Origin of the sequence: Acinetobacter sp. IK23 (genome assembly GCF_035615275.1) — a bacterium.
GTDB lineage: Bacteria > Pseudomonadota > Gammaproteobacteria > Pseudomonadales > Moraxellaceae > Acinetobacter > Acinetobacter seifertii.
In genome coordinates, this window is the sequence record NZ_JANBNX010000027.1 from 1 (window position 1) to 53892 (window position 53892).

The following is a 53892-nucleotide window of genomic DNA, read 5'->3' on the forward strand; positions in this document are numbered from 1 at the left end:
CACGATTAATGAGAGCTCGGTTATATGAAGACCAATTGGTTGTGCGATAAATTTTTGGTGTCGACTTATTCATTTGAAAATTATATTGTGGAATAAGCCTTTAGAGATAGGTTTGTGCAACAAAGCCCTATTAAATTAATCTTCTTAATTTAATCAAATGCTCCAAATAAAATTTGAAATAGATCTAAATTATTTATTCGAAAAGTTTTTAATTTTTATTCCAATCATAATTCCTATAAAGAAAGATATATAAAAATAATTCCATGAACTATCAGAAACAATTGGTGAAAAGATCAACCCTATTAGAAAAAATAAAAAAGTAAAAACACATGCAAAAAGCAATGAAATCAATTTAAAAAAATTATGAACAAAAAATATTTTATAAAATATTTCACTTATTTTATCTAAAGTTAGGACAAATACCTTTTTGTAGTAAAAACCAACTCCTATTCCGACTGCTCCCCCTAGAACACTTACTAAAATTAAATTATCCAACATAATCATTAACTCTACATGTTCAATAAATGAATTTGATTAGAATTTTAGTTCCCAGAACTCTAGTTATTTTATTTAATTACTACTCAAAATCAGGATATACAAAATCGTATTTTCCTGTTTTTATACGCTCAACAATATCGTAAGGATTCACAACTACACCAATTTCTGCCTTACGATTTTCTCCCTCTAACCTCCCTACACGAGTAAAATCTTCATCATTTATATGCCATACATACCAATTTTTAGATACTTTAATCTTCTCTGCCCCTACTTTTGCTCCATAGTCATTCGTACACCGAAAAAGAATATTAGAAATATCACCAAGCTCACTAATATTTCCAACTTTTTCCCATAAATTCATTTTCAATCCAAACTTAGTCACACAGTGAGCATAAAACTCTACTTCACCGCTTACGATTTCCAATAAATCTATATCAGCTTCCAATGGATATACTTTTTTAAAGCTTCTGATCACATCACTATTGAGTTGGGTTAAATCAAAAGCGATTAATTGAAAATATTTTTTCTTATCATTGTCTAATTCAACAGCAAAGACATCACCGATCTTAGTGTTTTTCCTTATCATTTTTCGATTCCAAACTTTTCCCAATATTTCGGGCTAATTAATTTTCTCTTTCAATAGCATACTGCTATTTTACCCAAGACTAAACTGATTAATTAAACTTCACATCCTCTACTTTAGCTAATCAGACACCCCCATCATAAAAATTTAACTTCAAACTTTTCGCCTCAGTTCCCCCTTCCCAAAAACCACTCCAACACCGCATCCCGTTCATCCAAACTATTAGAGCTTAAAACCTGTAGTAGCAAACCATCGATCAGGTTGACCACCATATCGGCATCGAACTTTGGCTCACGAGTTTCCCCGCTAAAAATCAGGTCAAAAATTTCATGGCGCAACCACTTTCGGTACTCAACTGCCATACGGTAAGCCTTTGGGTAAAGCAGTTTTATTTCAAAAATAGCTTTAAGTAAAAGGTTGTACAGACTATTTAAATTGGCATGTAACACAATAATTGCTTTAAGTTTATCTTTTGAAGTGCAATAGCGACTTGAGTAAATAATGGAGAGCACTGCTTCTTTCAGCAGACTTTTTTGAAAGGCGATGCACATTTCAATTAAGCCTTCTTTCGAGTGGAAATAGTTGTAAAGCGTACCTTTGGCGATTTTGGTTTCTTTAGCAATCAGGTCGATGCCTGCATTGTGGAACCCATGCGTTGTAATGAGTTGTATGGTGGTTTGAACAGCCAGTAATTTTTTGGAAGAAGTTTCTAAATTTCGCATAGTTTTACCGTTTTAAATTCTTGTTGTTTCTGCATGAGATAAAAAGCCTGTGCCCTTTTTGGGAGAAAAAAAGGCACAGCAAAGCCGCAAGACGGTGCTTGGCACATCTCAAGTTTTGTTGTTGCTAAGTTTTAAGTAAAAATGACTTAAAGCCTGAAAACCTTATGGCGTTCAAGCTGCTGTAATTTTTTAAGCTGTGTTGTTATAGCTTTTGGCGCGGGGTGCCAAAAAATAATGGATGTGCATAGCCAACTCCTAATTATTGGAGTTCTGCCAGAGCATTTATTTGGACTTATGGTGGCAGAACGAAAGAGGGTTGACAGACTGGCTTCGAGAACCCAGCACACCCGAAGGTGTCCCCCTTCCGTCCTACCGCTACAAAAAGGGAGACGAGTGGGTCTACATCAAAAAAACGTGTTTTTTCAATGTTCTCAAAGATCAGCCTGTCAAAGCCGGCTGGCAATGTGGCCAGCACGCAAAGCATAATCTGAGAGTTTAGATGTGTCAATGTCGCTTTTATGACAAGTGTTTAAATTTCTTATTGTTTTTCATTAGATCAACTTAATTATTATTTTAGATATTATATTTAATTGTATTTATACATTAAGTGAAGCGATCCGTGCTTCTTCATTTCAATCTTCTAACTTTTTAATGTGAAAGTACACAGCGGAAAGGCTGTTTAGACAATCTCAGTCTGCCCCACTTGGTGATAAGCGCGGTTAAAGTAAACCAAACTTTGGTCATGCTGGCTTTGTTTAATCGCCACAATCGGACATATAAAAATCGTATGTGTACCGACTTGTTGAATTTGCTCAATCTCACAGTCGAAACTGACCAAAGCATCGTCTAACACAGGTGAACCCGTTTCTAACTCAATCCATGCGCCATGTTTAAAGCGTTCTTCTGGTGTGAGTTTAGATGAAAATGCTTTTGAAATATGTTCGTGATGCGCGCCTAAAACATTCACAGTTAAGATTTTGTTATCTAGGAAATGTGCATGTGAGCTCGCAGATTGGTTCATACACACCAATAATGTCGGCGGTGTGTCAGTCACACTACAAACAGCAGAGGCAGTAAATCCAAAACGGCCAGACATGCCTGCCGTGGTCACAACGCTAACCGCACTTGTGAGTAAAGACATTGCATTTCTAAAGTCTGTTGCTTGAACCATGACATTATTCCTAAATTGAACCGTACCTTGTCCTGTGTGTTTGCTATACCGCCCAACTCCATCAGGAAGGTACTATCGACATGCGTTCTGATTAGAGCGACATGTAGTAAGTAAAATGAGGGTTACTTGTTTGATTATCAACTACCATCAAAAAAGTAACCCTTTATACCACTTATTGGTAAATATTAAGCAGTAAGATCAAAACCAGTAAGTTCTCTGCGAACGATTTCTGCACCTGCCGTTAACGCATTTAACTTGCCACGAGCCACTTCACGTGAAAGAGGCGCCATACCGCAGTTTGTGCAAGGGTAAAGCTTGTCCGCATCTACAAACTGAAGCGCTTTACGAAGTGTATTCGCCACTTCTTCTGGTGTTTCAATTTGGTTAGATGCAACATCAATCGCGCCGACCATCACTTTTTTACCGCGAATGAGTTCGAGTAAATCGATAGGCACATGTGAGTTGTGACATTCTAACGAAATGATATCGATGTTAGATTTTTGCAGTTTCGGGAAAGCTTCTTCGTACTGACGCCATTCCGAACCGAGTGTCTTTTTCCAGTCAGTGTTGGCTTTAATGCCGTAACCATAGCAAATGTGCACCGCAGTTTCACATTTTAGACCTTCAATTGCACGCTCTAAAGTCGCAACGCCCCAGTCATTTACTTCGTCAAAGAATACGTTAAATGCAGGTTCGTCAAACTGAATAATGTCTACACCAGCAGCTTCTAACTCACGCGCTTCTTGGTTCAAGATTTTAGCAAATTCCCAAGCCAGTTTTTCACGGCTCTTGTAGTGACCATCGTAAAGCGTATCAATCATAGTCATTGGGCCAGGTAATGCCCACTTAATTGGTTGATCAGTTTGCTGACGTAGGAACTTCGCATCTTCAACAAACACTGGCTTTTGACGAGACACCGCACCTACTACAGACGGTACGCTTGCATCGTAACGGTCACGAATACGAACAGTTTCGCGCTTCTCAAAATCTACGCCATTTAAATGTTCAATAAACGTAGTCACAAAGTGTTGGCGGGTTTGTTCACCATCGCTCACAATGTCGATGCCAGCAAGGCGCTGTTCGTGCAACGCTAAACGTAACGCGTCTTTTTTACCTTCAAGCAGACCTTCATTTTCTAGTTTCCACGGCGACCAAAGCTTTTCAGGTTCTGCAAGCCAAGACGGTTTAGGTAAGCTGCCAGCAGTTGAAGTTGGTAATAATTTTTTCATGTTAAATGACCCGTATGTTGATTAATTAGGAGCGTAATTAGCAGACCACTGCTCAAGAATCGCTTGGTATGGTTTGATAAATTGCTCTTCAACAAACTTCCCCTGCTCTATAGCCAAACGGCTACGTTCTTCACGGTCATACACAATTCGAGTAAGTGAATAATCTTCGTGTTTCAAGCTTGGTTGATAAGACTTTCCAGCCACTGAATTTGCGTTGTAAATTTCAGGACGGTAAATCTTTTGGAAGGTTTCCATCGTACTAATGGTACTAATCAACTCAAGGTTGGTGTAATCACTCAACAAATCGCCTGTAAAATAGAACGCTAACGGCGCAACGCTATTTGGCGGCATGAAGTAGCGAACTTTTAAGCCCATTTTTTGGAAATATTCATCGGTTAATGAATAGTCTTCTTGCTTGTATTCAACACCCAAAACAGGATGTTCGTTTTCAGTACGGTGGTACTCTTTAGTCGTCGAAACGCTTAAGCAAATCACAGGCGCCTTTTTAAAGTTGGCTTTATAAGTTTCAGAGTTAATAAAGCTCTTAAACAAGTTACCGTGCAATTCACCAAACTTTTCTGGCGTGCTAAACGTAGACTTATTTTTGTTGTGATCTAACAACAGCACACTAAAGTCATAGTCACGTACATAAGACGAGAAGTTGTTACCTACAATACCTTCGATGCGTTCATTGGTTTTCTTATCAACGATATTGGTTTTCAATATTTCGATGAGAGGAAGCCCGCTAGTACGGTTTTCGGCATCAATATTCATTTCAACTGAAATGATTTCAAGTTCAACGCCATAGCGGTCGCCTTTAGGGTTGTCCCAATGAGCTAAGGCATTGAAACGATTGTCGATCATCTGCAATGTATTGCGCAAATTCTCTTCGCGGCTCATCCCTCTTGCCAAGTTAGCAAAGTTGGTTGTAATACGTGTATTGTCTGCTGGACGATAGTTCTCATCGAAACAAATACTCTTAATCGTAAATGTAAATTCTTTACTCATTGTGATCAGTACCCTAATTTCTGAGATAAAACCTAAATAAAAACTTTTTGCTCTTTTTAAACTTTCCAGACTTGTCAGATTTGTGCCTTATGGTCTTATCAAAAGTGAATCACTGGAGCGCTTCAGAGCATGGATAGATTTATACCGCAATCACAACATGAATAAAAATGATTTAGTCTCATTCAAAACTGAGTGAAATTCATGTTTAGGGTTTAATAAATAAGTATGAAGTTAAATATTTTTCATCTTAGGGGTTTTTAGACAGCACAAACGAAACATACGGCTCTCTATTTTTAATGCCTATAATTTTATAATTTATTATTATCTTCAATCACTTAAATCACTTAAATCACTTATTTTAAAATAAAACTGCTCAACCTAAAGCAATTTATGTTGAATCTCGCTCATCTCTGCTTTTAGCCATTCTAAAAATATGGTTTTGCGTGGATCTTCTTCAAAAGCACTATGAGAAAGTAAAAAATAGGCTGAATTATCTTGCACAACAGGTGAAATTTTTTGCAGTAAATTCCACTCAAGCTCTTTTTCAATCATATAAATTGAGATAACCGTTGCCCCAAGTCCAGCCAAACAGCCTTCTAAACATAGATAAAAATGTTCAAGCTCAACTTTGGCATAGCCTTTTAAACTCTGCTTTAGCTCAGCAATACGACTCATGCTTTTGAAAAAATTTGGTCTAGAGGTCGAAATGAGTACGTCGTTTGTGTCGGGTGGCTTGGTTGCTTGAACTAGAGCGATATATTCATCGGCAATCTTTTCGCTATAAATATGCTCTCCCCAATCAAAGTCATTTCTGCGAATCGCGATATCAATATTATCTTTTTCAAAATCGACCACTCCGCCTGCTGTGAGTAGTACAACCTCAAAATCATGACCGAGCTTTTTAAATTTTGAGAGCCGTGGAATGAGCCATTTCATGGAAAGAGTCGGTTCACACGACAAGACCAGTTGCTTGTTGTGAGTTTTAGGCTGGCTGAGTTGTATTAAACATTCATCAAGTTGACCAAACACTTGATGGCAACAGCTCAGTAAAATTTCACCCTGTTCGGTCATCACAAGTGTTTTATTTTTTCGCTCGAACAAACTGGTATTTAAAGCTTCTTCCAAATTATAAATCTGTTTACTGACCGCACTTTGCGTCACAAATAATTTCTTTGCAGCTAAAGTCACGCTGCCATACTTCGCCACAAAGTAGAAAAATTTTAGTGAATTCAGCGAGATTCTTTCAATCATTCCAAAAACTCATAGATATGTAGTCGTTTTTATCGATTTTTATTTCTAGGTTTCTGTTCAAAATAAAAATCATCTTGATTAAATACCATTTTAGATGATGAAAAACATATTGAATATCGATATCTATCTTCGAAAACCTGAAGCCCCAGCATCTCTTACAAAAAGAATAGCAATTTTAAGTAGTGTTTTCGCTCTCTTACATACATTCCAAAAAGTACAGATGAACTCCCTCGTTTTCTGTGAGGATATAAGATAATGGCAGAGTTTATTGCAGTTATTCTCATTACAATTTTAGCGGTGGTAAGCCCCGGCGCTGACTTCGCGATTGTGACCAAAAATAGTTATCTTTACGGCAGAAAAATAGGTGTGTTCACTTCACTCGGCATATCGCTTGGCGTGTTGGTACATGTGACCTATACACTTGTAGCCGTTGCCTTTGTGATGACTTATACGCCGCAAATTTTGAATATTGTGAAGTACATTGGCGCGCTTTACCTGATCTATATTGGCTATAAAACTTTTACTCAAAAACCTGTTTTAGACGCTGTTGCTTTAAACGCTATAGGTACTTTGCAAGCCATAAAATACGGCTTTTTTACCAATGCTCTTAACCCTAAAACCACGCTATTTGTAATTAGCACCTATACGCAAATTGTGAGTTTAACCACACCTGAAAGCATTCTTATAGCTTATGGCTTTTTTATGTCATTTGCCCATTTTGTATGGTTTTCACTGGTGGCGGTGCTGTTCTCATCCATGCTACTGAGACAGAAAATGTTAGCCAAGCAAGTACAGATTAATAAGGTGATTGGCTCAATTTTATGTGTGTTAGGTGTGATTTTGCTTTTTACTAAGTTTCAGTAGAGCCGCTTAATTTTTCAGAAACTTTTTTATGCTTTGCTGTTAATATAAAAATACATGATAGATTTTCCAATCCTTCATATCTCTATAAATCAAGGATGATAAGCGAATACATTTATTATGGAAATCAAGCAAATAAAGTATTTTTTAACAGTCGTTGAATCGGGCAGTATTGGTAAAGCTGCCCAAAAACTCGATGTCGGTGCTTCGGCGATTAGTCAGCAAATTAGTAAGCTCGAACAAGAGCTAAGCATTCGCTTATTACAGCGTAATGCTTTTGGCGTGACACCAACCCCAGCAGGTCTTGCCTTTTTAAAGCACTCGCAACTTATTTTGCGTCAAGTGAACTTTGCCATAGACGCTGCCCATTCAGCACGGCTATCAGGACATGTGAGCCTTGGTTTTCCACCGACCATTACAGCTTTGATTGGCATCCCTTTAATGAAACTAATGTCTGAACGCTATCCAGACATTCGCTTAGAGATTGTGGAAACCCTGTCAGGTAATCTCATTCAGTACATTAACTCGCGTCAGCTTGATATTGCCATTATTTTTACTAATGAGATTGATAAGCAATGGTCGATACAGCCCTTGGTACGCGAGCAAATGTATTTAATGGCGCGCAAAGAAGTGCTCGAAAAATACGGTCTAGCAGATTGCATTAAAAGCGGCATTATTCAGTCTCAGCAAATTGGCGATATTCCGTTAGTGTTGCCACGTCAGCGTCATAGCTTACGAAAACTGCTTGAACACAAGATTGGACAGCTTAATGTTGTCTATGAAATTGATGGCTTACACTTACTTATGGACAGTCTGATTCACCTTGACCTTGCCAGTGTTCGTCCCGGAAGTGCTTGCTTGCAAGAGTACAAACATAAGCTGCAATTGCTTAAGGTGATTGACCCAGAAGTGGAAAGAATTAACTACTTAGTGAGCCTTGCCGAAGAGGAATTATCACCCGCTGCACTGGCTGCCAAGTCAGCCATTAAGGCATGTGTGAAAGAGTTGATTCAAAACCAAATTTGGCCATGTTCTGAAATTATTGTTTAAAGGGTCATTAATTTTTCTAAATACCTAATTAATTTTCGCCTCTCACTCCTCCCTGCTTTTTAAGATTACATTTTTATACGAATGATAAGTGGTTTTCTGTTTATCGAAATATAGATGTGTAGTTTTAACTGGAAACAAGGCATCACATTTTCTACCAAGGACACCTTTAAATCTCATCTCTAACCCATTTCCTATTTAGGTTTATTGATTGAATCAATTTACGTCCAAACTTTGAAGATCGTGAATGTTTCCATTTTGTCAGGCCAAGGAGGTCTCCAATGGATGTCGTTAATAACCGTAGGGCTACTTTTAAAAAAATATTAAATGTAACAAGTGGCAACTTTTTAGAACAGTACGATTTTTTTCTTTTTGGTTTCTATGCCACTTATATCGCAGCAAAATTTTTCCACTCTGAAAATGAATATGTCTCTTTAATGATGACATTTACCGTGTTTGCTGCGGGCTTTCTTATGCGTCCTCTCGGCGCTATTTTCTTGGGTGCTTATGTCGACAGAATCGGTCGCCGTAAGGGTTTGATTGTGACTTTAAGCCTCATGGCTATTGGTACGATCTTAATTACCTTTGTACCGGGTTATGACACTATCGGTATTATGGCCCCTATTTTGGTGGTCATTGGCCGTCTGTTACAGGGCTTCTCGGCAGGTGTTGAATCTGGCGGTGTGTCGATTTACCTTGCAGAAATTGCAACCGATAAAAACCGTGGTTTTATCACAAGCTGGCAGTCTGGTAGTCAACAAATTGCGGTGGTGTTTGCTGCGTTATTTGGTTATTGGCTCAACACCGTTTTAACTCATGCACAAGTGAGCGAATGGGGCTGGCGTATTCCTTTCTTAATTGGTTGTTTGATCATTCCTTTAATCTTCTTATTCCGTCGTACTTTAGAGGAAACTGAAGCATTTAAAGCGCAAAAAACTCATCCTTCAACCAAAGAAATTTTCAGCACACTGGCGAGCAACTGGCGCATCGTACTTGCAGGTATGATGATGAGTGCCATGACCACAACCACGTTCTACTTTATTACGGTTTACACCACAGTATATGCAAAACGTACTTTAGAAATGTCGGTCACAGACAGCCTGTTAGCAACCGTGTTTGTGGGTTTATCGAATTTCTTCTGGTTACCAATGGGTGGCTTACTTTCAGACAAAATTGGTCGTCGTCCAGTGTTAGTCGGTATTACCACACTTGCGATTTTTACCAGTTATCCAGTTTTAGGGGTGGCAAACCAGCCATCGAATAGACCGCCAGTTGGTGTGTGATACGTTTAACTATGCAATGGCTCGTCAGGGTTATCCAACTGGTGTTATGGTTCATTCGGACCAAGGTTCACAGTACTGTAGTCGTGATTTTAGAGCGCTGTTACTGACAAATGATTGTACTCAGAGTATGTCTAGACGTGGAAACTGTTGGGATAATGCAGTGACTGAAAGCTTCTTTCATACATTGAAAGGTCATGTGGTCCATGGCAGTGTGTTTGCCACTCGAAAAGAAGCGAATGCTGTCTTGTTTGACTATATTGAGATTTATTACAATCGGGTCAGAAGACATTCTGCAAATGGCTGGTTAAGCCCTGAAGCCTTTGAGAAGAAATATTTTAAGAATTTAGAGGGATTTGTTGTCCACGATACTGTCTAGGATCACTCTTATGGCATTTCGCAATACACCTTACATGGCACTTTTACTGATTTTCCATTTAGCTACGGTCATGACGTTTTTTATTACCATGCCATTTGGTAAGTTCGCACACGGTTTTTACCGCAGCGCTTCTTTACTTAAATTTGCCATCGAAGAACGTATTTCCAAGAAATCATAATTTCATTCAAAAGTATTCACTATCTTGGCATAGTGAATACTTTCATTATTTTAAGCTCAAAATACTTCATACCTTGCCTACTTTTTACTATTTAAAATTCCCAAGCCATACATCGGCCACTTGGTACTCGCTTTAATATTATTAATCAGCATCGCCACCAAAACTAAAGACACTGCACCGACCAAAACAGGGAAAATTAAGAAACTCCACTGGTAATGTATGCTGCTTGCGGTGAGTAAAATAACCAAAGGATTGGCCCCAGCAGGTGGATGAACACATTTAAAAACTTGCATGAGAGCAATGGCACAACCCACTGATAAAGCAATTGTAAAAATAGAAACACCGACAAATTTTAGAAAAAACAAACCCACGAAAGCCGAAATAAGATGCCCAAATATAATATTTCTGGGTTGGGCCAAAGGTGACTGCGACACGGTATAGAGCAATACACAGGTCGCACCAAATGGCGCCATGATAAAGATATTGTGTGTGAGCTTACTCAACCACAGAAGTATAAAAATACTGAGCGTCCCTCCAATAAGGCTTCTTAAAACATCAACTTTACTGGGCGATGGAGCCAGTTTTTCTTTGCCATAAAAGATCGAGAACATGATTTTTTTCCTCAAACAAAAATTTGCTTTTTAAAAAGCATATAGATAAAATTCCAAATAGTACAGATCTGTACTATTTTATTTTTTGGAAAAGACACATGTCAAAATCTGCCTTAAAAATATTAGATACAGCCGAGAAATTATTTAATGAAAATAGTTTTGTCGGGGTGGGTGTCGACCTGATTCGCGATGAATCTGGCTGCTCTAAAACCACCATGTACACGTACTATAAAAATAAAAATCAACTGGTTAAGTCTGTACTCGTTGCACGTGATGAAAGGTTTAAGCAAAGCCTTTTGGGTTATGTTGGAGATGCAACAGGGTTAGAGGCCATCAATAAGATTCTGGATTGGCACACCAATTGGTTTAGACAAGATTTTTTTAAAGGCTGTTTATTTGTAAGAGCAGTCGCTGAATCTAACCAAGATGATCAAGACATTATTTCTATTTCTAAAGCCCATAAACAATGGATTAAAGTGTTGATTGCGGAAAACTGCAATATACCCAATGGTGAAGCTTTATCTGAGCTGATCTATACGGTGATTGAAGGCTTAATTAGCCGCTTTTTAGTCGATGGTTTCGATGAAACACTTGCGATAAACATGAAAAATTCTATTAATCAATTATTTAATATTCACCAACATTAGCATGAGAACTTAAAATGGAAGTGGATCATATTTTTATTTGTGTACAATCAGGCGCTCCCGAAGCTGAAACTTTAAAAAAATTCGGTCTAACAGAAGGTTCATCCAACAAGCACCCAGGTCAAGGTACCCAAAACAGACGCTTTTTCTTTAAAAATAGCTTTATCGAATTAATCTTTTTAAATAATCCAGAAGAAGCTTCAAGTGATCTCACAAAACCTACTCTGCTTTTTGAACGACTCAGTGCTCAAAATAATATCGCGTCCCCTTTTGGTATTTGTTTTCGCCCTAAAAATAAAGATGATAACGGCGCAAAATTTCCTAATTGGGTTTACAAGCCAAGCTATTTACCAGCCAGCTTAGAAGTAAATATTGCCAAAGATTCTGTGGTAACTGAACCGATGTGGTTCTTCCTTTCATTTGCTTCACGACCAGACCTTGCTGCAAAAGAAAAACAACAACCACTTGTTCATAGCAAAGATTTATCAGAAATCACTTCAATTAAGGTTTCTATTCCAAACCTGAAGCAGCACCCTACTTCATTACAATTCAATACAGTTGATAATTTTGAAGTGACTGATGGAACGGAGCATTTAATGGAAATCAGTTTTGATCATGAACCTCAAGGAATGATTCATGATTTCAGACCAGAGCTGCCGCTTATTTTTAAATATTAAAGCGCTTACTTTTTTTGATAAAAAAACTGTGATTTATGGCAAATCACAGTTTTATTTAAATTGAATCACATTAAAAACGACAATAGCTTAAGCAATTTTTCCATCAATAATGCCTTTCTCTTTTAATGCAGCTAGCTCTTCTGCTGTTTTAAATCTTGATAAGATTTGAGCGGTATGTTCACCTAGCTCTGGCGGTGCATGATGATATTCAACTGGAGTATCAGACAACTTGATGGGTGAACCAATCGTTTGAAAGTTTTCATTCAAACGATGAGGAATATTCACCACCAAATTACGATGTACGATTTGTGGTTCAGCCAAAGCATCTTCAATAGAGTTGATAACACCTACGGGTACTTTAAGCGCATGAATCATCTCAACCCACTCTTTAGCAGTTTTATGCAAAAAGTGCTCCGACAATAAAGGAATCAGTTCATTTCGATATTTGACGCGGTCTTGGTTGCGCACAAATTTTTCATTTTCGAGTAACTCTGGATAACCAATCGCAACACACAAATCTTTAAACTGTTTATCGTTACCGCAAGCAATAATAAATTCTTTATCTTTAGCCTTAAAAGTTTGATACGGCACAATACTCGGGTGTTGATTACCCATGCGCTGCGGGGCTTTACCTGAAGCTAAATAGTTCATTCCCTGATTTGCCAGTGCCGCGACCTGCACATCAAGCAAGGACATATCAATATACTGACCGCGTCCCGTGTGTGAGCGTGCAATCAAGGCCGCTTGAATGGCAATGGTTGAATACAACCCAGTTTGAATATCTACAACAGCCACGCCAACCTTTTGTGCACCACCACCTGCCAGATCATCAGGCTCGCCAGTAATGCTCATTAAGCCAGACATACCCTGAATAATAAAATCATAACCGGGTTCTTCTGCACGTGGGCCATCTTGCCCAAACCCGGTAATCGAGCAATACACAATATTTGGGTTCAGCCCACTTAAGGAAGCATAGTCTAAACCATATTTAGCCAAAGACCCTGTCTTATAATTTTCAATGACCACGTCGGCAGTCTTAGCAATTTCATAAATTAAAACCTGACCTTCGGGTGTGGTAATGTCCACTGCAACTGAATATTTATTACGATTGGTACACTGAAAATAGCCAGATTCACGGGTCATTTTTCCGTCTTCATCGGGCATCCATGGTGGCCCCCACATGCGGGTGTCATCACCGACTCGAGGACGTTCAATTTTAATCACTTCCGCGCCAAGGTCTGCCAAGATTTGTCCGCACCACGGCCCTGCAAGTACACGACTTAAATCTAAAACTCGAATTCCTTGTAATGCACCCATAACGATACCCTTATCTTTTTAGAAGGTACTCAACACACCTTCTTGTCATTGTTTATGATTGTTTTTGCGGATCGTACTGACGATCTTTAATAAATAAGCCCGGCAATACACCCGCAACAAAATATGCAGCACCCATCACAATAAAGGCCATGGTAAACGTCCCGCCCGATGCCAAGAAACCAATGGTGGCTGGTGCAATCGCAGCCCCAACACGACCAATGTTATAAGCACCGCCAATGGCTGTTCCGCGTACATCGGTTGAAAAACTTTCAGCCATATAAGTTGCGTTCACACCGTATGGAATGCCATATAAGAAGCCAAAGGTAATTAATAAATACAAAATATTGTCAGGGGTATTGAAGAAAATAATGATTGGCAAGAACACGGCGCTGGCTATTGTTCCAAACACAAAAACGGCACGGCGGTTAAATTTATCTGCAAGATAGCCCGCTAAAATTTTGCCTAGAATCATTGCTGTATATGAACCCACCATATAACTGGTTAAGTTTTTAAAGTTCATATGCACTTCTGTTTCTAAATAACTTGGCATCCAGTTGTTAATGCCGTAATAACCAAACTGTAAGAAGAATGCTGTGGTCATCCACAACAAAAACATTTTACGGTGCTTAAAGTTATTAAAAATTTGCTTATAAATGCTGCTACTTTTTGGCTTTTCAGCCACCACTCTTTCTTTAGGTTGTCCGTTGCCTTGCAAGCTTTCAATTTTGGTAAGCTGCCAAGATTTTGGCTCTGGTACAAATCGTTGCAGGAAAATATTAACGAAAGCAGGTACTACGGTCAGGAAGAACAAAACACGCCAGCCATGATCTGGAATAATCGCGCCAGCTAAGAGTGTCGCTGCAATATAACCCACCGTTTGCCCCGTTTGTAATGTGCCCAATACCGTTGTACGGTAAGTGGTTGGCACATATTCAGCCATTAAGGTATTACATGCCATATAAAGCGCTCCAATTCCTAAAGCACCTATAAAACGTAAAGCCATAAATTGCTCGAAGCTTTGCGTAAAACCCAATAAGCAAGTCGCCACCGAAAAGAAAGTTACCGAGTTAGCAATGGTTCTTACACGGCCAAACTTGTCACATGCCCAGCCACCCAAAATACCGCCAATACCCATACCCGCCAAAGAAGCACTACCTAAGGCACCCGCTTGAAAGGTACTTAACCCAAACTCTGCTTTTAAACTGGTCAAGCTATAAGACAGCAGCATAATATCTATGCCATCGACCACCATCGCAAAATAGGCAAATAACAACGCCCATTTCCATGTATTTGGTCCAATCTTTTCGTATGTCCCAAGGTTACTTGGAAATGTATTTCTTAATTCTTTCGATATTACTTGAACGTCATTGTTCATCTTTAGTTCCTCATTTTCCCAAATGAGTCATCGATAGCTTACTTATGTTTTCTGTATGACTTAATCTTCTATACTTTTCATCAACTTACTTTCAAATTTAAGTACACAGAGGTACATCTTCACATGAGTATCCTTACGATGAATCTTGTCATTATCCATAAATTTTTGCGTAAAAATCCCTAAAGGTGCTCTCGAAAGAACACCTCTATCTTTTAAAAATTAATGAGTTAGTTACTAAATGCGGCAATGCCTGTTTGGGCACGACCTAAAATCAAGGCATGAACGTCATGTGTACCCTCGTAGGTATTTACGACTTCAAGATTAACCAAATGACGTGCCACACCAAACTCGTCACTAATGCCATTTCCACCCATCATGTCACGTGCCATGCGAGCAATATCAAGCGCCTTTCCACAGTTGTTACGCTTAATTAAAGATGTGCCTTCAACCGACGCAATGCCTTCATCTTTCATACGACCAAAACGTAAAGCTACTTGCAAACCTAATGCAATTTCAGTTTGCATATCTGCCAGTTTCTTTTGAATCAATTGATTTGCAGCTAACGGACGACCAAATTGTTTGCGGTCCATGGTGTATTGATGTGCAGTATGCCAGCAGAACTCGGCAGCCCCCATTGCGCCCCATGCAATGCCATAACGAGCACTGTTTAGACAGGTAAATGGGCCTTTTAAACCTCGAATTTCAGGGAATGCATTTTCTTCAGGTACAAAAACGTTATCCATTACAATTTCACCCGTAATGGATGCACGTAAACCGACCTTGCCATGAATGGCAGGTGCAGATAGACCTTCCCAGCCCTTTTCTAAAATAAAGCCGCGAATATCACCGACATTGCCTTCAGCAGAAACTTCTTTTGCCCAGACTACAAATACATCGGCAATTGGACTATTGGTAATCCACATTTTTGCGCCAGTCAAACGGTAACCACCATCAACTTTTTTAGCACGGGTAATCATACTGCCTGGGTCTGAGCCATGATCAGGTTCTGTCAAACCAAAACAACCAATATATTCACCCGTAGCTAGTTTAGGTAAATACTTTTGCTTTTGCTCTTCGGTACCAAATTCATGAATCGGAACCATGACCAATGAGCTTTGCACACTCGCCATAGAACGGTAACCTGAATCCACATATTCAATTTCACGCGCAACCAAGCCATAACTCACATAGTTCAAACCCGCACCGCCATATTGCTCAGGGATGGTTGGACCCAATAAGCCAAGCTCTCCCATTTCACGAAAAATAGATGGGTCTGTTTTTTCATGACGGAATTGTTCAAGTACACGGGGTTGCAAACGTTCTTGGCAATAGGCATGAGCTGCATCACGAATCATGCGCTCATCTTCGGTAAGCTGTTGTTCAATTAAAAATGGGTCTTGCCAGTTAAATTGAACTTTTGCTTTTTTTGTTGTCACCATGTGATTCATCGCATCCTCTGCTTGATTTGATCTTCTTTATTTAACTCGATGTTATGCGTGAAAAATGCAGTAATCAAACGATAAATGTTCATGCAGATATGCGACTTACGCATATTTAAAACAAGACGTATTAAATTTAGATATTTAATTGGTTGTATTTCATTAAAAATGGCTTATTTTTATACTAAACTCGGATATCTGCATTTAGGTCATATGCCATTTTGAAATATGACGACAAATAAAAGGATTTATTTATGCGACGAAGTATCCCGTCCATTCAGGGCCTGATTTGCTTTGAAAGTGCAGCAAAACATCTAAGTTATACCTATGCTGCACAGGAGTTATGTATTACCCAAAGTGCAGTCTCTCGCCAAATTCAGCAGTTAGAAGATTTCTTGGGTGTGGAACTCTTTATACGTACTCGGCATGGGGTTGAACTCACCATTGCTGGTCAGCAATATTTTAAAAGCATTAAACCCTACTTGTTAGGGCTAGAGAAATGTACGGCCGATGTGATTTCTCATAAAGGTTTAGGCGGAACATTAAAGTTAGGCGTGGTGCCTACCTTTGCAACCCGTTGGCTGTTACCCAAACTTCATCTTTTAAATCAAAAACACCCTGAAATTACGGTTCACTTAGAAACCAGTACCAAGCCTTTTTTATTTAATGACAATATTTTTGACGCTGCGATTTTTGCAGGTACGCAGCAGCAAATTGACCACTGGCCCGGCATACAAGCGCATTATTTAATGGATGAAGAAATTGTACCCGTGTGCTCACCCAGACTCATCGAGAAGTATTTTCCAGATGCTGTGATGATTAATGAAAATACCTATGATTTAAGCCCTGAAGATTTGCTAAAAATTCCCCTACTACAACAAACCACTCGGCCTAGCATTTGGCAAGAATGGTTTCTAACTCATCAGATGCAGCACCCTAAACCTTTTGATGGACAACGTCATGAATTATTTTCAATGCTTGCGGTTGCTGCGAGTCATGACATGGGAATGGCTCTAATTCCGCAAATGTTGATTGAGTCTGAACTACAAAAAAAAGAACTGGTGATTGTTTCCAATAAAAAACTAAAAGGCAGCCGAAAGTACTATCTCATTCACTCAAGCCAAGATGTATCACCGACCATTCAGAAATTTGTTGAGTGGATTTACCAAGAACTAGAACAACTAAAGAGCAATACAAATTAGCTCAATAGCCTTTATTTATAACCAATATCGCGAACTATACTCATAAAAAAAAGATTGTGATTGATAAGATCACAACCTTTTTAGTTAAGCGTAAATGACTTTGAAATTAATGACTCATTAATTGAATATCTGAACCGCTACGTTTAGGGTCAATCAAGATTTTGGCATGCTGTTCAGGATCACGTAACGCTTCAAATGCATTAGTTACACCTTCTAGGCCAACAACACCCGTAATCAGTGGTGAACAGTTCACTTTCCCTTCTGCAATCATGTGTAGCGCATCTCTAAACTCAAGCGGTGTATAGCCCAACACAAACTGAATTTCTAACTCTTTATTAATCGCAAGTGCTGGTTCGATTTTGTCACTTTGCATGCAGACACCCACCCCAACAATTCGGGAAAACAAAGGTGCACCTTCAATAATTTGCTGCAAAACACCCGGTACGCCCACACACTCAAAAATAACAGGACGTTTTGGCAGAGCACCTAATTTATCAATCATGCGCCATCCATGCCACCACGGTAAGCGAGTTGCTTGTAACTTATCAAACAGTCCCATGCCCATGTTAATTGCATCAGAAACATTGCCAAGCAAACCAAACTCTTTCCAGTTGGCAAATGGCGATATCTCTTTAGGGTCTACCACAATATCCGCACCACATTGCTCGGCAAGCTTACGGCGGTTTGGTGAAAAGTCGCTGGCAACTACAGTTTTAACCCCAGCTGCTTTAAGCATTAATATGACACCTAGCCCGACAGGACCACAGCCAATCACAATCGCAGGTTCACCAGTTTTCACACGGCTACGGCGAACAGCATGCAATGCAACCGCCATAGGTTCAGTCATTGCAGCACTATCCGCATCTAGACCATTCGGTACTTCAAACATCAAGCTTGATTGGGCCAATACTTGCTCCGCATAACCACCCGAAGCATTTGGGGAAAGGCCTGTAGATAAATAACCATGCTGATCTACGTTTAAAAGCGGCATTGCACAAACGAGTGTATCCGCTTTAAATTTATGGCGTGTTTTTGGGCCGTAGTCTAAAACCTTGCCGCAAAACTCATGTCCTAGTACAAATGGGTCTGTAGATTTGGCTAAACCATTAAACCCGACACGTGCAGCCAGATCATGCATGTGGTCGCAGTGGTGCTGCATATGTAAATCTGAACCACAGATCCCACATCGCACCACTTCTAATAACACCTGTCCTTTTACAGGCGTTAAGTTCGGTTGGTCCACCACTTGTAATTTTGCTTGATGACAAAGTACCGACTTCATTTGAGCGCTTCCTATTTCTTCTTTTTCATTTACTTGCCAGAAATAGATTTCTACAGATAAATTAATCGCTTTATCAGTTTGGTCTTTAGCAAGCCTTTATTCATCTTTACAACTAAAAGCCAAAATACCAATGACCATTCTTCAGCCAATCTACTCTTGAAGAGTCAACAAAAAACAGGCTCAGCGAAATTAAAAACAATAAAAATCTTGGTGCTTGTATCTTACACAGACTACGTTGCCTTCTTAGGCCAGAACAATGTCATCAAAATTAAAACTTATACAAATATAGTAAGTTCAAAAAACTCAACTCAACGCTTTTCACAAAAACATAGCAAAACCAAACTTTTATCAGTGGCTCTAAACAGGCATGATGAACTGATACAAACAGATAAGAAGAAGTCTATGATTACAAAAACGCTCCCGCTTACAGATATACACCGACATCTTGATGGCAACATCCGCATTCAAACCATTTTAGAATTAGGCCAACAATACAATTTAGATTTGCCTGCTTACGACATTGAATCTTTACGACCACACGTACAAGTGATCGATAACCAACCAGACTTATTAAGTTTTTTATCTAAGCTCGATTGGGGTGTAAAAGTATTAGCGAGCCTAGATGCCTGCAAACGTATTGCTTTTGAAAACATGCAAGATGCAGCACAACAAGGCCTAGACTATGTAGAGTTACGTTTTTCACCGGGTTATATGGGAATGACACATCAACTTCCACTTGAAGGCGTTGTTGAAGCAGTTATTGCTGGCGTAAAAGAAGGTAGTCAGACGTACGGCGTAAAAGCGAATTTAATTGGCATTATGAGCCGTACTTTTGGCCAAGAAGCCTGTGAAAAAGAATTAAATGCCCTGCTTGCCCATAAAAATGATATTAAAGCGTTGGATCTTGCTGGAGATGAGCTTGGTTTTCCGGGTAATTTATTTATTGAACACTTTAAAAAAGCACGTGATGCAGGTTGGCACATTACGGTACATGCAGGTGAAGCTGCCGGCCCAGAAAGTATTTGGCAAGCTATTGAAGAATTAGGGGCCGAACGAATTGGACATGGCGTTAAAGCAGTTCAAGATTTAAAACTTTTAGATTATTTAGCGAAACATAAGATTGGTATTGAGTCTTGTCTCACCTCAAACATTCAAACCAATACAGTGCCGTCTTTAGCAGAACATCCATTAAAGACATTTTTAGAACATGGTGTGCTTGCCACCATTAATACAGATGACCCAGCGGTAGAAGGTATTGAGATACAACATGAATATTTAACTGCTGCCCCATTAGCAGGTTTAAGCCCTGAGCAAATTTATACAGCTCAAGAAAATGGACTTAAAATCGCATTTTTATCAGATCAAGAAAAAAATGAGTTAAGACAGAAATATCAATAACAGAGAACAGAGAACAGAGAACAGAGAACAGAGAACAGAGAACAGAGAACAGAGAACAGAGAACAGAGAACAGAGAACAGAGAACAGAGAACAGAGAACAGAGCTTATATAAATAAGTTCAAATATTGGAGTGTGTATAAATTAAAATTTAAATATATAAAAACAAAAAATTCCTTCTATTTGTAAAACTAGAAGAAATTCTTTTCAATATTTGGGATATTTTTAAAGCTTGAACGCTTTTTAAATATGGTCGGAGCAGTAGGATTCGAACCTACGACCCCCTGGTCCCAAACCAGGTGCACTACCAGGCTGTGCTATGCTCCGAAATTGGGGTGAATGACGGGATTCGAACCCGCGACAACTGGAATCACAATCCAGGGCTCTACCAACTGAGCTACATCCACCATCAAATAAGTTCTATGTACCAAGCTACCAAATGGCGCGCCTGACAGGATTCGAACCTGTGACCATCCGCTTAGAAGGCGGATGCTCTATCCAACTGAGCTACAGGCGCTTAACCGATGATGCTTATCATGCGATACTTCGCCGATCTTAAAATATTATTTTAAGTGGTCGGAGCAGTAGGATTCGAACCTACGACCCCCTGGTCCCAAACCAGGTGCACTACCAGGCTGTGCTATGCTCCGATCTATCTCAGCTTTTGCTGTATCGCACATCGTGCGGTACGGTGTGCATTCTAGGCGCGACGCCCTCAGACGTCAACACCTATTCTAAAAAAAAGTTAAAAATCCTTATCAAATGTATATTTAACAAGCATTTTGAGGTTTTTTAACGTTTTAACGATGCACTAAAGGCTAACATTCGATCTAAAGGCATTTTGGCACGTTCAGCTAGCGCTGGATCGACGTGTATTTCCTGATCACCTTTTTGTAAAACTTCTAAAATTCCGTCAAGTTCATTCATTGCCATCCACGGACAGTGAGCACATGAACGACAAGTTGCCCCCTCACCCGCTGTTGGCGCCTCAACTAAAATCTTATTGGGTACTGCTTGCTGCATTTTGTAGAAAATACCGCGGTCTGTTGCCACAATGAGTCTTTCGTTTGGCAAAGTCTGTGCAGCTTTAATGAGTTGAGACGTACTACCTACCGCATCGGCAATTTCTACAACCGATTCTGGCGACTCTGGATGTACCAATACAGCAGCGTCTGGATACAGTGCTTTCATGCTGGCAATACCACGTGCACGGAATTCTTCATGCACAATACATGCACCATCCCAAAGCAACATATCAGCACCGGTTTTCTTTTGAATATAGCGACCTAAATGCTGATCTGGTGCCCAAATAATTTTTTCACCTAGGCTGTCTAGATGCTCAACAATTTCGACAGCACAGCTTGAAGTTACGACCCAATCTGCACGTGCTTTAACAGCAGCAGATGTGTTTGCATAAACAACTACAGTATGGTCAGGGTGTTGATCACAAAATGCTGTGAACTCATCAACTGGACAGCCCAAGTCGAGTGAACAAGTTGCTTCAAGTGTCGGCATTAAAATTGTTTTTTCAGGAGACAGAATTTTAGCTGTCTCCCCCATAAATTTAACACCAGCAACGACTAATGTTGAGGCAGCATGATCGCGTCCAAAACGGGCCATTTCTAAAGAATCAGAAACACATCCACCTGTTTTTTCAGCAAGCTCTTGTACTTCAGGGTCGCAATAGTAATGAGCAACAAGGACAGCATCACGTTTTTTGAGCTCTGCTTCGATCTGTGCAAACTTTTGTTGTTTTGCTTCTTCACTTAAGCGATTGTCTTTTGGCTCACCTAAACGGTCTAAATGCGCTTGTACAATGTTTTTTGCATCGTTGGCAATTAAAGTCGCATCACTCATAAAACGTCTTCTCTATCCTTTATGCTGGCATACCTGCTCGCATATAACGTTACTGCTTAAATGATTTAATAGATTGAATCATTTAATATCAAAAGTTGGGGCTAATAAAAAAGCCTCTTTGTCGAGGCTTGATTATAACTGAATATTTACGAACGGTAATCTGCATTAATCTTGACATAGTCGTAAGATAAATCGCATGTGTAGACTGTATCTTTGGCTTGTCCGCGACCTAAGTCAACACGAATGGTAATTTCGGTTTGTGCCATAACACGTGCGCCCGCTTCTTCAGTATAGTCCTCGGCTGCACCACCATCTTTACAGATTTGTACGTCGTCTAGCCATACCTGAATTTTAGACACGTCTAAGTCTTTCACTCCAGCATAGCCAATTGCCGCTAAAATACGCCCCCAGTTCGGGTCAGATGCGAAAAGTGCGGTTTTAACAAGTGGAGAATGCGCAATGCTGTACGCAATGTCACAACATTCCTGAATGTTACCGCCGCCCTCTACCGCAACAGTAATAAACTTCGTCGCACCTTCGCCATCACGAATAATTAACTGCGCTAAACGGTTCATGACACGAGCAAGCACTTCTAATACTTTTGCGTAGCGTGGATCACTGTCTGATGTAATTTCAGCACCACCTGCCTGACCAGTCGCTACAAAAATGCAAGAGTCATTTGTTGAAGTATCGCCATCAATGGTAATACGGTTAAATGAATGCTCAACTGTGGTCTTTAAAAGCTTTTGGACTAAATCACGGCTAATAGGCGCATCTGTAGCAACAAAGCTCAGCATGGTTGCCATGTTTGGACGGATCATGCCTGCGCCTTTACTAATACCTGTCATGGTATAAGTAATGCCATCAAGTTCAAATTTTTCAGATGCACCTTTAGGGACTGTATCTGTCGTCATAATACCAGTTGCAGCATCATTCCAAGCAGCATCTTGTACGCTATTTAATGCAGGCTGAAGACCAGCAAGTAAGCGCTCCATTGGAAGCTGTTCACCAATCACACCCGTAGAAAACGGAAGTACTTCAAAACTTTTCACACCAGCAAGCTCAGCTAACTTCGCGCAAGTGTCTTGGGCATTTTTTAAGCCTGTAGGTCCAGTACCCGCATTGGCATTACCTGTGTTAATCACTAAATAACGAGGGTTGCCTTGTGCAAGATGAGCTTTCGATACATGAACAGGTGCTGCACAGAATGCATTTTGGGTAAATACCCCAGCAACGTTTGAACCTTCTGCAAACTCAAAAATGACTAAATCTCGTCGGTTCTGGTAACGTACATATGCTTCAGTTGAGCCAATTTTTACACCTTTTACCACATGCATTTGTGGCATTGTTACGTCGCCGACAGCCATTTTTAGAACATCCAGAGTTTGTTATGAAAAGATTAATATTTCAGAAAATAGCGATGTAACAAAACATGCTTTACATGAAATATCAGTGTTGACAGCTTATTAGAAAAGCCTGAAAAAATCGAGCGCTAAAAATAGCTTATTGTTGCTCTAATTTTAATAAAATATCTTTCTTATCAAGACCACCAGCAAAACCGACCAAGGCACCGCCTGCCCCAATGACTCGGTGACAAGGTGCAATAATCGAAATTGGGTTTTTACCATTAGCAGCCCCTACTGCTCGTACTGCTTTTTCATTGCCAATTTGAACAGCGACTTCTTTATAACTTCTTGTTTCACCATAGGGAATGCTGAGTAATGCCGCCCATACCTGTTTTTGAAATGGTGTACCTTCAAAATCTAATGGCAATGTAAACTCACGGCGCTTGCCTTCAAAGTATTCTTTTAACTGTTGCTCAGTTTTTAATAAAACCGGATGCTCAGTTTGTTCGACCAGCTCAGCCAGTCGAACACGTTTTGGATTTTCATTGTCCCAAAGTACTGCCACCAAAGCATTTTCATTCGCAACTAGCTTTAATTGCCCAACAGGCGAATTGATATACTTATAAGACAGCAACATACTTTATCCTTTTAAGATGGAGACGAAATTTTCATTAGAACCAGTCCCGATACAATCAGTACAGCGGCAATCATTCTCATCGCACCAATAGGTTCATGAAGAAAAAATATACCCACTAAAAATGATCCAATTGCACCTATGCCTGTCCAAACCGTATAAGCAGTACCAAGGGGTAGAGTTTTCATTGATATTGAAAGCAGAACTACACTCAAAATCATAAAAACTACGGTAATAACACTAGGGGTTAAACGTGTAAAACCTTCAGACATTTTCATAGAATATGCCCAAATGATTTCAAATACACCTGCTAAAATTAAAATAGCCCAAGCCATAACATTCACTAATTTTTATAGTGTCAGGTCGTCCTGACATGATTACCCATTATGGGGGAGGTCGTTCCTCCTTATGTGAAGACTCAGTTTACTTTAAAATAAAAAATGTAGGCAAACCCGAACTCAAGTTCACCTTTAATCTATAAATCTTATTCATTTTTGAGTTGTAAGATTTTCCGTGCACCATTTAAAACAAACAAAACAATAATTAGCCCAATTATGAGATCAGGATAACGAGAGCCTGTGATTGCAACTAATACTCCCGCAATTATGACACCCAAGTTTACGATGACATCATTTGCAGAGAATATATAACTCGCCTTCATGTGTGCCCCACTCTCCTTATGATCTCTCATTAAATAAAGACAACTAACATTGGCTGCAAGCGCTAAACCACCAATTAAAATCATGAGAATTGAAACAGGTTCACTGCCGTATATAAAACGACGTAGTACATCAACTAACACAATCATGGCTAAGCCAAACTGAAACCATCCGGAAATATGTGCAGCCTTTAATTGAGCATTGAGGTTTTTACCTACCACAAATAAAGCAATGCCATAAATTGCCGCATCTGCAAACATATCGAGTGAGTCAGCAATTAACCCTGTTGATGACGCAATGATGCCCGCCATAAATTCGATGAAAAACATCACAGCATTAATGAGTAACAACCATTGTAAAACCTGTTTTTGTGCTGCATGGTTTGAAGAGCTAGCACGTACCTTTTTAGGTTTTTCAACAGGTTCATAGTGTGGCTGGGTTTGCTGTAACTCAGCCCCTAAACCTAAGCGTTGCAGGCTTTGGGTAATTTTTTCAGCTTCTGTACTATGATATACCGCTAAATGACGAGTAGGTAAATCAAATTCAAGTTCCTGAATATGTTCAGCATAAGGCGCTAAAGCCATTCGCACCATTTGCTCTTCTGCTGCACAATCCATGTGAGGAATATGATAATAACTCACCCATTGGATTTTATTCACCATAGGTTTACTCAGCATAGAATAGTCCTGAGTTGCTACGCTTGAGCACCCACAGTTTGAACAGCTTTTATTTACATTTATTTGATTCTCTTGTTTTTCTAAAGCCATCTTTGCACCATAACTGACACAAAAAACAATGCCATCAGTATAAACCAATGGCATATCATTAAGCTTACTTTTTGTTCGGCAATTAAAACTTAAGTGTTAACCCAGCTCCATAATACCAACCATGCTCAGAGTCAGTTCCAGTTTGCCAAGCAGTTTGTTTTAAGCCTTTTTCATAGCCGTAACCAACATCAACAAATGGCATGACCTTTTTATTGATTTCATAACGGGTTTGAAAACCTGCATGCAAACTCGATAGCCCCGTTTTACTGGCATAGCGAGATTCATCTTGCAAAACAACATCTGCTTTTAAATAGGGCTTACCAATCAACTTTTGGGTAAAGAGTAAGTCCCTTTCCGTTTCTAAACTTAACTTCCATAACTGATCTTCACCTGCGTAAAGATAAGCATCGGTTTCAAAAAAGTAAGGCGCCATGCCGTGTAAGCCCACTACACCAGCCCAGCGATCTTGCTTTTCATCTTCCTGCTGTAAGCGTTCGTAGTTTACCCCAGCCTGCACGTCCCAATAGTCGGCAACATTACGGCTATAAAGTACTGAACCACCATAATTGGCATCTTCTGACTCGGCTTTTTCAACATGGGCTTTGATGAATAATTTGTTTTCATCAGTTCCCACCCAGCTTTCCAATTCAGAAGAAAAACGTCCTTCTCCTTCTTCATTTTGAGTCCAGCCCGTATCAATTTTTGTTGCTTGATAGATCTGTCCACCATGTTCACGTAAATGATCATGCGTTAAGGGTTCTTGTGCCAAAGCAAGAACCGATACACCAGAGAAAACACCGCAACATATCATTTGAGAAAATAACTTAGTGATGCGCATGACTAGCTCCTTTTTCATTTTCAGATTGAACAGGTGCTTGAGATGCATCTACTGCTCCATCATTCACTTGAGCCACAATCAACTTATTCATCATTCCAGCACTCATGTGATAAAGCAGATGGCAATGAATCGCCCACTCTCCTAAGGCATCGGCTGTCAGTAACGCAGTAACTGTCTTTCCAGGTGGAACAATAACGGTATGTTTATTTGGTAAGTTTTCAGCTTGTTGACCATTTTCTAATTGCATAAACATGCCATGTAAATGCATTGGATGGGCCATCATGCTTTCATTCACGAACTTCAAGCGAATACGCTCGCCATATTTAACTTGTAACGGCTCAGCTTCGTTAAATTTCTTGCCATTAATGGTCCAGATATAACGCTCCATGTTACCGCCTAAACGAATAACAAGCTCTCGTTCTGGCGCACGTGTGTCTGGCTGAGGTGTTAAAGATTGCAAATCACTATATTGCAGCGCTTTCATACCTGCTGGTGTTGAAGCATTTGCCCAGCCATAAACAGGCTCATCTTTTTTAGTTTTATTCTCAGATTGCTCATGCATCTCATGCTTCATATTCATCATGGCGTGATCATGTTCGCTAGACGACATTGCCTGCATATCATGTTTCATTTCAGACATGGCCGACATATCGTGCTTCATGTGCATCATAGAGTGATCATGTTCGTCAGATGACATCTTTTTCATGTCATCATCCATCTTCATCACCGTATGATCATGATTAGCCTGGCTTGTCTCTTTTTTCATTTCAGACATGTCATGTTGCATATTCATTTGATGGCCAGCATGTTCATCACTTCCACTACCATGATTCATGCCCATGTCGTCCATGGTTAACAAAGCACGCGGACGCGGCTGTGGTATTTGAATTGGTCCTACAGCTTGTGTATTTTCATTATGCAAAGTGCCGATGGCAAAACCGCTACGATCAATAGACTCTGCTTCAATCTGATAATTTGACTGTTTAGGTTCCACAATGACATCGTAGGTTTCGGCTGTGCCAATACGAAACTCGTCAATTGCAACAGGTTTAACTGGCTGTCCGTCTGCACTCACGACAGTCATTTTTAAATTTGGAATTCTGACATCAAAAAAAGACATTGCTGAAGCATTAATAAATCGTAATCGAACCTTATCGCCAGCTTTAAAATTAGCTGTCCAGTTTTGCTCTGGTGTCTTACCGTTAACTAAGAAAGTATAACCTGTCACATCAGACATATCGGTTTTTAACATCCGCATCTGATTCCACATCGAACGATCTTGCCAAGTCGCTTTTAAGCCCTGTGCTTTAACTTGCTTCCAAACATCAGATACGGTTTCACGGCGGTTTTGATAATACTCAGCAGATTTCTTTAAATTCTTTAAAATACTATCGCTAGAAGAGTTATGAAAATCTGAAAGCATCACCACATAATCACGGTCAGTTTTTTCATGCGCCGCTACGGGTATTTTGCCTTTTGGATAAATCACGAGCGGGCCATATAAACCATCTTGCTCTTGGCCTTTACTATGGGCGTGATACCAATATGTGCCATTTTGTTTCACCTTAAAACGGTAAACAAAATCTCCGTTTGGCGCGATTCCTTTAAAACCATTGAAACCGGGCACACCATCCATTAACCCAGGTAGTAATAAGCCATGCCAGTGTAAAGAGGTATCTTGATTCTTTAATTGGTTATGAACATGAATAACAGCCTCATCTCCTTCCTCAAACTCAAGGAGTGGTGCTGTAAACTTGCCATTTACGGTAATTCGCTTGAGCGGCTGACCAGTAACATTGACCTGTTGTTCATTAATATTAAGGTGATATTCCTTAATTGCCGCGAGGGTCCATGGTGAAAACAATAGACCAAATACAGCGACGAGGCTGCTAATTGTTTTATGAGACATTGCTGTAATCCTTTGAACTAAAAAATAAGTAAGAAAGGATTAAGCTTTTGGAGGGCGTAAGATTTCTTGCCAGTATCCGGCTAAATGCTGAGCCTGATAAATACTACTAAATTGAGATGGAATAGGAATAAATGATGACTCAATATCTGGTACAGCTTGTTGTAAAGCCAGATTCACCATCTGACAATGCACTGGGTTACAGTCTTGGCAATGCTCACCATGTTGAGAAACTTTAACCATAAATTGATGACACATTGCCTGATCATTAGCTTGACTATGCATAGTGTGATGTGTCATTTGTTGACTATGGCATGGCATTGTATGAAGATCATGCTGCGGCATCTGAGCAACAGACACGCCACTCCACCCAACAACTAAAGTCATTAGGAACACAAACCAAGCATACTTGCGTAAGTGTTGCAGCGTCATCATTTATTGCCTTGAGCAATCCATTTATCTATGGGATATAAGCATAACCAAGTTTTAAAACAGATACAATTTTACATCATAATTGATTGTTTTTATGGTCATTAAGCAAACGGAGCTTGATGCTGAAGAACTAAATCAATCACTTCTAATACACCTTCTCGTTCATTACTTACCGTTGTATAAGGTGCTACTGCTTTTAAAGCTTCAATAGCATTTTCAACCGCAAACCCATAACCTGCTGCTTTGATCATCTGGATATCATTATTGTTATCGCCAATCGCGACCACCTGATGAGGCTCAATCTGCCATTTTTGCAATAATAGCTTCAAACCATGTGCTTTATGTTGGTCTGGAAGGATCAAATCAATAAAACCAAAACCACTTGAAACAGGTACTAAGACTTTATCTGCAACAAAACTTTGTTTCTGAAAATGTTCAAAAATGGCAAAACTTTCGTTTTCCTGAGCAGTAAAAGTAATTTTACACACCAAATCATCTAACGCATAAAAGTCATCGATAATGGTCAGCTTCTCAAAATATCGAGCGACTTTAGCGTAGTCCTCTGCATTCATACTTCTATGTACATAAGCGCTCTGTTTTCCACAGATCACCATAGTCGAGGTATACACAGAGTCAATCGCTTTTAGAATCTTACCAAACTGTTCTTTGCTTAAATGGGCAAAAGCAATTTCTTGCCCTGCATCGACAACATGTGCCCCATTTTCTGCAATGAAAGCAATTTCATGATTAATTTCTGGAAAATAAGTAACAAGCTTTGCAAGTTGGTTACCGCTGGCCACCACAAAATGAATATTATTTTGTTTTAGTTGTTCATACTGTTTTAAAAAACGTGCTTTGTTGTACTGCTTCTTAGAATTAAGAAAAGTCCCATCCATATCTACCGCTAAAATTTTTACCGACATTAATTATCAAGATCTCTTACTAAAAACTTATTAAAGCAAATTTAGCTTTACTTTTCATGACACTTTTACAGTTTTCTACTCATCTATCCATAAAAGGTTTTACACAGCTCCATCTCGTTTTTTGCACAGGTTATTTTTTAGTAAAGCTCAATAAAAAATCAGGTAATAAAATATTCAATATGCGTAAAAAAAGAACGCCAAAACGTTCTTTTTTCATAGCTTTTGTCTAGAGAATAAACGGTTGATCTAGTTTTGTTTATTTTACCAACATCTTATCCATACGGTTATCAACACAGTTATCCATACAGTTATAAACAAAGTTATCCACATGAACGAGGGGTAGCAGCGATTAAGTATCGCTGCCCGAGTGCAAGACGAACAGCTATGCTGTGAGTGGCGAAAAACACATCTCACCTTATCCAAGCACAAAAAGCTGTTAAACCTCTTTCGTCCCTACTTTAGCAAGCTCTGCACGCATTTGATCAATCACGACTTTATAATCTGGTTGACCAAAAATTGCTGAACCAGCAACAAACATATCTGCACCCGCTTCTGCAATTTCACGAATATTTGCTGGGCCAACACCGCCATCTACTTCTAAACGGATATCACGGCCACTTACATCGATAATTTTGCGCGCTGCACGTAATTTTTCTAAAGTCATTGGAATGAACTTTTGTCCACCAAAGCCAGGGTTTACACTCATTATTAAAATTTGATCTACTTTATCAAGCACATAATCTAAATGGTGTAACGGTGTTGCTGGGTTAAAGACTAAACCTGCTTTAGCACCACCAGACTTAATCAGTTGTAATGAACGATCAATGTGGTGCGATGCTTCTGGATGAAACGTAATGATATCTGCACCAGCTTCTAGGAAATCACCAATAATACGGTCAACTGGAGACACCATTAAATGCACATCAATTGGAGCTTTAACACCATAGTTTTTTAGAGCCTTACATACACCAGCACCAAAAGTTAAGTTTGGAACGTAGTGATTATCCATCACGTCAAAATGCACTACATCTGCACCTGCAGCTAACACTTTGTCTACATCTTCGCCTAAACGAGCAAAATCGGCAGATAAAATAGAAGGAGCAATCAAATAAGGCTTGGACATAGGTGGATGACCTGGCTAGAAATTTAAGGAGAGGCTGAAAATTATAACAAAAAAGAACCTCCTTGACCCGCTCTTCCTTACCTAAATCACAACATTTCAAGCTTGCAACGTAACGTTGCTATTATAGAATGCCAAGTGCCATACGAATTTGTTAAGGTACATTAAACCAATGTGAGGATTGATAATGAAAAGTACGACTCATCTATTAACAAATGATGGAAAACGCATTGCAAAACGTCTCGTTAACCATTGGAAACATAAGTTTGAAGTACAAGAAACTGAGCAAGACTTTAAAATCTTAATGCCTACAGCAACTATTACACTTGCACCTCAAACAGAGCAGTTAAATGTTGCTATTGATAGTCAGTTAGATGACCACGACCACTTGGAAAAAGTTGTCCTTGATCATCTAAACCGTATGGCTCAACAAGAATTTGAGGTGGAATGGCAACACTAATTAGCCAGCGACCTTTTCTAATTGGATCGCATGGAACTGTAAGTGCTCATCCATAAAGGTCTGGATAAAGTAATAACCATGATCATAGCCAGCATGTTGTCTTAAAGTTAAAGGCTGTCCTACTTTTAAACATGCTTGCTTAAATTTTTCAGGGTGAAGTTGTTCATAAAATTGATCATCTAATCCCTGATCAACCAAAATTTCGCTAAAAACTGCACCATTTTTTAAGACTAAAGCTGTGGCATCATGAGCCAACCAGCTCTCACGATCTGCGCCTAAATAATGGTTAAATGCTTTTTCGCCCCATGCACATTCGCTTGGTGCACAGATCGGTGCAAAAGCAGAAACTGACTTAAACTTTTTAGGATATTTAAAAGCCAAAGTTAATGCGCCGTGGCCACCCATAGAATGCCCAAAGATACCAACTTGTTGAGCATTTACTGGAAAACTTTTTAAAATGAGTGGATATAACTCCTCAATTAAATAACTTTCCATCTGATAATGTTCAGACCAAGGTGCTTGCGTTGCATTGATATAAAAGCCCGCACCTTGTCCTATATCCCAATTGTCACCTACTGCAACCTGTTCGCCACGAGGTGAAGTATCAGGCGTAATCAATATCAGACCAAGATGGGCTGCCATATGCTGCGCATGTGCTTTAATGGCAAAGGTTTCCTCAGTACACGTTAACCCAGCGAGATAAAACAAAGTTGAACAGGCTTTCCCTTCCAAAGCTGCTGGTGGTAAATAAATACCAAACTTAGTAGAGCCTTTTAATAATTGAGAATCAAACTGGTAAATGTGCTGCTCACCCTCAAAGCAACGGTTTTTTTGCAGGAGTTGCATCGTTTTTAGCCTCTGTTTGTGTTTGAGCAATATTTACACTACCTGTACTTTGCTGTGGGAAAAGATATTTTTCCAACTGAGGTAGCATAAGTTCCATATTCTTACCAATCACCCATTGCGGTTCTGAAGGGTCTACACCTTGAGCCACTTCCCATTTGGTCACGGTTTGCTTGGCAGCATTAAACGAATCTTTCATAGAAGACTGCTCTCGCATCGCCAAGTCAAAAAAAGCTCGTCCAAAATAGGTATAGTCAGCTTCGTTATTACAGCCAAAAGAAGTTTTGTCTGCCGCAGATGCCGTAATAATTAAAGTATCTGGTGACTGCAAAGCGGGAATGAAACTTCCTGAATAACAAGCAGAAATGACAATCACGCGCCAACGAATACCAGCTTTATCGAGCGTTTCACGTAACCATTTCGGATCGACCTGTCCCAAATCTAGAGGCGCATTTTCAATTTCAAAATGGTTTTGTTCACCATGCGATGTCATGTATAAGAACAGCACATCACTATCACGATTCATTTGTTGGCCCATACGGCGTAGAGCCAACTCGATACTGGTTTTAGATGCAATCGGGATTTCAGTTCGAGTATCTGGGTTATTGACCAGCATCATTGAACGCCCAACTGTGCCAAAACGTGTATCGAATTGTTCTTTAATACGAACCACTTCCGATTTAAAAACGTCTTGGTAACTATCGCCCGCAACACCCAAGAAATACCAATGACTTTTAGCTATCTCACCATATTGGACTTGTTCTAAGGCATCATGAAGTAACTTACTTTGTGCATAAAAAGCATCTTCGGCAAACGTAGGTGGAGAGTCTTCTACTTTCCAAATAGGCTGATCTTTTACTGAAAGTTGCCAGACCACCATGGTCGCAATAGTCGCAACCATGACCAACGCCCGCTCCCACCAAGGCCATTTCAACTCACGTGAGAAAACCCAAATGACAGCTAAACTTTGCCACACAAAAAGTGCCACAAATAGGCTTGGTAGAATACCGTTATAAATGGCATCGGGAATAAAGTTTAGATAACCGTTAGAACCCAAATATTGAATTAAACATTGAATTAATAAAATATTGGTATCTAAAACCAGCCAGAGCAAAGCTGGAACTAACATCAAACGTGGCTGATTAATACGCTGTGATAGAAAAATACCAACAATAAGCGCAATAAAAGGCCAGAGTGCGTACCCAATTAAACCTTGCGAGTTGAAATCACCCGTTTGACCAGCAACAAGCCAGCTATAAAGCGAGTTGGTACATCCACCTAATATTCCCCAAACAATAAGCTGAAGAATAGAAGGATGTACGATCTGTAAGGAACGTCTTGACCCCAAAAATAACCACATTCCGGCAAGCTGGTTACTTTTAAAATCATGCCAAAAGTTAATGGAAGGTTTGAGATCAATCATAAAAAGGTTTCAAAAATTTCGTTTTGTCAGGCACCATAAGTGTATGCCTGCTAAGAATTTTAGCAATCATGCTTTTGAACTATATCACATATATTTGTGCATTATTCAAGCAATAAAACTTAACCTTACATAAGCTTACTGAAAGTAAGCATCAAAACGACAAGCATCTCCCTGCCACTGATGGGCTGGCTCTTGATTTGCTAAAAAAATCGCATGTCGTGGGCGTTTCACAATCACACGCTTGGCAACTTTCTTAGCTAACTCAAGCAAATTATCACCTAAATCCATTTCACCATCTTCTGGTAAAAGTAAATGCAAAAGCTGCATCTGCTTTTTGACTTGGGCTTGTTTTTTAATCGCTTGTTGGTTCTGGTTACGCTGTGGAAACATCGGGTCTAAATAAACCACATCAACCGTTTTTGCTTCTTGATCTAATTGCTGTAAATAGCTTGCAGAGTCAGCAAACACCAGTTGAATACGATCTATAAACTGATTTAAAAATGAATCGTGCTGTGCTTGAGCTTTTGAATCTTCAAGTAAAGTAAATAAAATCGGATGGCGTTCAACAAGCTGTATTTGAGCACCTAAATACGCCATGAGTAAGCTGTCGTGACCTAAACCTGCTGTTGCGTCTACAAGTATTGGTTTTTCACCCAGCTGACAAGCTCGAGCAATCATTTCTGATTTAAGACTGGCACGTTTTAAACGCGGAATTTCCGCTTTCCAGTCAGGCTGCATTTTCATGCCATTTGCAGATAACCAAAGTCCGTTTTCATCTACACAAAGTGCTAAGTCTGGGTTTAAACGTAAAAAACGAGCATTGAGCTTTTCAATGGGTTGTAAGTCGGTAGTCACGCCTCTAGAACAAAGCACAGCTTGGTAGTGCTGTGCTTGCTCTTGAAAATCTACTTCAAAATATATATGCATGAGTACTGCCTTTACTTTGCTTTACCCTGATCCGCTATTTTTTTCCAAGCATCATCACGCAAGTAAACCGGTAAAGCATGTTCTGCATCAACCCACTGTTTTTGAGCAGCATAGACACGTGCAATCGAAGCAATGTCTTGTGCAGTAGCAGTGATAGTTTGATGCTCTGCATCGGCTTGAAGAAGCTTAGCACCTGAACCAATTAAGCAATGTTTTGCATAAGCAGCGGCTTGCTCGTAGTTCATTAATTTTTCTTCATCAATACACTGCATGATGCCTTGTTCGTTTAGAACAAAACTTGCAATGTAAACTTCATTCATACGGGCATCGAGTACCGCAGTCACCTGCTCTAAACCTTCAAGTCGGTAAGCTGCTTGCGCAAGAGCTTGTAAGGTAGAAACAGGAACCACAGGTAAATCTTGTGACCAAGCTAAAGCCTGAGTAACGGCAGCATTAATTCGAACACCGCTAAAAGAACCTGGCCCACGGCTAAAGGCAATTGCATCTAAACCAGCAATTTCTAGTCCAGTTTGCTGTAAGCCCTGCTCAATCATTGGCAAAATGGTCTGGGTTTGTGCTTTCGCTCGCGTATCGAGTTGGAAAAAGAGTTCTTGGGTTTCATCAATTAATGAAATGGAACATTGCTCATTTGCAGTTTCCAACGCCAGCAGTTTCATGCACAACCTTAGTATTCAATCAGATTAAAAACGGAAGTAATGATACCCCACTCGGCCCTGATAGGCGAGTTGTTCCTGTCTAAATAAAAACGCCAAGCGAGTGCTTGGCATTGAAAATATCTTACTGAAAATTTAAAAGTGAAATTCTTTTAAATCTGCATAGCTTTTAAAGTGTTCAGCATAATGTAGGGCACTCAAGCGTATTTTTGCAGCGCCTTCTTCATCTAGAGTTTTGACAATTTTGCCAGGTGAACCCATCACCACTGAATTATCTGGAATCACCTTCCCTTCAGGAATTAAAGCATTAGCACCAATAATACAGTTTTTACCAATTACAGCTCGATTTAAAATGACAGCGTTCATACCAATCAGGCTATTATCACCAATCGTACAACCATGCAGCATGACTTTATGTCCGACCGTGACATATTCACCAATATTTAGTTCAAGGCCTGCATCGGTATGTAATACCGAGTTTTCTTGAATATTAGAAAAATTACCAATCCGAACAACACAGTTATCAGCACGTACTACCGCACCAAACCAAATACTGACCTGACGGCCTAATTCTACTTGCCCAATAAGCGTTGCTGTTGGAGCAACCCAGCCATCCCATGGCTCATGTAATGCTTTTGGGTGCTGTCCTTGATAGCTATACATCATAATTTATCTATCCTGATCTTTATTTTTTATGAGAAAATTTTGGCATTCCAAACGTTGGCGAGTTGAGTAAAAATGGCCATTCCTTTTGATAACCTAAACCATATTTAAATAGAGCTACCAACATACGCGCAGTTAAACCCCAGATAATTTCATTATCAATCTGTAAGCTTGGAAAATACAAAGACTGATGGGCATATCGAACTTCATAGGGTGTCGGACGCGTCTCTATAAGTTGCTGTAATGGCACAAAGAAAATTCGATCAATTTCAGTAGGCTGAGGTATTAAGTGAACCTCTGGTGGAATAAGCCCAACAATTGGCTTTACAGACAAACCACTTCTTGCGCGCTGCATTGGCAAATCACCTAACAACTGTACATCAAAAGGGTTTAAAGCTGTCTCTTCTTGAGCTTCTCTTAGCGCTACAACAATATTACTGGTATCACTGGGGTCACGCTTTCCACCCGGAAAAGAAACCTCCCCCGCATGGTTGTTCATATGTATTGAACGGCGTGTGAGTAGTACCTTGGGATCATTTTCATTTGTAATCGCAATCAGTACTGCTGCTTGTGCTTCTTGTATGCGGGTGGAAAAGCGCAATCTTTGCTGTAACTTTTGTGTTAGCAAGTGCTCTTCCATACCTTTCACCTATTATTCTGTCTCTCTTTTCATCATATCTGAAAATAAAACTTAGGGAATAGAGTTGATGCGTAAGTCTAAAAATTCAGTTATGCTGAGTCATCTCTATACTCGATGATAATTATGAGTTTCTGTGTAGCGTGTGGGCATAAAACCGAACAAAAAATTCCTTTAGGTGATCATAAAGTACGCCGTGTTTGTACTCATTGTGGCAATATTCACTATGAAAACCCCAAAGTAATCTGCGGTGCCTTAGCGTTATGGGAAGACAAAGTACTACTCTGTCGTCGTGCAATTGAACCTCGTTATGGTTTATGGACATTGCCTGCTGGCTATATGGAACTGTTCGAAACTATGGAACAAGGTGCGGCACGTGAAACACGTGAAGAAGCAGAAGCAGAGATTGAAATAGAACAACTCTATTGTATGTACAATATTCCTCGTATTGGGCAAATTTATGTACTTTTTAAAGCGCAGTTAAAAGATGGAATTTTTGGTGCAGGTGAAGAAAGTATAGAAAGTCGCCTGTTTGAAGAGCATGAAATTCCATGGGGAGAGCTAGCGTTCCCGAGTGTCGAACACACACTCAAACATTATTTTGAAGATCGTAAAAAACAAGTTTTTCCAACCCATTTAGAAACGTTAGGAACTCGTTTAGACCATACAGGTTAATAAATTAGATAATAAAAAAAAGACCGCTTTTGCGGTCTTTTTTCAGGTTCTTATTTTGTCTTAATTTGATAACAATCAGCCGTCCGAATCGTTATCGTCCCACTCATTCTCTGAGCTAAAGCTTTATCATCTTCTGTAGGAGCAGGGCTCACATCCTTAATATTATTATAGACTCGTTGATAGAAGGCATATGGATTTAACCACGAAACTGTCTTGTTATCATAAGTTGTAAGGTTAATACCATTTACCTGTCCTTGTAATAAGTTAGCAACGTTAATTTTTGCCCCACTTACAATTAAGGTTTGACTACCAGTTGCAGTAGTACCTTGAACAACGTTCGAGTTTAACCCCGCCAAAATACCATTGAGATTGCCTAGCTTCGGTTCAGCAAAAATCATTTTTACTGTAATTGATTTATCATTTGAAGCAGACTCAGTACCACCTGTTGTTCCTATGCGGTACTGTTGAACGCCATTGTTATCAATTAAAGTATTATCTGAAACCACACCGCACTGACCAGACATATCCGTTGCTGTTGCATTAGGTTTAATATCAGTACGAATATCACCATTTTCATCAATCACAATACCTAAATCGATTGGAGAAATTCCAACGGTATCAAATTTAATATTTAAAGTACCATATAACGGGAAAATATAAGTTTGCCCAGCGCTCACATTTTTAGAAGTTCTGAAGATATCTTTTGCAAGATAACTTGCTGGAGTCACTTTATAGATATCTAGAGAACCATTATAGTTTTGATTCCCAATACTTTGACTCCAAAGCGCATAGTGCTGAGGATTTGGTGTTTTACTATTTATTGCCCCTAAATACAAACTTTCACGACCAGCAATAAATGAATCATTTAATAATTTACCTTGATAAATCAGTAAATCTTCACTGCTATTAGCTGAAGCTTTTAAATGGAATGGTTGTGTTGATTTAATCTCAGCCTGTAATGGATCAAGCCATGTTGTTTGAGCATTTGCAGTAAGTTGAGCTGGTTTAGCCTTAGTTAATACTTCCATTACGGCTGTAACTGTTGAGTTACTTGTAGTTGTACTCGTACCTTTCCATTGTAAACCATAACCAAATGTATAGCCTTGGCGATCTGAAAGTAAGAATAAATTACCTATCACGTGTTGGGTATTGGCTGCATTTTTTGGACAATCCGCTAAATTCGCTAAATTACATCCATAAAAATTCTCAGAGACTAAATTAGGTTGAGCTAGCGTCAAGTAATCCGACTGATATAAACCCACTAAACTTAAATGAGCCAATTGAGTTACTAAAGCAAAAGCTTGAGAATCATCAATTTGAGTAACATCTAACCAAGGTTTCAAAATACCAGCGTATGCACCACTTTTCCATTCAGCAGCAGTAACATTTTGAAGTACAACATTTAAAGTGTTTTTCTTATCCTCAGTAAATAGTGTAGGTTGTATATCTCCAACAACATTGTCGCCACGTTCTAAACCAACGCTTTGAAAGAGTTTAACTAATGCCATCGCTACACGAATGGTCGGATCATCTTGAGTCAATGAAACTGGTGCTACACCTGTTAAAGCCGTAGCCATATCCATTACTTTCAAACGTGGCGGAACAACTACCTTAATTTTTGAAATGTTATCTAAGCTGACAGAACCCAAGTCAATTTTAGTTTTTGTTTGAGTACCTTGTAAAAAGAAGTTTGCTGTATCACCAAGTTTACATGTACCCACAACACTATTGCCTGATGCTTTAGTAACAAAACTCTGATTTGCAACACTACTACAGGTAAAATTAAGGCCAGCAACCGGATAATCGAGTGAAAACTGTAAGCAGTCACTATTTGATGCATCACAACTTCCATTTGCATTTGAACTACCAGACCCACTTGTAGGATCTTCATTAATTGTTGAACTACCGCCACCACACCCATTCAGCATGATTGCTAATGTGGTTAATGCAAAAGGCCATAATATTTTTTTATTCATTAGATACTCTACCCATTCTTACTTAATTTTTAGCGTAATACCGAAATTTGAATCTGTCCCTGATTAGATAATTCATGTTCCTCTACATCTACAGAGGAAGATAAAGGAGTTAACATCATATAACGTGCATGAGGTGGTACTTTTAAAGTACCCTGAATTGATGCATGTTGTAATATTGTAGAAGGATAAGACTTACTCTTAAAACCACTTGCTCCCTCTAAAATGCAACCTTTTTCATCTAAAAATATAGCTAAAGGCCAATAATATAGAGGTGTCGAATTACTCGCTGCAAAAGACATCAGCTGTAAATGTTGTACAGATGGATCTAATTTTACCAACTCATATTCAAACTTTTCTTTTAATGGCTTTCGAGGCCATAAATTTACGTCTTTTTTATCACCAAGTACTTTGATTGACTTTTTGTAGCCTTGAACAAAACACTTATCTTGTTCAAAAGTCGTTTCTAGGTCTTTTTGAGATAGTCGTATATAATTTGGCGCTAAAATAATTGCTGCTTGATCATCTTGAGATTGTTTATTGAAGAGTTGTTCTAAAGTGGATTTACTCACCCCCTTTTTCCGTTCAATAAACTCCGTTCGCCCTAAACCATCGGGCATCACATAAAAGCGTTTTTTTCCTTCAAGATTAAATTCTTGATCTTCTAAATACTCATTATTTACATACTCTACGCCATCAACAGTCGTAAACTTAGATGGATCATTTGATAAATTTTGAGTAGAAATAGCTTGTGAAGTACTTGCTACAGATGGTGGACTTTTAACTGGAGTACTTTGTTCTTTAACAGTACTACTTTGCTTTTTAACTTCATTCTTCTGAGCTTCAGTAACCGTTACAGGACGCTCTGGTGCAGTCGGTGCAGTATTTAATTTTTTATTAACGTGTGGTTCAAACTTTTGAGGCACTTTTGAATTTTGAATATTTTCTTTAGGTGCTTCTTGAACAGGTTTAGCATCTACTCGCGGCTGTACAACTTGTTTCGGTGCTTCCACTGTAATATTTGATTTCTTCTGTTCGACTTTTTTACTGGGTACAATCATTGGACGACCATCAGGACCAATGATTGTATAGAAACCATCTGCATACGATACAGAAATACTGGCTACCGCAATACATAAAATCGAGATAGCAAATTTAGGTCGAAACATCGATTTATATTGTTTTACCATTTTGTTCTATAGCTCAAACCAAGTACTGTAACTTTAGTATTCGTTTTAACATCTAGGCCCGAATAAGGATTTAATAAAATATTATCGACACCACACTTGTTGGATAATGTACTCGAACAGGCAGGAATATTGTCACGACTACGTAAAAAACCTACTGAAAGATCTAGATCTGTATCTGCATCGAAACGATAACCTAAACCAAGACCGAATAATTGAGCATTATTGATTGGAACCATGGTATTACGTTTATCATCAGGTATCGAACTAGCTCGAGGCTCATAACCAGCTCGCAATTTCAAACGATCGGTTGCTGAGTATTCAAGACCAATTCCCCAGCTCCACGGCGAAGTAAATTTCAATGGTAGTGCCAATGAATTATCGGTAACGTCATTAGATAAAAGCTTAGCTACTTTTAATAACGAAATTTGGCGATCAAATTCGAATTTAAACTTATCCCAAGCCGAATAATCCGTCCATCCAACGTCAAAGTTTACTTGCAAATCAGGTAATATTTTATACTTAATCCCCGCTTGGAAATGTGCCGGATATTCAAGATCCATGGCAACTAAACCAGACTCAATATTCGGGATATTGCTAGGTAAACCAAGAATTGCAGCTAAAATTTGCCCTGTTGCAGACGAGTTAAGACCCTTGATAAGTTCTTGCGGTGCTTTGGCATTATCAATCATGTACTTGCCTTTTAAACGCATTTTGGCAGAACTTTGATAAACCATACCAAAGCCAAAGTCATCGGTTGGTTCCCAGAGTAAACCTAAGTTATAGCTTGGACTTAATGATTGTTCTAAAGAAACTTGTAATGCGCCCATTTTATTAAATGGATTCATGCCTTCTTGGGCATTACACATACCAAATAATAGTAAGTCTGTAATCATGTCACTATTATTTTTAAAAGGTGCACATACCACTTCATCAACCATACGCAATACACCAATCATCTCATTGGGAAAACGTAGATCAGTTTTCAGTGCGATTGCGTTGTAAGACATCCCCACAGAAGCACCAAGTGATAAATGGTCATTTACTTGATAACCAAAAGATGGTGATAAATAAGTAATTCGCTCTACTGCAACTTGCTGGCCCATATAGTTGCCAGGGTTACCATTCTCTGCACCAAACCCAGCTACCAATGGTGCATATACAGCTGTTGCATAAGTAACTTTTGAACCAGGTGGTTTATAGGCAATTCCAGCTGTAGGGGCAACTAGAGGATACCCTGGCCCCAGATCAACCATTTTTTTAAGAATCGGCACATATAGGCTTGCGTATTCGACATCCCCATGTACGGTCCCTTTGAAATCTGTACAAATATTGGCGGAAACTTCCGGACCATCATTACAAACAAGAGGGTCATCTGAATAACCAAAAATGTTATAGCCAGGAGGAGCTGAAAATTCACGCTGGATATCAAAGTTAGCCAAAATCCCCTGTACATCGGTTTGTAGCCCATCAATTTTTGCTAAGGCCGCAGGGTTAAAATGAACCGCACTAATACCAGGAGGATCTGCAGTTACAGCATTCCCCATCGCTAGTGAACGAATATCAACAGCTAAGTTTTGTCCTAATTGAGCATTGGCAAAGCTAGAAAAACCGGAGATAACAATTGCCGCCGTTAGAGGACATAATTTAGGATATTTCACCTGCATATCTCCTTATTTTTGTTTTTTATTAAAACCTAAAATATCTAACGGGAAAGACAGACCAAGTGAAATATCTGGCGCATCTTCGGTTAAACCAATACCAACAGTACCGTTAACAATCGTATCTGGTGAAACACGGACACCTAGAGCAAAAGATAACATTCCGCTACTTTGATCTGGTGACTTATATGATTCATCATTATTAAATTGAAACTCAGCATTCATATTAAAACTTTGCTGATAAGACATCGTTAAAGACACATCATAGTTAAATGAGTAGGCAAAACCGAACGAGAAACCTCCACTAATGCCTGGATCAAAGCTCTGGAGATATCGTGGTCCATTAGCACCACTACCACGCGCCTGATTAAGACCGCTTTCTTTAAAGCCATAGTTAGCCGAAGCAGAAGCAAACAGAACAACTGGATCGATATATTTACGGGTACTTGCACCTACGCCAACTGAGTAATAACCTTTACCTGTTGAAAGTTCATCTATACCAATTTCATAAGGGCTATCACCTGTTTTGGTAGATACACTACCAAAAAGGACAAGTGGTAAACGACCCTGCTTTAACGGAAAGGGTTCCCAACGTGCACCAAGAGAAATATCCCCTAAACCAGCTGTTGTTTTATCTTTAATAATTTCAGACTTTGCAACGAAAGGAACAGTTGCTGACAAAGTTAAGTTATCTAAGACCCCATACTGAAAGGTAAAACTGTTCGTCAATGTATGGTTAGCATCTTCTTCGACACGTAAACGGTTAAGTTGAGAAGAGCTATCAGATAAAGCTAAGTCAATACGCGTATCGCGGTAGTAAGTGTAATCGAGGTCATAATAAGAAGAAATTACGCCTTTCTTAATTAAAGAATATTGACGCTCATTTGAAGTAAATACTTCTTGCAAGTTTGTCTCTTGGCTGGCATCACCTTCTTTTTTCTGTAAAGCACTTGCTGCTTGATGTGCATCAGTATTAGCTGCAGGAGCTACACTATTAGCCTCCTATACACTCGACGTTTGTGCACCAGCATCTGTTGTTGCAGAACCAGAACTTGCCGCATCAGTAAACCCAGAGCTTTGTGCTCCCTCTACTTGCGGTTGTTGTACTTGATCTTCGGCATAGATTGTCCCTGTAATGGCACTCATACTTAAGGCCAACACACTCATCTTCATCCATCGATTATTCATGTTTTTCCCACCCAATTTATTTATTTTACTAACTTTAAATTTGACTATTTACGCTTGTAATAAAGACGCATATAGGTTTCTATCGGCTGCCCATATGTTGGCGATTTATTATCACTATCCAATACACGCCTCATGGTCGAAGCTTTATTTGCTAAACGATCAAAGTTAAATGTTGGATATTGAACATCAACGAAAGCATATTTATTGACTGTTGCATCTTCGACATGACGCATATCTGACTCTTTTAATGCCAATAAATCTTTACGCTGTGATTCAGGAACAGAAATAACAAATAAAGTATTATTATCCCAAATTTGTTTAAAACGATTTTCGTCAAAGCTGATATTCCCTAAAGCAGGATCAGCTACATACACTCGTCCATCTTTATAAGCTTTATATACGACAAAATGTTTAAAGCCCGCATATGAAATAGGCACAATTGCGGGTTGTCCAAGTTTAACTAAATCGGAAAACTCACCACGATACCCCCCGCTGTCTAAACCAATCGCTGTGACAAAGCGCTTCATATCAAGTAATGAGAAACTTCGACGCTCAATAATACGTTGATATTCACCATACTGTAGCAAACCACTCATTGTTTGCTGTTCAGTTAAATTGGTTCCTACATAACCATTTAATAGAGTTGTAAGTGCAGCAGACCCACAACTATAATCATAAGCTTGTCGAACAATGCCACGAAACTGATCTTCCACAGCTGGTTTGATCTGAACTGGTTCGATATGATTTCGATGAAACGATAAATTACGTGAATCGGCAGTCTCTGTGTAATAAACAGTTCCCGGCGGCTTTTTTTCTATTTCGAAGGCTTCTGTCGCAAAGTAATACATCAATGCTGAGCCTAAAACTATCTCTAACATAAGCACTTGGTCTAAATGGTGGCCTAACCGGCCTTATTCATTTTATTCTTAGAGCAATAGCTCTACATCCCTGTGTGTTGAAGATACCTTTTTTTTCTGTAAAAAACAGCTTTTTTTTAATCTTTTTGATGAATGCATAGTTTTACATTTATAAACTGATAATTAATTCTCATTTGTTTTTTACATTCTTTTTTATTATATAAATTAATATGATTTAAATATAAAAAAATGAAGTTAAGTTTTATTATAGCAAATAAAAAAGCGCGTATAAACGCGCTTTTTTATCAATCTTTAAATTAGTGGCCAGAAATAGTAATTGTAGACGTTCCTACATTTAAACCTTGGATTTCCAAATCACCAATTGAAGCATTACCCGCTGCACCCAAGCGTACGCCTTGTGCATAAACGTTCATACCTTGTGTACTATTATTTTGAATACGTAAACCTGTAGGAACAACAGAGATGTTCGCATTCACATCCAAGTCACCAGTTGTATTACCTGAACCACGAACCATTACTTTGTCTAGAACAATTTTACCACCACCAGCAGCATCATTAATACCGAAGTTAGATAGTGTTAAACCACCTTGCAAGCTAGAGTTCACTTTGATCATCGCGCCTTGCGGAGTAGAACCTAACTGAACATTCGCAGAAATTTGACCTAAAGATAAATCTAAGCCTGAAATAATCTCAGTGGGAGCTGTTTCAGTAATACCACGTACAGCAGTAGTCTCATTTAATGTACCAGAAGTACCTACGCCAATTGAACCTACATGCACATCAACTGCGCCTACTGTTGCTGCAACGTTTAAAAAAGCACCGTTTGAGCCTGAAGCACCATTTGTATCAATTTTTAAATCTAAAAGATTACCTGTACCTGTTTGAGTAACAGTAACACCACTAATTGCAATTGCACCTGCAGTATCTGAAGCACCAGCAATTACTGGAGTTGCAGTACTAGAAAGACCATCATTATCATGAAGGTAAATCTTATCAATAGAAACACCACCAGCACCTAAAGCGATACCAATATTAATACCATCTTGACCTGTAGCAGCACTCAGCGCTGCATCGTCCATTGACTGCATTGCCATTGCATTTGCACTGATAGCTAAAGAAGAAACTAAAGCAAGTTTAGTGAACATTTTCATCGAGCACTCTCCCAAGAGCATTTATTTTTTGACTTTACTACTCTTGCTGTCTCAAGTTGCATTTTTCTTTATATGGCAACCGAAACTTCCAATCCTTGAGTAGTTTTGCTTAGCAATTACTAAATTACAGCTACGCTAATTTTTGTTCAACTATTGTAATGCATTTTTTCCAATTACCCGATAAACGGTATAAGGGTCACATTTTCTTAAAAAAGCATACCAATTACGCTTAAGTTGTAATGAAAAATAGATGATTTTATCGACGAAAAGTTAAACTCTTACCGCCTAGATGACTGATGAACCATAAGTTGTAGTAAACTAAGCGACCTCTTCCAAACTTGTCATGTTTAAAATGTCTCAGTTAAAGAAAAAAATCTCTTTAGAAAGTACTCTATCAGCTGCCGATATTTTAAAAAAATTAGAAGATTTAACTGGACTTGTATATCTTTATGATGATAACAATCCTATTATTGGCTTTCTGCCAAAAAAATATCTAATTACTCAAGGTCATCAAAATTTTATATTCGAGCAAGATATCCTTAATAAGTATATAAACTCCTATAATATTGAAAGTATTTTAGACTTCACTCAATTCCATACTGAAGAATCAAAAAATAAAAATATTAGTTTTAATGGTGGATATATTGGATTCATTAGTTATGATTTTTCTGCACATCAATTTATTAAAAATCAATCACACCAACAACCCTCTTTATTTATAGGTTCTTACCGCTCTTTTCTAAAAAAAATAAATAATGAATGGTATTTTTTTAGTGATGAAAAAAATAGTTCAGAAATTTTTAATTACATTACAGAATTACTACATAGATCTTCTGATCATTTAAGAAAAGATATTTTTAAACTAGATAAAAATATTTATCCCCGTTGGTCTAAAAATGAATATTTGACCGCTTTTCATAAAATACAAGATTATATTAAAGCAGGAGACTGCTATCAAATTAACCTTACACAAGAGTTTAATACAACTTTTACAGGAGCTTTATTAAATAAAGCAGAAGAATTATGGAGTTTAACCAATGCACCTTATTCAGGTTATTTAAAATTAAATAACTTTGAGTTATTAAGCTGCTCTCCTGAATTATTTATCGAATTTAGTACAGACAAACAAATTAAAACCAGACCAATCAAAGGCACGATGCCTCGATATGAAAATAAAGAACAAGATTTAATTTCAAAACAAACATTAAAAAACTCGCAAAAGGATCAGGCAGAAAATGTCATGATTGTTGATTTATTACGTAATGATTTGAGTATTTATGCCAATACAGGTTCGGTAAAAACAACAAAGTTATTTGAAATTGAAAGCTTCAATCAAGTTCACCATATGGTAAGTGAAGTCACAGCTATACTTAAAAATGATATTAATCCTATGCAAATGTTGCTTAGCGCTTTACCAGGCGGCTCAATTACTGGTGCCCCTAAAATTCGCGCAATGCAAATTATTGAAGAGTTAGAAGGTTCACCGCGAGGGGCATATTGCGGGACTTTAGGATATTTTAATTTTGATGGCACTGGACGTTGGAATATTCTGATCCGTAGCTTTCAACAATATCAAAATCAGCTCTCTATTTGGGCAGGTGGTGGTATTACGATTGCCTCAGAAGCTGAGGCTGAATATCAAGAAAGCTTAGATAAAATCTCTGCTATGCTGAACTTGATGAACAGCACAGCAGAATAAATTTTAAAGAATATCTTGCTTCAAAGTTTGAACTAAACGCGCATTTTGCTCATCAGTTCCAACCGTGATACGTAAAAATTGATTAATGCGAGGTTTATTAAAGTGGCGAACAATAATACCCTGCGCACGTAATTTCTGCGCTAGTTGCCCAGCCTCATGTTGTGGGTGTGAAGCAAAAATAAAATTCGCTTTTGATGGTAAAACATTAAAGCCAAGTTCAGTTAAATCACTAACCAGCTTTTCTCGACTCGTAATAACTTTTTGACACTGTTCTTCAAAGTAAGCCTGATCTTCAAAAGAAGCCACAGCCGCAGCAATAGCAAAGCGATCAATTGGATATGAATTAAAACTATTTTTTACCGCCTCAAGTGCTGCAATCAAGTGTGACTGAGCAATCGCAAATCCGACACGTAAACCAGCCAAAGAACGAGACTTTGAAGTTGTTTGGCACACAACAAGATTTTCATAACGGTTTACCAAACTTACAGCTGACTCAGCACCGAAATCGACATAAGCTTCGTCAATCACAACCACACGGTCTGGATTGACTTGTAGCACTTGTTCAATCTCTGCCAAGCTGAGTGCAATACTTGTTGGTGCATTAGGATTGGTAATAATCACGCCACCATTAGGTTGTGCATAATCTTTAACATCAATCTCAAAATTATCATTGAGTGGAACTTCTTTTGTCTTTGTTCCAAAAAATTGGCTATAAACTGGATAAAAGCTATAAGTAATATCTGGATATAAAATCGGTTTATCTTGAAGGAAAAATGCTTTGAAAATATGAGCAAGCACTTCATCGGAACCATTACCTACAAAAACTTGAGATACATCCATATTCTGTTGCGTAGCAATCGCTTGTTTTAAGGCAGTTGCATCTGGATCTGGATATAAGCGCAGTGCATCAGCTTGATCATGTAGTACAGCTTGAACCGCTTCTACTACTTTTGGTGATGGCGGATACGGATTTTCATTAGTATTTAACTTTAATAAATTTTGGATTTTCGGTTGCTCACCTGGCACATAAGGCTCTAATTCACGAACCTCAGGACTCCAAAAACGCATTTGTGCTGTAGATACAGTCATAGTCTTATCTCAAAAAAGGGCTGAAAATCAGCCCTGAATAATCATTTAAAATAATGAAAGGCTTAAAGCTTATTGATAACGATAACGAGCCGAACGCGCATGAGCATCAAGATTTTCTTGAACAGCAAGTATATCAGCGGTTTTAGCCAATGTTTTTACGCCCTCTTTTGAGCACATGATCAAGCTAGAGCGCTTTTGAAAGTCATATACACCCAGTGGTGACGAGAAGCGCGCTGTACCGGATGTTGGCAATACATGGTTTGGACCAGCACAGTAATCACCAATTGCTTCAGGTGTATAACGTCCCATAAAAATTGCGCCTGCATGACGAATGTCTTCGCTCATTGCTTCGGCATCATCTAAACATAGCTCCAAATGCTCTGGTGCAACTTGATTAATCAAATCAACAGCTTCTGCACGGTCTTTTACCAAAACTAAAGCCCCACGATTTTCAATAGACGTACGTGCAATATCAGCTTTAGGCAAGTCATTTAAGTGCTTTTCAATTGCTGCCTCTACGGCTTCTAGCAAAGCTTCATCTGGAGTTATAAAAATAGCTTGGGCAACCGTATCATGTTCAGCTTGAGATAAGACATCCATCGCTAACCACTCAGCGTTATTCGCCCCTTCTGCATATACTAAAATTTCAGAAGGTCCTGCAATCATGTCGATACCGACCTGACCAAATACAGCACGTTTAGCAGCTGCTACAAATCGGTTTCCAGGACCAGTGATTTTATCTACAGGCGGAACAGTTTGAGTACCATAAGCTAGAGCTGCAACAGCTTGCGCCCCACCAATAGTAAATACTCGACTCACACCAGCTAGATAAGCAGCAGCCAAAACAAGTGGATTTAATTCACCATTTGGAGCAGGTACTACCATAATAATTTCAGGTACGCCGGCCACATGAGCTGGTACTGCATTCATAAGCACAGATGAAGGATAAGAGGCTAGTCCACCAGGTACATAAATACCAACTCGGTCAAGTGGTGTCACCTTTTGTCCTAGTGTATTTCCCAAATCATCTATATAAGTCCAGCTATCTTGTTTCTGGGCTTCATGAAATGTACGAATACGATTAGCCGCAAGTTGCAGGGCCTCACGAATCTCTTGATTTAAGTCATCAAATGCAGCTTTAAGTTGTTGTTGAGACAATTCTAGATCGGAAAATTGATGCGCTGGATGTCGATCGAACTGTTGAGTAAGTTTTAAAACATGATCATCACCATGCTGACGAACATCAGCAATAATTTGATCTACTGTTTGAACTAAATTAGGATCATTAACAGTTTCAAAAGCTAAAAGCTCTGCAAAAATCTGTTTGAAGTTCTGATCTTGAGTCGATAAACGTCGCATCAATTTACCCACAAGGCGAAAAAGAAAAACCAAGTTTACTCTTTTTCTAAGCCCTTGTGGGCATCATATCTACAACTATCGCAAAAGCATGATAGGAAATTACTTTTAACGTGATTGAACAGCTTGTTCAAGTTGGGAAATGATTGGGTTTAATAAAACTTGCTTACGCTTAAAGCTTGCCTTATTAACAATAAGACGTGAGGATACTTTGCAAATTTCTTCTAATGGTTCAAGCCCATTTGCTCGTAAAGTATTTCCAGTATCAACTACGTCAACAATATAATCGCCTAAACCTACAAGTGGTGCTAATTCCATAGAACCATAAAGCTTAATAACATCTACCTGCTCACCTAAGCTTGCATAGTATTGACGCGTTAGATTGACGTACTTAGTTGCAATTTTTAAACGGCCTTTTGGACGTTCCATTCCAACTTTGCCAGCAGTCATTAATTTACATTTTGCAATCTGTAAGTCCAATAACTCATAAACATGCTGAGCACCATGTTCCATGAGTACGTCTTTACCTGCTACACCTAAATCTGCAGCACCATTTTCAACATAAGTCGGCACATCAGACGCACGTAAAATCAAAATACGAACTTGCTTGTGTGTTGTCGGAAAAATCAGCTTACGAGATTTTTCTGGGTCTTCAAGCAAGTTAATACCTGCTGTTGCAAGTAAAGGTAAAGTTTCTTTTAAAATACGCCCTTTACTGAGTGCTAAAGTCAAACCATGATCAAAATTACCCATTACATCAAAATTAGGATCATCGTTTCTTACATCATTCATTAACTTACTCGCTTAATTTGGGCACCTAAACCTTGAAGTTTCTCTTCGACATGCTCATAACCACGGTCAATATGGTAGATACGATCAATTAACGTATCACCTTCAGCAACTAAAGCCGCTAAAACCAAAGAGAATGAAGCACGTAAGTCTGTTGCCATTACAGGAGCAGCTTGTAATTTTTCAACTCCAGTCACTACAGCATCATGACCTTCGACCTGAATATTAGCACCCATACGTGACAATTCAGGAACGTGCATGAACCGATTTTCAAAAATGGTTTCGGAGATCGTTGCAAAACCGCGACCAATTGCATTTACGGCCATAATTTGCGCTTGCATGTCGGTTGGAAACTCTGGATGAGGTAATGTTCTAAAACTTACCGCTTTAGGGCGCTTACCCATCATATCCAATTCAATCCAGTCATCACCACGAGTGACTTCCGCACCCATTTCTTCAAACTTATCTAAAACAGATTCAAGTAATGATGGATCTGTATGAGTAGTTTTAATGCGACCACCTGTAATTGCCGCAGCAGCTAAGTACGAACCTGTTTCAATACGGTCTGCAACAACTGCATATTCACAGCCATGTAAACTTTCAACACCAGTAACAACAAGTGTATCTGTATCTATACCTTCAATTTTTGCGCCCATTTTAATAAGCATTTGAGCAAGATCAGTAATTTCAGGTTCACGTGCTGCATTACGAATTGTAGTTACACCATCCGCTAAAGCAGCCGCCATTAGAATATTTTCGGTGCCCCCTACAGTGACCATATCAAAAATCACTTCGCCGCCTTTAAGACGACCATCTACAGTGGCATGGACATACCCATTTTCAACTTCAATATGTGCACCCAATGCTTCTAGGGCTTTTAAATGTTGATCTACTGGTCGAGATCCAATCGCACATCCACCTGGTAACGAAACTTTAGCATTTCCATAACGTGCCAATAATGGTCCTAACACCAAAATAGATGCGCGCATGGTTTTTACCAGTTCATAAGGAGCAAACTGGTTATCTAAAGTAGAGGTATCTGCTTTAACTGTGTCATTTTCATAACTAATTGTGACGCCTAATCCACCGATTAATTTTACCAAGGTATTTACATCTTTAAGATTTGGAACATTGGTTAAAGTAATAGGTGAATCAGCAAGAATCATTGCTGCAAGTAATGGTAAAGCCGCATTTTTAGCACCAGAAATGCGTACTTCCCCTTCGAGCTTAACACCGCCCGTAATTAAAAATTTATCCATTAATATTTAAGCTCCGAAAAGGCTTGCTTTGCGCCATTCGTCTTTGGTCATCGCACGAATTGTTACGGCATGAACTTCGCCACTTGCAATATAAGTATTTAATGGTGCATAAACTGCTTGTTGACGAGCAACAGTACGCTTACCTTCAATTGATCATCCACAATACGGAGGTCAAATTTTCCAGCCTGTCCGCTCACCGCTACTTCCGCATCAGGAAAAGCTTCTTTTAAAATTTGAGTGAGCTGTTCACTATTCATTGCAAAGACCTCTGGCACAACCTACGGTGTAAAACGAAGTATTTTACTATAACTTTTTCCAAGAATTCAGTACGTGTTTATATTTTATCAATAAAAAAGAGGCTATATTTCAAGCCTCTCTCAATTATTAAAAACTTATCAAATAGAAACAGCAACTTGTGAATAAGTACATTGCATTTTCCGATATTTTAACAATTGTTTTTTTAATTTTTCAGTCAGCTTTTTAATAGATGTATACATATCATCTGCTGCTGCTTGAGCAAATAGTTCAATCCCAGGTAAGCGAACTATTGCTTCTGCCACATGATTCGAGCTGCCCTTATGTGAGCGCTTATCAATCTGATGATCTTTCGTTAATTTAATCTGCATACTATTCACCTGATCGAGATGCTTCGTTAACTGATTAAATTTTGCTTTAATATTTTCTTCTATAGCTGGTGTAATTGCTAAATGATGTCCACGAATCGTTATTTGCATAATTCTATCCCTCACCTTTTTGGGTTAATAAAGAAGAACTAAAACGATTTAATGTGATCTAAAAAAGATGACTTTGGACAATTAAATCATTTTAGCAGCTCCTCTTGGTGAAATTGAAATTTCATTATTTCGTCATAATGAACATCTAGAATAGTCATACTTCAAAAATTAGATCAAGACTTTTCTTTCGGATGACGATGGAATATGTAACGATTCACGATATTTTGCTACAGTTCTTCTAGCCACCTCTATCCCTTCATCCTTTAATAAACCCGCTATAGTATTATCAGACAATGGCTTACGTGGGTTTTCATTAGAAACCAATTTTTTAATCATAGCTCTAATTGCAGTAGAAGAAGCCTCTCCTCCCGTGGTTGTTCCCACATGACTAGAAAAAAAGTATTTCAACTCAAAAAGCCCACGAGGTGTCAGCATGTACTTATTTGTAGTGACACGTGAAACAGTAGACTCATGAAGCTCCACTTCTTCAGCCACATCCCTTAACACCAAGGGTTTCATTGCCTCAGCACCTATCTCTAAAAATGCTTTTTGGTGTTCAACAATACAAGTAGCAACTTTTAATAAAGTTTTATGCCGTTCATCGATACTTTTTATGAAATTTTTAGCTTCAAGCATTTGATTACGCAGATATAAATTATCATCGCTTTGATCAGCTCTACGAATCATACTCGAATAGAAAGAGTTGATTCTTAATTTTGGCATAATATCCGGATTTAATTGGACTTGCCAATGTAGATCTTTTTTAGCAACTACAACATCAGGGATTTGGTATTCCGATTCTTGCTTTTGAAAATCCATACCAGGATAAGGTTTTAATGTTTTTAATAAGTCAACCGAAAGCTTTAATTCATCTTTCGATAGGCCTGTTTGTTTTAATAATTTATTTAAATCATTTGCAATTAATAACTCATAATACTGGAGTAAACTTTTTGCTTCTTTTAAATATTCAGTTCCTTTTGGTAGAAAATCCAATTGGATTTTTAAACATTCAGCAAGATTGCGAGATCCTATTCCAACTGGATCAAGACGTTGAATATGTTTTAAAACAACTAAGACTTCGTCTTCTTCAATTTCTTCCTCAATATCCATGTCATTTAATAGATGTTGTACAGCGAGAATAATTTCTTCTAATTCAGCATCTAAAAAACCCTTATCATCTAAAGCATCGATAATACAATAAGCAATCAACTGATCTATTTTTGAGAAATGCAGCAAGTTCACTTGCTCTAACATATGTTCTTTTAGTGTCATCTGAACTTGGCGATTATCTTCACGCTCTTCAAACTCAGGAGTACCTAAAGCCGTCGACTGATGTGTATAGATATCATCCCACTCAGTATCCACAGGTAAGTCATCAGGTAAATGATCTGCATTTAACTCCGTTGTAAGATCATTACTTTCTTTGTTTTCTAAAGTGGATAAACTTTCGGCTAGTGATTCATCTTCCACTTTTTCAAGTAATGGATTACTATCTAATTGAATTTGAATTTCTTGCTCTAATTCTAAACTTGAGAGCTGCAGTAATCGGATTGCCTGCTGCAATTGAGGCGTTAACGATAATGAATTCGCAACTTTCAATCCAACAGATAATTTCATATATTTCTCTTTCCAATAAACAAGCAAAAAACATGCCTATTTATTATTTATAGCATATAGTCAAGTTTTATCCTATATATTGACTGAGAATTTCATGAGAAAATTATTAATTTATTCTTCTAAAAATCTATTTTAACAACCGAAAAAAGATGAGTTGTTTAATTAAATTAACTTTGCATTTTGATATCTGCATATCTCTGAAACAGGACAACCGTACAAATTTATTCCACGCAATAAGCAACACCCCGGTATCTTTCGAGACCGGGGTGTTTGGAATAATGAGCTGGCGATGACTTACTCTCACATGGGTAACCCCACACTACCATCAGCGCTAAGAGGTTTCACTTCTGAGTTCGGGAAGGGATCAGGTGGTTCACT

General features: G+C 38.8%; 48 protein-coding genes, 4 tRNA genes, 1 rRNA gene and 5 pseudogenes. 12 read left to right on the forward strand and 46 right to left on the reverse strand.

Features of this window, described 5'->3' with window-relative positions; all coding sequences use genetic code 11:
* Positions 1-189: 189 nt before the first annotated feature.
* From MSG95_RS15285 to MSG95_RS15315, 7 genes are all read right to left on the reverse strand, one after another.
* Positions 190-498: a hypothetical protein gene (locus tag MSG95_RS15285; protein WP_324645116.1), complete on the reverse strand. Its 309-nt coding sequence runs from the start codon at positions 496-498 to the stop codon at positions 190-192.
* Between the two features lie 79 nt (positions 499-577).
* Entirely contained in the window at positions 578-1084 is a 507-nt protein-coding gene (locus tag MSG95_RS15290) for a hypothetical protein (protein ID WP_004703599.1), read from the reverse strand.
* Between the two features lie 164 nt (positions 1085-1248).
* Positions 1249-1803 (reverse strand): TetR/AcrR family transcriptional regulator, encoded by a 555-nt coding sequence (locus MSG95_RS15295; RefSeq protein ID WP_324645120.1) that lies wholly within the window; start codon positions 1801-1803, stop codon positions 1249-1251.
* 679 nt (positions 1804-2482) lie between these two features.
* Entirely contained in the window at positions 2483-2974 is a 492-nt protein-coding gene (locus MSG95_RS15300) for a flavin reductase (protein WP_000249487.1), read from the reverse strand.
* Positions 2975-3159: 185 nt separating this feature from the next.
* Entirely contained in the window at positions 3160-4203 is a 1044-nt protein-coding gene (locus MSG95_RS15305; protein ID WP_004703605.1) for a methionine synthase, read from the reverse strand.
* A gap of 21 nt (positions 4204-4224) precedes the next feature.
* Positions 4225-5211, reverse strand: coding sequence for a DUF1852 domain-containing protein (locus MSG95_RS15310; RefSeq protein ID WP_000031350.1), 987 nt, complete (start codon positions 5209-5211; stop codon positions 4225-4227).
* A 378-nt stretch (positions 5212-5589) separates the two neighbouring features.
* Positions 5590-6462, reverse strand: a complete 873-nt coding sequence (locus MSG95_RS15315; RefSeq protein ID WP_324624818.1) for a LysR family transcriptional regulator — start codon at positions 6460-6462, stop codon at positions 5590-5592.
* Positions 6463-6717: 255 nt separating this feature from the next.
* Here MSG95_RS15315 and MSG95_RS15320 point away from each other — a divergent pair, with 255 nt between their 5' ends.
* The 5 genes and pseudogenes from MSG95_RS15320 to tcuB all read left to right on the forward strand — a co-directional run.
* Entirely contained in the window at positions 6718-7326 is a 609-nt protein-coding gene (locus MSG95_RS15320) for a LysE family translocator (RefSeq protein ID WP_324624819.1), read from the forward strand.
* A gap of 117 nt (positions 7327-7443) precedes the next feature.
* Positions 7444-8373 (forward strand): LysR family transcriptional regulator, encoded by a 930-nt coding sequence (locus MSG95_RS15325; RefSeq protein WP_004703620.1) that lies wholly within the window; start codon positions 7444-7446, stop codon positions 8371-8373.
* 278 nt (positions 8374-8651) lie between these two features.
* Positions 8652-9608: pseudogene (gene tcuC, locus MSG95_RS15330) on the forward strand (tricarballylate/proton symporter TcuC); the annotation flags it as partial.
* Position 9609: 1 nt separating this feature from the next.
* A pseudogene (locus MSG95_RS15335) lies at positions 9610-10029 on the forward strand (DDE-type integrase/transposase/recombinase); the annotation flags it as partial.
* A gap of 1 nt (position 10030) precedes the next feature.
* A pseudogene (tcuB, locus tag MSG95_RS15340) lies at positions 10031-10207 on the forward strand (tricarballylate utilization protein TcuB); the annotation flags it as partial.
* A 77-nt stretch (positions 10208-10284) separates the two neighbouring features.
* On the opposite strand, the gene MSG95_RS15345 reads toward tcuB, so the two are convergent.
* On the reverse strand, positions 10285-10818 hold the full coding sequence (locus MSG95_RS15345; RefSeq protein ID WP_031999811.1) for an HPP family protein: 534 nt from the start codon (positions 10816-10818) through the stop codon (positions 10285-10287).
* Between the two features lie 98 nt (positions 10819-10916).
* On the opposite strand from MSG95_RS15345, the gene MSG95_RS15350 reads away from it, so the two are divergent.
* Both MSG95_RS15350 and MSG95_RS15355 read left to right on the forward strand, forming a co-directional pair.
* Positions 10917-11465 (forward strand): TetR/AcrR family transcriptional regulator, encoded by a 549-nt coding sequence (locus MSG95_RS15350; protein WP_014208449.1) that lies wholly within the window; start codon positions 10917-10919, stop codon positions 11463-11465.
* Between the two features lie 14 nt (positions 11466-11479).
* Entirely contained in the window at positions 11480-12139 is a 660-nt protein-coding gene (locus tag MSG95_RS15355; RefSeq protein WP_077165946.1) for a VOC family protein, read from the forward strand.
* Between the two features lie 87 nt (positions 12140-12226).
* Here MSG95_RS15355 and MSG95_RS15360 read toward each other — a convergent pair whose 3' ends face one another.
* The 3 genes from MSG95_RS15360 to MSG95_RS15370 all read right to left on the reverse strand — a co-directional run bounded on the left by MSG95_RS15360 (position 12227) and on the right by MSG95_RS15370 (position 16279).
* Positions 12227-13456: a CaiB/BaiF CoA transferase family protein gene (locus MSG95_RS15360; protein WP_077165947.1), complete on the reverse strand. Its 1230-nt coding sequence runs from the start codon at positions 13454-13456 to the stop codon at positions 12227-12229.
* A gap of 52 nt (positions 13457-13508) precedes the next feature.
* Positions 13509-14831 (reverse strand): MFS transporter, encoded by a 1323-nt coding sequence (locus MSG95_RS15365; protein WP_077165948.1) that lies wholly within the window; start codon positions 14829-14831, stop codon positions 13509-13511.
* A 227-nt stretch (positions 14832-15058) separates the two neighbouring features.
* A complete protein-coding gene (locus MSG95_RS15370; RefSeq protein WP_016139168.1) occupies positions 15059-16279 on the reverse strand; it encodes an acyl-CoA dehydrogenase in 1221 nt (406 codons plus the stop codon).
* A 245-nt stretch (positions 16280-16524) separates the two neighbouring features.
* Here MSG95_RS15370 and MSG95_RS15375 point away from each other — a divergent pair, with 245 nt between their 5' ends.
* A complete protein-coding gene (locus MSG95_RS15375; protein ID WP_077165949.1) occupies positions 16525-17472 on the forward strand; it encodes a LysR substrate-binding domain-containing protein in 948 nt (315 codons plus the stop codon).
* 106 nt (positions 17473-17578) lie between these two features.
* Here the strand turns inward: MSG95_RS15375 and MSG95_RS15380 are convergent, their stop codons facing one another.
* On the reverse strand, positions 17579-18754 hold the full coding sequence (locus MSG95_RS15380) for a zinc-binding dehydrogenase (protein ID WP_077165950.1): 1176 nt from the start codon (positions 18752-18754) through the stop codon (positions 17579-17581).
* 402 nt (positions 18755-19156) lie between these two features.
* Between MSG95_RS15380 and add the strand changes: the two genes are divergently transcribed.
* Positions 19157-20152, forward strand: coding sequence for an adenosine deaminase (add, locus tag MSG95_RS15385; protein ID WP_077166001.1), 996 nt, complete (start codon positions 19157-19159; stop codon positions 20150-20152).
* 247 nt (positions 20153-20399) lie between these two features.
* On the opposite strand, the gene MSG95_RS15390 is transcribed toward add, so the two are convergent.
* The 14 genes from MSG95_RS15390 to rpe form a co-directional block, all read right to left on the reverse strand.
* Positions 20400-20476: transfer RNA gene (locus tag MSG95_RS15390), tRNA-Pro, on the reverse strand.
* Between the two features lie 4 nt (positions 20477-20480).
* Positions 20481-20556, reverse strand: a tRNA-His gene (locus MSG95_RS15395).
* 33 nt (positions 20557-20589) lie between these two features.
* Positions 20590-20666 (reverse strand) — tRNA-Arg (locus MSG95_RS15400).
* 56 nt (positions 20667-20722) lie between these two features.
* Positions 20723-20799: transfer RNA gene (locus MSG95_RS15405), tRNA-Pro, on the reverse strand.
* A 142-nt stretch (positions 20800-20941) separates the two neighbouring features.
* The gene (gene nadA, locus MSG95_RS15410) at positions 20942-22006 is read right to left on the reverse strand and encodes a quinolinate synthase NadA (RefSeq protein ID WP_004703754.1); all 1065 of its coding nucleotides are present in this window, start codon (positions 22004-22006) and stop codon (positions 20942-20944) included.
* A 146-nt stretch (positions 22007-22152) separates the two neighbouring features.
* Positions 22153-23373, reverse strand: a complete 1221-nt coding sequence (gene argJ, locus MSG95_RS15415; RefSeq protein ID WP_077165991.1) for a bifunctional glutamate N-acetyltransferase/amino-acid acetyltransferase ArgJ — start codon at positions 23371-23373, stop codon at positions 22153-22155.
* Positions 23374-23509: 136 nt separating this feature from the next.
* Complete coding sequence (locus MSG95_RS15420; protein ID WP_049064093.1) at positions 23510-23989, reverse strand: methylated-DNA--[protein]-cysteine S-methyltransferase; 480 nt, start codon at positions 23987-23989, stop codon at positions 23510-23512.
* A gap of 11 nt (positions 23990-24000) precedes the next feature.
* Positions 24001-24321: a DMT family transporter gene (locus MSG95_RS15425; RefSeq protein WP_002115842.1), complete on the reverse strand. Its 321-nt coding sequence runs from the start codon at positions 24319-24321 to the stop codon at positions 24001-24003.
* 149 nt (positions 24322-24470) lie between these two features.
* Positions 24471-25466 (reverse strand): cation transporter, encoded by a 996-nt coding sequence (locus tag MSG95_RS15430; protein ID WP_213033578.1) that lies wholly within the window; start codon positions 25464-25466, stop codon positions 24471-24473.
* A 28-nt stretch (positions 25467-25494) separates the two neighbouring features.
* On the reverse strand, positions 25495-26250 hold the full coding sequence (locus MSG95_RS15435; RefSeq protein ID WP_213033579.1) for a copper resistance protein B: 756 nt from the start codon (positions 26248-26250) through the stop codon (positions 25495-25497).
* Positions 26237-28159, reverse strand: a complete 1923-nt coding sequence (locus MSG95_RS15440; RefSeq protein ID WP_077165992.1) for a copper resistance system multicopper oxidase — start codon at positions 28157-28159, stop codon at positions 26237-26239. The genes MSG95_RS15435 and MSG95_RS15440 overlap by 14 nt, the downstream gene beginning before the upstream one ends.
* Before the next feature lie 39 nt (positions 28160-28198).
* On the reverse strand, positions 28199-28588 hold the full coding sequence (locus MSG95_RS15445; protein ID WP_077165993.1) for a hypothetical protein: 390 nt from the start codon (positions 28586-28588) through the stop codon (positions 28199-28201).
* A 101-nt stretch (positions 28589-28689) separates the two neighbouring features.
* The gene (locus tag MSG95_RS15450; RefSeq protein ID WP_077165994.1) at positions 28690-29511 is read right to left on the reverse strand and encodes a Cof-type HAD-IIB family hydrolase; all 822 of its coding nucleotides are present in this window, start codon (positions 29509-29511) and stop codon (positions 28690-28692) included.
* Between the two features lie 436 nt (positions 29512-29947).
* On the reverse strand, positions 29948-30634 hold the full coding sequence (gene rpe / locus MSG95_RS15455) for a ribulose-phosphate 3-epimerase (RefSeq protein WP_077165995.1): 687 nt from the start codon (positions 30632-30634) through the stop codon (positions 29948-29950).
* 184 nt (positions 30635-30818) lie between these two features.
* Here rpe and MSG95_RS15460 point away from each other — a divergent pair, with 184 nt between their 5' ends.
* Positions 30819-31091 (forward strand): DUF2218 domain-containing protein, encoded by a 273-nt coding sequence (locus MSG95_RS15460; protein ID WP_004703774.1) that lies wholly within the window; start codon positions 30819-30821, stop codon positions 31089-31091.
* Here the strand turns inward: MSG95_RS15460 and fghA are convergent, their stop codons facing one another.
* The 6 genes from fghA to MSG95_RS15490 form a co-directional block, all read right to left on the reverse strand.
* On the reverse strand, positions 31092-31937 hold the full coding sequence (gene fghA, locus MSG95_RS15465) for an S-formylglutathione hydrolase (RefSeq protein WP_077165996.1): 846 nt from the start codon (positions 31935-31937) through the stop codon (positions 31092-31094). It abuts the gene before it with no gap.
* Positions 31906-33357 carry a C13 family peptidase gene (locus MSG95_RS15470; RefSeq protein WP_004703777.1) on the reverse strand — a complete coding sequence of 484 codons (1452 nt, stop codon included), beginning with the start codon at positions 33355-33357 and terminating at the stop codon, positions 31906-31908. The genes fghA and MSG95_RS15470 overlap by 32 nt, the downstream gene beginning before the upstream one ends.
* A gap of 135 nt (positions 33358-33492) precedes the next feature.
* Positions 33493-34284: a class I SAM-dependent methyltransferase gene (locus tag MSG95_RS15475; protein ID WP_077165997.1), complete on the reverse strand. Its 792-nt coding sequence runs from the start codon at positions 34282-34284 to the stop codon at positions 33493-33495.
* An 11-nt stretch (positions 34285-34295) separates the two neighbouring features.
* Positions 34296-34961 carry a tRNA (adenosine(37)-N6)-threonylcarbamoyltransferase complex dimerization subunit type 1 TsaB gene (gene tsaB / locus MSG95_RS15480; RefSeq protein ID WP_077165998.1) on the reverse strand — a complete coding sequence of 222 codons (666 nt, stop codon included), beginning with the start codon at positions 34959-34961 and terminating at the stop codon, positions 34296-34298.
* Between the two features lie 132 nt (positions 34962-35093).
* The gene (locus MSG95_RS15485) at positions 35094-35621 is read right to left on the reverse strand and encodes a gamma carbonic anhydrase family protein (protein ID WP_077166004.1); all 528 of its coding nucleotides are present in this window, start codon (positions 35619-35621) and stop codon (positions 35094-35096) included.
* Between the two features lie 22 nt (positions 35622-35643).
* Positions 35644-36270, reverse strand: coding sequence for a CoA pyrophosphatase (locus MSG95_RS15490; protein WP_100290452.1), 627 nt, complete (start codon positions 36268-36270; stop codon positions 35644-35646).
* Between the two features lie 114 nt (positions 36271-36384).
* On the opposite strand from MSG95_RS15490, the gene MSG95_RS15495 reads away from it, so the two are divergent.
* Positions 36385-36933, forward strand: a complete 549-nt coding sequence (locus tag MSG95_RS15495) for an NUDIX hydrolase (RefSeq protein WP_044102885.1) — start codon at positions 36385-36387, stop codon at positions 36931-36933.
* Between the two features lie 50 nt (positions 36934-36983).
* On the opposite strand, the gene MSG95_RS15500 is transcribed toward MSG95_RS15495, so the two are convergent.
* The 6 genes and pseudogenes from MSG95_RS15500 to MSG95_RS15525 form a co-directional block, all read right to left on the reverse strand.
* Positions 36984-38909, reverse strand: coding sequence for a protein FilF (locus MSG95_RS15500; RefSeq protein WP_324645124.1), 1926 nt, complete (start codon positions 38907-38909; stop codon positions 36984-36986).
* A gap of 29 nt (positions 38910-38938) precedes the next feature.
* The gene (gene filE / locus MSG95_RS15505) at positions 38939-40096 is read right to left on the reverse strand and encodes a putative pilus assembly protein FilE (protein ID WP_324645125.1); all 1158 of its coding nucleotides are present in this window, start codon (positions 40094-40096) and stop codon (positions 38939-38941) included.
* Entirely contained in the window at positions 40090-41754 is a 1665-nt protein-coding gene (locus MSG95_RS15510; protein WP_151819315.1) for an OmpP1/FadL family transporter, read from the reverse strand. Before MSG95_RS15510 ends, filE begins: the two co-directional genes overlap by 7 nt.
* Before the next feature lie 12 nt (positions 41755-41766).
* Positions 41767-42942: pseudogene (locus MSG95_RS15515) on the reverse strand (hypothetical protein).
* 44 nt (positions 42943-42986) lie between these two features.
* Positions 42987-43820: a C39 family peptidase gene (locus tag MSG95_RS15520; protein ID WP_077166087.1), complete on the reverse strand. Its 834-nt coding sequence runs from the start codon at positions 43818-43820 to the stop codon at positions 42987-42989.
* Between the two features lie 296 nt (positions 43821-44116).
* Complete coding sequence (locus tag MSG95_RS15525) at positions 44117-44971, reverse strand: DUF6160 family protein (RefSeq protein WP_213033582.1); 855 nt, start codon at positions 44969-44971, stop codon at positions 44117-44119.
* A 352-nt stretch (positions 44972-45323) separates the two neighbouring features.
* Between MSG95_RS15525 and MSG95_RS15530 the strand changes: the two genes are divergently transcribed.
* Positions 45324-46670, forward strand: a complete 1347-nt coding sequence (locus tag MSG95_RS15530; RefSeq protein WP_077166088.1) for an anthranilate synthase component I family protein — start codon at positions 45324-45326, stop codon at positions 46668-46670.
* Positions 46671-46673: 3 nt separating this feature from the next.
* Here the strand turns inward: MSG95_RS15530 and hisC are convergent, their stop codons facing one another.
* The 8 genes and pseudogenes from hisC to rrf all read right to left on the reverse strand — a co-directional run.
* A complete protein-coding gene (gene hisC, locus MSG95_RS15535) occupies positions 46674-47759 on the reverse strand; it encodes a histidinol-phosphate transaminase (RefSeq protein ID WP_077166089.1) in 1086 nt (361 codons plus the stop codon).
* A 69-nt stretch (positions 47760-47828) separates the two neighbouring features.
* Positions 47829-49118: a histidinol dehydrogenase gene (hisD, locus tag MSG95_RS15540; protein ID WP_077166090.1), complete on the reverse strand. Its 1290-nt coding sequence runs from the start codon at positions 49116-49118 to the stop codon at positions 47829-47831.
* A gap of 105 nt (positions 49119-49223) precedes the next feature.
* The gene (hisG, locus tag MSG95_RS15545) at positions 49224-49907 is read right to left on the reverse strand and encodes an ATP phosphoribosyltransferase (protein WP_068934120.1); all 684 of its coding nucleotides are present in this window, start codon (positions 49905-49907) and stop codon (positions 49224-49226) included.
* Positions 49907-51163, reverse strand: a complete 1257-nt coding sequence (gene murA, locus MSG95_RS15550) for a UDP-N-acetylglucosamine 1-carboxyvinyltransferase (protein ID WP_039255534.1) — start codon at positions 51161-51163, stop codon at positions 49907-49909. Before murA ends, hisG begins: the two co-directional genes overlap by 1 nt.
* Positions 51164-51169: 6 nt before the next feature.
* Positions 51170-51420 (reverse strand): annotated as a pseudogene (ibaG, locus tag MSG95_RS15555) (BolA family iron metabolism protein IbaG).
* Positions 51421-51558: 138 nt separating this feature from the next.
* Positions 51559-51897, reverse strand: coding sequence for a ribosome hibernation-promoting factor, HPF/YfiA family (gene hpf / locus MSG95_RS15560; protein WP_019456521.1), 339 nt, complete (start codon positions 51895-51897; stop codon positions 51559-51561).
* A 168-nt stretch (positions 51898-52065) separates the two neighbouring features.
* Positions 52066-53514 carry an RNA polymerase factor sigma-54 gene (locus tag MSG95_RS15565; RefSeq protein ID WP_077166091.1) on the reverse strand — a complete coding sequence of 483 codons (1449 nt, stop codon included), beginning with the start codon at positions 53512-53514 and terminating at the stop codon, positions 52066-52068.
* Between the two features lie 281 nt (positions 53515-53795).
* Positions 53796-53892, reverse strand: a 5S ribosomal RNA gene (gene rrf, locus MSG95_RS15570); the annotation flags it as partial.

Bases quoted from the DNA above. Each gene is read 5' to 3' on its own strand.
- MSG95_RS15475 (WP_077165997.1), bottom strand. From the start codon at position 34,284: ATGCATATATATTTTGAAGTAGATTTTCAAGAGCAAGCACAGCACTAC.
- MSG95_RS15420 (WP_049064093.1), bottom strand. From the start codon at position 23,989: ATGTTGCTGTCTTATAAGTATATCAATTCGCCTGTTGGGCAATTAAAG.
- MSG95_RS15320 (WP_324624819.1), top strand. From the start codon at position 6,718: ATGGCAGAGTTTATTGCAGTTATTCTCATTACAATTTTAGCGGTGGTA.
- hpf (WP_019456521.1), bottom strand. From the start codon at position 51,897: ATGCAAATAACGATTCGTGGACATCATTTAGCAATTACACCAGCTATA.
- MSG95_RS15380 (WP_077165950.1), bottom strand. From the start codon at position 18,754: ATGAAGTCGGTACTTTGTCATCAAGCAAAATTACAAGTGGTGGACCAA.
- MSG95_RS15520 (WP_077166087.1), bottom strand. From the start codon at position 43,820: ATGTTAGAGATAGTTTTAGGCTCAGCATTGATGTATTACTTTGCGACA.
- MSG95_RS15300 (WP_000249487.1), bottom strand. From the start codon at position 2,974: ATGGTTCAAGCAACAGACTTTAGAAATGCAATGTCTTTACTCACAAGT.
- MSG95_RS15440 (WP_077165992.1), bottom strand. From the start codon at position 28,159: ATGTCTCATAAAACAATTAGCAGCCTCGTCGCTGTATTTGGTCTATTG.
- MSG95_RS15370 (WP_016139168.1), bottom strand. From the start codon at position 16,279: ATGAATCACATGGTGACAACAAAAAAAGCAAAAGTTCAATTTAACTGG.
- MSG95_RS15450 (WP_077165994.1), bottom strand. From the start codon at position 29,511: ATGTCGGTAAAAATTTTAGCGGTAGATATGGATGGGACTTTTCTTAAT.
- MSG95_RS15470 (WP_004703777.1), bottom strand. From the start codon at position 33,357: ATGATTGATCTCAAACCTTCCATTAACTTTTGGCATGATTTTAAAAGT.
- MSG95_RS15360 (WP_077165947.1), bottom strand. From the start codon at position 13,456: ATGGGTGCATTACAAGGAATTCGAGTTTTAGATTTAAGTCGTGTACTT.
- MSG95_RS15305 (WP_004703605.1), bottom strand. From the start codon at position 4,203: ATGAAAAAATTATTACCAACTTCAACTGCTGGCAGCTTACCTAAACCG.
- rpe (WP_077165995.1), bottom strand. From the start codon at position 30,634: ATGTCCAAGCCTTATTTGATTGCTCCTTCTATTTTATCTGCCGATTTT.
- nadA (WP_004703754.1), bottom strand. From the start codon at position 22,006: ATGAGTGATGCGACTTTAATTGCCAACGATGCAAAAAACATTGTACAA.
- MSG95_RS15285 (WP_324645116.1), bottom strand. From the start codon at position 498: ATGTTGGATAATTTAATTTTAGTAAGTGTTCTAGGGGGAGCAGTCGGA.
- MSG95_RS15310 (WP_000031350.1), bottom strand. From the start codon at position 5,211: ATGAGTAAAGAATTTACATTTACGATTAAGAGTATTTGTTTCGATGAG.
- hisG (WP_068934120.1), bottom strand. From the start codon at position 49,907: ATGAATGATGTAAGAAACGATGATCCTAATTTTGATGTAATGGGTAAT.
- MSG95_RS15290 (WP_004703599.1), bottom strand. From the start codon at position 1,084: ATGATAAGGAAAAACACTAAGATCGGTGATGTCTTTGCTGTTGAATTA.
- MSG95_RS15430 (WP_213033578.1), bottom strand. From the start codon at position 25,466: ATGCCATTGGTTTATACTGATGGCATTGTTTTTTGTGTCAGTTATGGT.
- MSG95_RS15500 (WP_324645124.1), bottom strand. From the start codon at position 38,909: ATGAATAAAAAAATATTATGGCCTTTTGCATTAACCACATTAGCAATC.
- MSG95_RS15350 (WP_014208449.1), top strand. From the start codon at position 10,917: ATGTCAAAATCTGCCTTAAAAATATTAGATACAGCCGAGAAATTATTT.
- add (WP_077166001.1), top strand. From the start codon at position 19,157: ATGATTACAAAAACGCTCCCGCTTACAGATATACACCGACATCTTGAT.
- hisC (WP_077166089.1), bottom strand. From the start codon at position 47,759: ATGACTGTATCTACAGCACAAATGCGTTTTTGGAGTCCTGAGGTTCGT.
- tsaB (WP_077165998.1), bottom strand. From the start codon at position 34,961: ATGAAACTGCTGGCGTTGGAAACTGCAAATGAGCAATGTTCCATTTCA.
- filE (WP_324645125.1), bottom strand. From the start codon at position 40,096: ATGGTAAAACAATATAAATCGATGTTTCGACCTAAATTTGCTATCTCG.
- MSG95_RS15445 (WP_077165993.1), bottom strand. From the start codon at position 28,588: ATGACGCTGCAACACTTACGCAAGTATGCTTGGTTTGTGTTCCTAATG.
- MSG95_RS15485 (WP_077166004.1), bottom strand. From the start codon at position 35,621: ATGTATAGCTATCAAGGACAGCACCCAAAAGCATTACATGAGCCATGG.
- MSG95_RS15355 (WP_077165946.1), top strand. From the start codon at position 11,480: ATGGAAGTGGATCATATTTTTATTTGTGTACAATCAGGCGCTCCCGAA.
- MSG95_RS15525 (WP_213033582.1), bottom strand. From the start codon at position 44,971: ATGAAAATGTTCACTAAACTTGCTTTAGTTTCTTCTTTAGCTATCAGT.
- MSG95_RS15530 (WP_077166088.1), top strand. From the start codon at position 45,324: ATGTCTCAGTTAAAGAAAAAAATCTCTTTAGAAAGTACTCTATCAGCT.
- MSG95_RS15365 (WP_077165948.1), bottom strand. From the start codon at position 14,831: ATGAACAATGACGTTCAAGTAATATCGAAAGAATTAAGAAATACATTT.
- MSG95_RS15295 (WP_324645120.1), bottom strand. From the start codon at position 1,803: ATGCGAAATTTAGAAACTTCTTCCAAAAAATTACTGGCTGTTCAAACC.
- MSG95_RS15315 (WP_324624818.1), bottom strand. From the start codon at position 6,462: ATGATTGAAAGAATCTCGCTGAATTCACTAAAATTTTTCTACTTTGTG.
- MSG95_RS15460 (WP_004703774.1), top strand. From the start codon at position 30,819: ATGAAAAGTACGACTCATCTATTAACAAATGATGGAAAACGCATTGCA.
- MSG95_RS15495 (WP_044102885.1), top strand. From the start codon at position 36,385: ATGAGTTTCTGTGTAGCGTGTGGGCATAAAACCGAACAAAAAATTCCT.
- MSG95_RS15325 (WP_004703620.1), top strand. From the start codon at position 7,444: ATGGAAATCAAGCAAATAAAGTATTTTTTAACAGTCGTTGAATCGGGC.
- MSG95_RS15565 (WP_077166091.1), bottom strand. From the start codon at position 53,514: ATGAAATTATCTGTTGGATTGAAAGTTGCGAATTCATTATCGTTAACG.
- MSG95_RS15375 (WP_077165949.1), top strand. From the start codon at position 16,525: ATGCGACGAAGTATCCCGTCCATTCAGGGCCTGATTTGCTTTGAAAGT.
- hisD (WP_077166090.1), bottom strand. From the start codon at position 49,118: ATGCGACGTTTATCGACTCAAGATCAGAACTTCAAACAGATTTTTGCA.
- fghA (WP_077165996.1), bottom strand. From the start codon at position 31,937: ATGCAACTCCTGCAAAAAAACCGTTGCTTTGAGGGTGAGCAGCACATT.
- MSG95_RS15435 (WP_213033579.1), bottom strand. From the start codon at position 26,250: ATGCGCATCACTAAGTTATTTTCTCAAATGATATGTTGCGGTGTTTTC.
- argJ (WP_077165991.1), bottom strand. From the start codon at position 23,373: ATGGCTGTCGGCGACGTAACAATGCCACAAATGCATGTGGTAAAAGGT.
- MSG95_RS15425 (WP_002115842.1), bottom strand. From the start codon at position 24,321: ATGGCTTGGGCTATTTTAATTTTAGCAGGTGTATTTGAAATCATTTGG.
- MSG95_RS15345 (WP_031999811.1), bottom strand. From the start codon at position 10,818: ATGTTCTCGATCTTTTATGGCAAAGAAAAACTGGCTCCATCGCCCAGT.
- murA (WP_039255534.1), bottom strand. From the start codon at position 51,163: ATGGATAAATTTTTAATTACGGGCGGTGTTAAGCTCGAAGGGGAAGTA.